This is a genomic window from Pseudomonas fluorescens (assembly GCF_019212185.1).
Lineage (GTDB): Bacteria > Pseudomonadota > Gammaproteobacteria > Pseudomonadales > Pseudomonadaceae > Aquipseudomonas.
On sequence record NZ_CP078138.1, the window covers coordinates 5982843 to 6040513 of the forward strand.

The following is a 57671-nucleotide window of genomic DNA, read 5'->3' on the forward strand; positions in this document are numbered from 1 at the left end:
AGTTTTTTCTCACGCACGATCACGCCGGCGTTCTTGCGGCCCTTGCCGACCAGGCTGGCGAGGTCGGCATGGTGCAGCGACGACTCGGCCTTGGCGCCGGTGGTTGGGCGTTGTTGGTAAACATTGGCTGCGGTCATAAAGCACCTTTCCTGAATTCTGTTGGTTCCTGTGGTGGCTGCACTGCCGCCATCGCGAGCAGGCTCGCTCCTACAAGGATTACGCGGTCACCTGTAGGAGTGAGCCTGCTCGCGATGAATTCACCACGGTGCAGTTGCACCCCACAGGATCCGAACCATCACACGTTCTGGCGCTCACCCTTCGGATCGAAGAACACCGAAGAAACGATTTCCGCCTCGATCACGCTGCCGTCGGCCAGCGGTGCAAACACTCGCTCACCGATGCGTTTCAAGCCGCCTTTGACCACGCCCATGGCAAACGAATAGCCCAGGGAGTTGTGCAGGTAACTGGAGGTCACGTGACCGACCATGCTCATCGGGATCGCCTGTTTGGTGTTGAACACCAGCTGCGCACCTTCCGGCAGCCACTTGGTCGGGTCGATCGGCTTGAGCCCGACCAACTGTTTGCGCTGGTCACGCACGCAGTCTTCACGGTTCATGCCGCGCCAGCCGATCCACGAGAACGGTTTGGTGCGACCGACGCACCAGCCCATGTTCAGATCGTCCGGGGTCATCGAGCTGTCGGTGTCCTGGCCGACGATGATGAAGCCCTTCTCGGCCCGAAGCACGTGCATGGTCTCGGTGCCGTACGGGGTCAGGTTGTACTTCTTGCCCGCCTCGACGATTTTCTCCAGCACGCCCATCGCATAGTCGGCCTGCACGTTGACTTCGTACGACAGCTCGCCGGTGAACGAAATCCGGAACACCCGCGCCGGCACACCGCCGACCAGGCCTTCTTTCCAGGTCATGAACGGGAAGCCGTCCTTGTCCAGGTCGATGTCGGTGACTTCGCTGAGCAGCTTGCGGCTGTTCGGCCCGGACAGGGTCATGGTCGCCCAGTGGTCGGTGACCGAGGTGAAGTACACCTTGAGGTCCGGCCATTCGGTCTGGTGGTAGATCTCCAGCCACTGCAGTACGCGTGCTGCGCCGCCGGTGGTGGTGGTCATGACGAAGTGGTTGTCGGCCAGGCACGCCGTCACACCGTCGTCGAAGACCATGCCGTCTTCCTTGCACATCAGGCCGTAGCGCGCCTTGCCCACGTCGAGCTTGGTCCAGGCGTTGGTGTAGACGCGGTTGAGGAACTCGCGAGCGTCCGGGCCTTGAATGTCGATTTTGCCGAGGGTCGAGGCGTCCAGCAGGCCGACGCTTTCGCGCACCGCCAGGCATTCACGCTTGACCGCCGCATGCAGGTCTTCGCCGTTGCGCGGGAAGTACCACGGACGTTTCCACTGACCGACGTCTTCGAATTCGGCGCCGTTTTTCAGGTGCCATTGATGCAGCGCGGTATAGCGCACCGGCTCGAAGATGTGCCCACAGTGACGACCGGCTACCGCACCGAAGGTCACCGGGGTGTAGTTCGGGCGGAACATGGTGGTGCCCATCTGCGGGATGGTCACGTTCAGCGAACGGGCCGCGATGGCCAGGCCGTTGACGTTACCCAGCTTGCCCTGGTCGGTGCCGAAGCCCAGCGCGGTATAGCGCTTGACGTGCTCGACCGATTCAAAGCCTTCACGGGTCGCCAGTTCGATGGCCGCTGCGGTGACGTCGTTCTGCAGGTCGACGAATTGCTTCGGCGCCCGTGCGGTGTTCTTTTCATGGGGCACCTGGAACAGCGCCAGAGTCGGCTCTTCGTGACGGCTCAGGGCTTTTGGCAACACCCCTTCAACCGACTGGAAGCCAGCTTCGGACGCCGCTCGAACGCCGCCTTCGAAGCCATCGGCCAGCGAATCGCCGAGGCCGTAGACACCGTTGATGCCACCGACGCACACGCGTTTCTGCGGCGCTTCACCCGGCACGAAACCGAGAATGTCTTCACGCCAGATCGGCTTGCCACCGAGGTGCGAAGCCAGGTGCACCACCGGGCTGTAGCCGCCGGAGCTGGCAACCAGGTCGCATTCCAGCCACTCGCCCGGGCTGGTCACGGTGTGGGCCTTGACGTCGATCGCGGCGACGCGGGCAGCGGTCACGTGCTTGCTGCCACGGGCCTCGATCACGGCGCTGCCGGTGAGGATGCGGATGCCTTTGGCACGTGCTTCTTCCACCAGCGCTCCACGAGGATTGCTGCGGGCGTCGGCGATTGCCACCACTTGCAGGCTGGCGTCGAGCCAATCCAGGGCAACGCGGTAGGCGTGGTCGTTGTTGGTCGACAGCACCAGCTTTTTCCCTGGGGCCACGCCGTAACGGCGCACGTAAGTCGAGACGGCACCGGCGAGCATGTTGCCCGGCACGTCGTTGTTCCCGTACACCAGCGGACGTTCGTGCGCACCGGTGGCCAGGACCACGCGCTTGGCGCGAACCCGGTGGATGCGCTGGCGCACCTGGCCAATCGGCGCACGGTCACCGAGGTGGTCGGTGAGGCGCTCGTGAATGGTCAGGAAGTTGTGGTCGTGGTAACCGTTGACCGTGGCGCGCGGCAACAGCAGCACGTCAGGGGTGTCTTTCAATTCGGCGATGACACTGGCGACCCAGTCGATGGCCGGCTTGCCGTCGAGGCTTTCGCGCGAATCCAGCAGGCTGCCGCCGAACTCTTCCTGTTCATCGGCGAGGATCACCCGCGCACCGCTGCGTGCGGCGGCCAGGGCTGCGGCCAGGCCGGCCGGACCGGCACCGACAATCAGTACGTCGCAGTGCTGGTTCATGTAGTCGTAGGTGTCCGGATCGTTCTCGGTCGGCGAGCGACCCAGGCCTGCGGCCTTGCGGATGTACTTCTCGTAAGTCATCCAGAACGATTGCGGGTACATGAAGGTTTTGTAGTAGAAACCCGGCGGCATCAGCTTGCCGCCGACCTTGCCGAGAATCCCCATCATGTCGTTGTTGACGCTCGGCCAGCCATTGGTGCTGGTGGCGACCAGGCCCTGGTACAGCGCCTGTTGCGTGGCACGCACGTTAGGAATCTGGGTGGCTTCGGTGGCGCCGATCTGCAGCACTGCGTTCGGCTCTTCGGAGCCGGCGGCGAAGATCCCGCGTGGACGGGAATACTTGAAGCTGCGACCGATGATGTCGACGCCGTTGGCCAGCAGGGCAGCGGCCAGCGAGTCGCCTTCAAAGCCTTTGTAGCTCTGGCCATTGAAGGTGAAGCTCAACACTTTGTTGCGGTCGATCCGTCCACCGTTGGACAGGCGATTGATCTGGCTCATACCTTCGCTCCCAGAGCCTGCGCGGCCGCTTTCGGACTTTCAGTCTTGTCGGTGAACTGCGGCTTGCTGCCGATCTTGTAGGTTTCGAGAATCTCGTAGGTCACGGTATCGCGGGTGACGTTGAAATACTGACGGCAGCCGGCAACGTGATCCCACAACTCGTGGTGCAGACCACGGGGGTTATCACGGAAGAACAGGTAGTCGCCCCACTCCTCGTCGGTGCAGTTGGTCGGATCCAGTGGGCGCGGAATGTGCGCCTGGCCAGATGCGTGGAATTCCTCTTCGGAGCGCAGTTCGCCGCAGTGAGGACAGAAGATATGCAACATAGGAAATTTCTCCTGTTAGTGGGCGACGGCAGCAGCACCGTGTTCGTCGATCAGCGCACCGTTGTGGAACCGGTCGATGGAGAAAGGTGCCGCCAGCGGGTGCATTTCACCCTTGGCCAGACTGGCGGCAAACACGTTGCCCGAGCCCGGCGTGGCCTTGAAGCCACCGGTGCCCCAACCGCAGTTGAAGAACATGTTCGGCACCGGGGTCTTCGAGATGATCGGGCAGGCGTCCGGCGTGGTGTCGACGATGCCGCCCCACTGGCGGTTCATGCGCACTCGCGAGAGCACCGGGAACATCTCGACGATGGCCTGGATGGTGTGCTCGATCACCGGGTACGAACCACGCTGGCCGTAGCCGTTATAGCCGTCGATGCCGGCGCCGATCACCAGGTCGCCCTTGTCGGACTGGCTGATGTAACCGTGCACGGCGTTGGACATGATCACGCTGTCGATAATCGGTTTGATCGGCTCGGACACCAGCGCTTGCAGCGGGTGAGATTCGATCGGCAGACGGAAACCGGCGAGCTTGGCCATGTGCCCGGAGTTACCGGCCGTGACCACGCCGACACGCTTGGCGCCGATGAAGCCCTTGTTGGTTTCGACGCCAATGCACACGCCGTTTTCCTTGCGGAAACCGATCACTTCGGTCTGCTGGATCAGGTCCACGCCGAGGGCGTCAGCGGCCCGGGCAAAGCCCCAGGCCACGGCATCGTGACGGGCCACGCCGCCGCGACGCTGGACGGTGGCGCCCATCACCGGGTAGCGGGTGTTTTTCGAGCAGTCGAGGTACGGAATCTCGTCAGCCACTTGCTGGGCGTTGAGCAGTTCGCCGTCGACGCCGTTGAGGCGGTTGGCGCTGACCCGACGCTCGGAGTCGCGGATGTCCTGCAGGGTGTGGCACAGGTTATAGACGCCACGCTGGGAGAACATCACGTTGTAGTTGAGGTCCTGGGACAGGCCTTCCCACAGTTTCATCGCGTGTTCGTACAGGTGCGCCGACTCGTCCCACAGGTAGTTGGAGCGAACGATGGTGGTGTTGCGCGCAGTGTTACCGCCGCCCAGCCAGCCTTTCTCGACCACGGCCACATTGGTGATGCCGTGCTCTTTGGCCAGGTAGTAGGCGGTCGCCAGACCGTGCCCGCCGCCGCCGACGATGACCACGTCGTAGACTTTTTTCGGGGTCGGCGTGCGCCACATGCGCTGCCAGTTTTCGTGGTGGCTGAGTGAGTGTTTGAAGAGGCCGAAGCCCGAGTAGCGTTGCATAGTCATTTACTCCAAGACCGACTCAGCGATAAACCGGGAAGTCTGCACACAGGGCTGCGACATGCTTGGCGACGTTAGCCTCGACATCGGCATCGCCGAGGTTGTCGAGGATGTCGCAAATCCAGCCGGCCAGTTCCGTGCACTGCGCCACTTTGAAGCCACGGGTGGTCACCGCCGGGGTGCCGATGCGCAGGCCCGAGGTGACGAATGGCGACTGTGGGTCGTTCGGTACGGCGTTCTTGTTCACAGTGATGTGAGCGCGACCCAGTGCGGCGTCCGCTTCCTTGCCGGTGAGGCCCTGCCGAATCAGGCTGACCAGGAACAGGTGGTTATCGGTGCCGCCGGACACTACATCGTAGCCACGTTTGATGAAGACGCTCGCCATCGCCTGGGCGTTGTCGATCACTTGCTGCTGGTAGGCCTTGAAGCCAGGTTCCAGCGCTTCCTTGAAGCACACCGCCTTGCCGGCGATCACGTGCATCAGCGGGCCGCCCTGGGCACCGGGGAACACTGCAGCGTTGAGCTTTTTCTCGATTTCTTCGTTGGCCTTGGCCAAGATCAGCCCGCCACGCGGACCGCGCAGGGTCTTGTGGGTGGTGGTGGTGACCACGTCGGCAAACGGAATCGGGTTCGGGTACAGGCCAGCAGCGACCAGGCCGGCAACGTGGGCCATGTCGACGAACAACAGTGCTCCTACTTTGTCGGCGATCTGCCGGAAACGCGGGAAGTCGAGGGTCTTGGAATACGCGGAGAAGCCGGCCACGATCATTTTCGGTTGGCACTCGACGGCCAGGCGCTCGACTTCGTCGTAATCGATCAGACCAGTGTCGGTGTTGATGCCGTACTGCACGGCGTTGTACAGCTTGCCCGAGGACGATACTTTGGCGCCGTGGGTCAGGTGGCCGCCGTGGGCCAGGCTCATGCCGAGGATGGTGTCGCCGGCTTGCAGCAGGGCCAGATAGACGGCGCTATTGGCCGACGAACCGGAGTGCGGCTGGACGTTGGCGTAGTCGGCACCGAACAGTTGCTTGGCGCGCTCGATCGCCAGGGCTTCGACCTTGTCGACGTGCTCGCAACCGCCGTAGTAGCGCTTGCCCGGGTAGCCTTCGGCATATTTGTTGGTCAGGCCGCTGCCTTGCGCTTGCATGACGCGCTTGCTGGTGTAGTTCTCTGACGCGATCAGCTCGATGTGATCTTCCTGGCGTTGCTCCTCGGCATTCATCGCCGCCAGCAGTGCATCGTCGTAACCCTGGATCTGGTCTTGCTTGCTGAACATCGCGTCTCTCCCAGCGGCGGCGGTGCGCCATTCGTCTCGATAAGGCACGCGCCTTTCGGTGCTGCCCTTTGAGAGCGATGGTATGACCGGCCAAGGGAGGTCAAATGCCTATGGGCGCCACGCAAAGGTGCGTTTACGACATGGGCTGAAAACGACGGACAAACACCCTCATCAATCTTGTGCAAAACCCTGTGGGAGCGAGCCTGCTCGCTCCCACAGGGTTATGTGAGGATCTGTCGTATCGCGTAGAGAATCAAAAAATGTACGGGATAAAGCCCATACGCCCATCTGCGCATCGGTGGTGGTTTTACGTCCTTTACCTGTCGCAAAAGGAACATCCCCAACCCGGGCGCAATCAGGCAACTGACAACCGCCGCCATCGCCACGTGATTGCCCAGGCGAATCGAGTAATACAGCACCTGCCATTGATTGGCCGCCAGGCAGATCACCCCTGGCACCAGGGCTAAGTACCAGGGCCGGCGCAACACCAGTAGCGTCGCCAGCGGCAGCAACACACCGAAGAAGCCGAACATCAACTGCGCCGAAAACACCGCCGCCAGCATCAGCGCACCGAGCGCCAGCCCACGCGTCTGCAGTGTCGGTGCCTGCCAACCGCGCGCCACCAGCAGGCCCAGGACCAGGGTCGGCATCACGTTCAGCGTGTCGGGATCGGCAATAAACAGCCGGTAGGGAATTTCACTGAGGGCGCTGAACAGCATCAACCAACCCAGGTAGCGCCACGGCTGGCCGCTCGTCGTGGCCTGCCCGCGCGCCAGGTTGGCCGCCATCGCCAGACAGAACCAGGGGAACGCCAGGCGGCCTGGAACGTACAGCCAGTCAATGGAATAACCGATGTAGCGCAGGTGATCGAGCACCATGCACAACAGCGCCAGCCATTTCAGCAGATCGAGTGCACCATCACGTTGCGTCGCGTGCATAATCACCCTTCGACAGTGGATCTTTCTGACAGACACGTCGCACGCGCCCCCGGATGATCTTCGGCCAGCGCAACTCTCATTGACCACGAGCGCTTTACCCCAAGCGCCTCGAACACGGAAGCCGGCCATGACCGATAAGAGCCAACAATTCGCCAGCGACAACTATTCCGGCATTTGCCCTGAAGCCTGGGCCGCCATGGAACAGGCCAACCACGGCCACCAGCGCGCTTACGGCGATGATGAATGGACCGCCCGCGCCTCGGATCATTTCCGCAAACTGTTCGAAACCGACTGCGAAGTGTTCTTTGCCTTCAACGGCACCGCCGCCAACTCCCTGGCGCTGTCGTCCCTGTGCCAGAGTTACCACAGCGTGATCTGCTCGGAAACCGCCCACGTCGAAACCGACGAATGCGGCGCGCCGGAGTTCTTCTCCAACGGTTCCAAGCTGCTGATCGCCGGCACCGAAAACGGCAAGCTGACGCCGGCGTCGATCCGCGAAATAGCCCTCAAGCGCCAGGACATCCACTACCCCAAACCACGGGTGGTGACCCTGACCCAGGCCACTGAAGTCGGCAGCGTCTACACCCCGGATGAAATCCGCGCCATCAGCGCCACCTGCAAAGAGCTGGGCCTGAACCTGCACATGGACGGCGCGCGCTTCTCCAACGCCTGCGCGTTCCTCGGCTGCTCGCCGGCCGACCTGACCTGGAAAGCCGGGGTCGACGTGCTGTGCTTCGGCGGCACGAAAAACGGCATGGCGGTGGGTGAAGCCATTCTGTTCTTCAACCAGAAACTGGCCGAAGACTTCGACTACCGCTGCAAACAGGCCGGGCAGTTAGCCTCGAAAATGCGTTTTCTCTCGGCGCCCTGGGTCGGCATTCTGGAAAACGACGCCTGGCTCAAATACGCCCGCCACGCCAACCATTGCGCGCAGCTGCTGGCGGAGCTGGTCAGCGACATTCCCGGCGTCGAACTGATGTTCCCGGTCCAGGCCAACGGCGTGTTCCTGCAACTCTCGGAACCGGCGATTGCCGCGCTGACCGCCAAGGGATGGCGCTTCTACACCTTCATCGGCAAAGGCGGCGCACGCTTCATGTGCTCGTGGGACACCGAGGAAGCGCGGGTGCGGGAATTGGCGGCGGATATTCGCGAGGTGATGGGGCAGTAAGCCCAGATCCCTACCATCACTAAAATCACTGCAAATCCCTGTAGGAGCGAGCCTGCTCGCGAAGGCGGTAGTTCAGCCAACATTGATGTTGAATTTGACTCCGCCATCGCGAGCAGGCTCGCTCCCACCGTTTTTATGCATCCGCCCTCGCAGCGCACGCACCTGAAGACATCGTCTACATTGTCTGTCGAGCCTCGGCTCACATAACAATAATCAGGAGCGTGCGAATGTCACTTCAAGGCAAAACCCTGTTCATCACCGGTGCCAGCCGTGGCATTGGCCGCGAGATTGCCCTGCGCGCGGCGCGGGACGGGGCCAATATCGTGATCGCAGCCAAGAGCGCAGAACCCCACGCGAAACTGCCCGGGACCATTTTCAGTGTCGCCGAGGAAGTCGAAGCGGCCGGGGGCAAGGCGCTGGCGCTGCAGGTGGATGTGCGTGACGAGGTGGCGGTGCATGCGGCGCTGGCAAAGGCCAACGAACACTTCGGCAGCATTGATGCGCTGATCAACAACGCCGGGGCGATCAAGCTCACCGGGGTCCAGCACATCGAACTCAAGCGCTTCGACCTGATGCACCAGATCAACACCCGCGCCGTGCTGCTGTGCAGCCAGGCCGCCCTGCCCTATCTGAAAAAATCCTCTGGGCACATCCTCAACCTGTCGCCACCGCTGAATCTGGCCACCCAGTGGTTCGCCCAATACAGCCCCTACACCGTGACCAAATACGGCATGAGCATGCTGACCCTGGGCATGAGTGAGGAATTCAAGAACTACGGGATAAGCGTCAACTCGCTATGGCCGCAAACCATGATCGCCACGGCAGCCATCGAGTTTCAGCTGGGCTCGCGGGAGTCGTTCAAGCATGCGCGCCTGCCGGCGATCATGGCCGATGCCGCACATGTCATCTTGAGCAGCAGCGGGCGCAGCCTGACTGGGCGTTTGTTGATTGATGAAGAGATTTTGCGCGAAAACGGTGTGAGCGAGTTTGAGCGCTATCGGTTTGAGCCGGGGAGCGATGCGAAGCTGATGCCGGATTTGTTTGTTGATTAACTGTAGGAGCAGCCCGGGCTGCTCCTACAGGGGGTATCGATTACTTCAATAATCAATCCGCACATCCCCCTTCGGCACGCTGCAGCAGGACAGGATGAAGCCTTCCGCTTCGTCTTCCTCGGTGATCCCGCCGTTGTGTTCCATCTCCACCTCGCCGCCCAGCTTGAGCACTTTGCAGGTGCCGCAGATGCCCATGCCACAGGCCTTGGGGATGAGCAGCCCGACCTTGGCCGCCGCCGCATGAACCGTCTCGCCGGGTGCCACACGAATGCTCTTGCCGGAAGTGGTGAACTCCACCTCATGCAGATCCGCCGCATCCACTTCGGGCGCGTCGGCCGCTTGCTCGGCCTGCTCCACCGCATCGGCCCGCGCCTCGGGCGGGGTCGCGCCGAAGGATTCTTCGTGATAACGCTTCATGTCGAAGCCGGCATTTTCCAGCAGGCGCTTGACCGCGTTCATGTACGGCGTCGGGCCGCAGCAGAACACTTCGCGCTCGAGGAAGTCCGGGACCATCAATTCGAGCATCTTGTGGTTCAGGTACCCGCGATACCCGGCCCACGGCTCACCCAGGCCGTGTTTCTCGCAGATCAGGTGCAGGCTGAAGTTATCGATCCGCGACGCCATGTGTTCCAGTTCGCGGTGATAAATGATGTCTTTCGGCGAGCGGGCGCTGTGGATAAACGTCATATCGACATTGGCGTTGGTGTCGTAGAACCAGCGCGCCATCGACATGCACGGGGTGATGCCGACGCCGCCACTGAGGTACAGCACTTTCGGGCTGGGGAAATCGATGGCGTTGAACAGCCCCACCGGCCCGTGCACCGCCAGCTCCTGACCTTCATGCAGGGTGTCGTGCAGCCAGTTGGAAACCTTGCCGCCCGGTACGCGCTTGATGGTCACCGAGAAGCTGTAAGGCACCGACGGCGAGCTGGAAATAGTGTACGAACGCATGATCGGCTGACCTTCGATCTCCAGCTCCAGGGTGACGAACTGCCCCGGCTTGAAGAAGAACATGATCGGCTGGTCGGCCATAAAGCAGAAGGTGCGCACGTCCCAGGTTTCCTGGATGACTTTGACGCAACGGACAATGTGTCGGCCATTGGCCCAGGTCTGGGTGGTTACCGGGTTCAGGAAGCTGTTGGACATGCTGATCTCCACGGCCGACTGTCGGCCTCATGTTGGCGATTCTGCGTATAGCGCGAACCGCCCGTTTACCTATCTGCGACATTCACATGCTTATCGCGACCAGCCCCCAACCACCGGGGCTTGCGCGTCGGGAACAGATTGCACCATGTCGCCCATGGATAAGGTTCTGGCCCGCGCCGGCCCCACACTCGCCCCATACCAAGACACCCCCCTTACACCTTGCGTAGCATTCCACAGCAGTACACCTGATTAGCCACTTTCGCCGGCCACACAGAATGGCCTTGAGGATCACATCGATGGACGTCACCGCAAAAATCAGCCTGGGCGATCCGCTGGAACCCGCACGCAAGGCCACCGCGCAGATGCTTCAGGAACGCGAGCGCACCTTCTCGCTGCCGCAGCCGTTCTACAGTGACGAGCGCCTGTTCGATATCGACATGCAGGAGATCTTCCAGAAAGAGTGGTTGATCGCCGGCATGACCTGCGAGATCCCAACCAAGGGCAACTACCTGACCCTGCAGATCGGCAAGAACCCGATCATCGTGATTCGCGGCGCCGAGGGTGTGGTGCATGCCTTCCACAACGTCTGCCGTCACCGTGGTTCGCGCCTGTGTACCAGTGAGAAGGGCAAGGTTGCCAAGCTGGTCTGCCACTACCACCAATGGACCTACGAACTCGACGGTCGCCTGCTGTTCGCCGGCACCGAGATGGGCGACGACTTCGACATGAAGCAGTACGGCCTCAAGCCGGTGAATGTGAAAACCGCCGGCGGCTACATCTTCGTCAGCCTGGCGGAAAACCCGCCGGCCATCGATGATTTCCTGTCAACGCTGAATCACTACATGGAACCCTACGACATGGAGAACACCAAGGTGGCGATTACCACCACCTTGATGGAGAAGGCCAACTGGAAGCTGGTGCTGGAAAACAACCGCGAGTGCTACCACTGCAACGCTTCGCACCCTGAGCTGTTGAAAACCCTGCTGGAATGGGACGACGTCACCGACCCACGCGCCGACCAGGCGTTCAAAGACCACGTGGCCGCCTCCGCTGCCGCCTGGGACGCCGAGAAGATCCCGTACGCCCATGCCAGCTTCGGCCTGCGCAACCGCATCGTGCGCATGCCGCTGCTCAAGGGCACCGTCTCGATGACCATGGACGGCAAGCAAGGCTGCGCCAAACTCATGGGCCGCATCAAGAACCCCGACCTCGGCTCGATGCGCATCCTGCACCTGCCGCACTCGTGGAATCACTGCATGGGCGACCACATCATCGTCTTCACCGTGTGGCCGATCAGCGCCCAGGAAACCATGGTCACCACCAAGTGGATCGTCCACAAGGACGCCGTCGAAGGCGTGGACTACGACGTCGAACGTATGCGAAAAGTCTGGGACGCCACCAACGACCAGGACCGTCGCCTGGCCGAAGAGAACCAGCGCGGCATCAACTCCACCGCCTACCAGCCAGGCCCGTACTCCAAGACTTATGAGTTTGGCGTGGTGAATTTTGTGGATTGGTACAGCGGCCGCATGTTGCACAACCTGGGGGCAGAGCCTGCGCCGTATCTGAAGGGTATTGCGGTCAGCAGCTAACGACTGGCCTGAACTGTACAAATTTCGATCTATCACCTGTCCGGCCATGCCGGACAGGGCTTGCAACGATCCGCAAACAAGTTATCCACACCTCAGCCCACAGCAAATGTGGGCAACTGTGGATCTGCCTCCAACTATTTCCACACAATGCCAATAAAAACCGTGACTTATTCGAATTCACAGTTTTTACGCGCAGCTGTCTGTTTTTTGATCAACCCTCTTAAAGCCACGTTTTTAAAGGCCTACAGAGGATCGCGAACACCTTATCCACAGAACCGCCAACAGAGTTTGGGGGCAACTTGTGCATCGCGGCGTATCGTTGTGGAAAACCCCGTCCAGCCCGCATATTTCGGGGGATTCAGCGGGAGAATAGAGAGTAAATGGCGCATTTGACCATTAAATGATCAAACTCTTGGAGGCCTTGTTTTATAAGGCTTGCAGGCGACAGCAAACAACTTGTCCACAGAAGCGCCAACAGAGATTGGGGGCAAGTATCGGCCTACTGAGTCTCCAGCCCCCCAAAAAAACCTTCAAAAAACAACCACTCACGTTGATTGTTTTTCGTACAAAGGCGTACTGGGCTTGCTGCGTAAGGGGTGTAGCGAGGGGTGAACATGTTATCCACAGATGCGCTCACAGGGATTGTGGGTAACACCCGTACCCGAGAACGAATGGTCACATATGTCTGATTGATTTGGGCGGTTGGCGGATGTCTTGACCCGCATTTGTAGGAGTGGCACTCGATAAAGAACTTCTCTCGAGCACTGAAATTTCGTCCATCTCGATCACAACATGCGCTCCATTGACCTTTGGCACAGAGGCCAGCGGCGGAACAGGCGGGACCTCAAATGCCTTTCCCTTGATCAAATGCTTGATGTTGTTTTTTATCGTAGTCGTCAAGGTGCCAGCTCGGGCGCCATTAACAATGGCTGGCACATAACGAACCATCGTAGCCCCAGCAGAAACCAAAGTCGCCCCGTTCGAGATATAGACGGCAGAGGCGAACCCTGCCAATTGTCCAACTGATCCCGCAATCGCAGTCGTGGAAGCAACCGTGCTTAAACGTGCGGCGTATAGCATCCAGCCTTTGGCAGTAGCTCCCACCAGATTGGTCGTGACTATTCCGGCATGCAGCGCAGTGGTTGCCGATAGTTGAATGAGTCGGGCAACGGCCTGACCGTATTGACCCGAAGGGTCTACCCAGTTGAGCGGGTCACCCGTGCAATACGCATAGGCATTAATCCCCCCCTTGCCAAACGGACTCAACCGATCCGGGCTATGAAACCTCATCAGCACCGGGTTGTAGACGCGATGACCATTGCCCAGGTGATACCAGCCGGTAGGACGCTCGCGGAGTTGTCCATTGAAGCCAAGGTGGCTGCCAGGTGGATGCTGACTGATGGGCACGCCATAGGCGCTGTAGGCACGCCGATTGGGCCCGGCGTGGTCGAGTTCAGCGAGGATGGATTGCTGCAGGTCGGTGGGCAGCAGCAGGGTGCGCGAGGCAGCCGGAGGGGTGACGGGGGAACGTGGGTGATTCGCAGAAAAGTCCATCATCTGGCCTCGCATCGATCAAGGCGCCCCACAGGGCACCTCGGATGCAGACCACGCTAGCAAACAGCGGCTGAAAGCAACACTAGCAGTTCTGCTAGTGTTGCCCTCCCCGCTAGCGCACCACGCCTTCTTCGATCAGCAGTTTGAGGATCGCTTGGGCGCCCTCTTCTGCACTCACGCCCTTGAGCACCTGCCCCCCGCCGCCGCTGGCCTTGGCGGTGGCGGCTTTCATGCGGTCGGCGCCGCTCTTGGCCTTGATCACCTTCAGGCGCTTGGGCCGCGGTTTGGCCGGTTGCAGGGTGGCGCTGGCGAGCAGTTCGTCGTCCAGCACTTCGACTTCATGGGCTTGTAGTACGCCACGACGCGCCGGGCCGTAGGCGCTCTGACGAGGTTTGGGTGCGGCGTTGTCCACCGTGGCGAGGAATGGCAGACGCACTTTCAGACGGCGTCGCTGGCCCCGTGGCAAAGCTTGCAGCACCAGGGCCGAGGTGCCGTCGATGGATTCGACCTCGGCCAGCCCCACCACCAGCGGCCAGCCGAGGCTTTCGGCCAGCAGGAACGGCAACATGCCCGAGCCTTCGCCGGTTTCCGCCTGGCTACCGGTGAGCACCACCTGGGCGCCGGCGCCACGCAAATAGTCGGTCAACGACGGCAAGGCATCGGCGCCCGTCGGTTGCTCCAGTACATGCAATTGCTCCAGCCCCATGCCCAGGTAGGCGCGCAGGGCCGGTTCGGCGATGTCGCCGGCATGCAGCACCTGTAAGTTATCCCCAGCCAGTTGCAGGCCGAGTTCGACCGCTCGCGCATCCTGATCGGCACGACGTGGCCGGCCGGAGGTCGGGTGGGCGCCGATGGAAACCAGGCTGATGACTTTAGTGCTCATGACCCATTCCTTTCCTTAAGCCGCATCGCGCTTGGCGTCGTTGCGGTAAGCCGCCACCGCCGCGATCAAGGCGTGGAATATTTCGCTACTCTCGCCGATCACCGACAGGTCAGCGCGCTTGATCATGTCGCACCCGGGATCCAGGTTGATCGCCACCACCTTGTCGCAGGCACCGATGCCCTGCAGGTGCTGGATCGCCCCGGAAATCCCCACGGCCACATAGACTCGCGCAGTAACCCAGGTGCCGGACGCGCCGACCTGCCGATCGCGGGCCATGAAACCGTCGTCCACCGCCACCCGCGAGGCGCCTTCGGTAGCACCCAGGGCAGCAGCCGTCTGATGGAACAAGTCCCAGTCCTTGACGCCGTTGCCGCCCGAGAAGATGAACTCGGCCTCGGCCATCGGAATCGCGCCCGGGTCCACCGCCACCGCACCCAAATCTTCGATCCGCGACAGGCTGCGGGCGACGCTTGTGGATAACTCCATCGGCAAGGCTTCGTGACGGGTTTCGCTGACCGGTTCGGCACATTCGACGGCGCCGAGGATCAAGCGCGCCAGTGGCCGCGCCAGGTCCTGCAAGCCAGCGCCGGCGCGGCCGATACAAGCCTCATCCTTGACCTGCCAAACCCTCGTGGCCGGGCGTTCACCGAGGGCGGCGGCAAATCGCCGACCCAGTTCGCCACCGCCGCTGCGGCTGTCAGGCAGCAGCCAGTGACGCGGGCTGAACTGGTTATCCACAGCCCGCAAGCCCTGGACCCGTTGTTCCGGTGCATAACCGCTGAACTGCTCGCCTTCGAGCACCAGCAAGCGATCAACGCCAGCCGTGGCGAAAGCGCTCTCTTTGTGTTCGCCGAAGACCACGGCCAGGACCGCGCCGTCCTTGCCGGCCAATTGATGCGCCAGGCCGAGCAAATCGCGGTCATGGCTGCTCAAGCGGCCGCCGACCATGTCCGGCACCACGCTGATGTAGAACGCCGGGGCTGGCACCTGATGCAGCGGCAATTGCACCTCGGCCGCCGCCGTGCGCTTGACCGTGCCGCCTTGCTGGGCGCCGCTGCGGTCGATGCGCTTGAGGCCGTTGGGGCCGATGAAACCGACGCCATGAGGGTTCTTGCGAATCACCCCGTTCGGCCCCATCCAGCTGTGTTGCACCGGCTGCATGGCCGCGTGCAGCGGGTGCAGGCGGTTGCGGGCAATCCATTCGGCTCGCGGATCGCGACGGATAATCTCGCTCATCAATGCACCTCCGCAGGTTCGCGTTTGGTCGGTGCCTTGGCGGGCGCGGCGTCTTCGAGCAACGCATCGGCCACCAACTCGGCAATGTCCTTGATCACTGGGCGCGGTTCGACCACCCCTTCGAGCATCGCCGTGCACTGCGGACAACCTACCGCCACCAATTCGGCACCGGTCTCGCGGATGTCTTCCATGCGCATGTCAGGGATCCGTTGTTTGCCCGGAATGTCGGTGATCGGCGCGCCGCCGCCACCGCCGCAGCAGCGTGAGCGGAAACCGGAGCGTTGCATTTCCTTGACCTCGATCCCAAGGGCGCGCAGTACCTGGCGCGGCGCCTCGTATTCGCCGTTGTAGCGACCGAGATAGCACGGATCGTGGTAGGTCACGCTGTCGCCTTTGTGCTGGCCGAGATTGAGTGCGCCAGCGTCGATGATTTCCGCCATGTAGGTGCTGTGGTGCTGCACCAGGTAGTTGCCGTCGAAGGCGCCGTACTCATTTTTCAGCACATGGAAACTGTGCGGATCACAGGTGACGATGCGGTTGAAACGGTATTTGGCCAGGGTCTGGATATTGCGCTTGGCGAGCATCTGGAAGGTCGCCTCATCGCCCAGGCGTCGGGCCACGTCACCGCTGTCGCGCTCTTCGAGACCGAGCACGGCGAAGTCAATTTTCGCTGCTTTCAGCACTTTGACGAAGGCGCGCAAGGTGCGCTGGTTGCGCATGTCGAAGGCGCCGTCGCCAACCCAGAACAGCACGTCGGTGGCTTTCTTTTCGCTCATGAGATTGAGGTTCAAGTCCGCCGCCCAGTTCATTCGACCGCCCGGCGCAAAGCCGCCCGGGTTGTCGGTGGCGATCAGATTTTCCAGGACTTCGGCGCCCTTGTTCGGCGTCGCGCCTTTTTCCAATGTCAGATGGCGGCGCATGTCGACGATGGCATCGACGTGCTCGATCATCATCGGGCATTCCTCGACGCAGGCGCGGCAGGTGGTGCACGACCACAGCGTCTCGGCGTCCACCAGGCCGTTGACGATTGGCTGGTGCGGATTTCCGGCGTGTTCGCCGATGGCTTTACCAGGATACGGGCTCCCGGCGAACTTGGCGTCGGTGCCACCGGCCAGGCCGACCACCATGTCCTGAATCAGTTTTTTTGGGTTCAGCGGCTGGCCAGCGGCGAATGCCGGGCACGCCGCTTCGCATTTACCGCATTGCACGCAGGCGTCGAAGCCGAGCAGTTGGTTCCAGGTAAAATCCTTGGGCTTTTCCACGCCCAAGGGGGCTTGAGGGTCGTTCAGGTCAAGCGGTTTAAGACCCGTTGAACGACCACCGCCAAAACGTTCGGCGCGACGGTGCCAGGCCAGGTGCAGGGCACCGGCGAAGGCGTGCTTCATCGGCCCGCCCCAAGTCATGCCGAAGAACAACTCGGACACGCCCCACAGCACACCCACACCGAGAATTGCCGCCAGCAGCCAGCCGCCGAAGTGCTCCGGAAGAATCCCGGCCACCGGCAAGGTCAGCACGAAGAACGACGCAGAGAACGCCAGCAGGCTTTTCGGCAGGCGCATCCACGGGCCTTTCGACAGGCGCGCAGGCGGATTGCGCCGACGCAGGTAGACGAAGATTGCGCCGACAAACATGACCACTGTCATCAGCAACAGGGCGTAGCCGAGCCAGCGGTTATGCAGGCCAAAGCCATGGACGATGATCGCCAGGACGATCGACGCCACCGCGCCACCGGCTGTGGCGACGTGGGTGTTGGCGATGTATTTGTCGCGGGCGACCACGTGGTGCAGGTCGACCATGTAGCGCTTGGGCATGGCCAGCAGGCCGCCGAGCAGGTCGACCTTCGAGGCTCGGCCACGGCGCCACATGTTCACCCGGCGCAGCGCGCCCAGGACACCAAGGCCCAGGGCTGCGAACAACAGGATTGGAAGAAGGGTGTTCAACATGGTGAAGCTCCCACCAGTACATCTTGGAGAAACACGGTCGGCGGTTCTGTGGGAGTGAGCCTGCTCGCGAAGGCGGACTGACATTCAACATCAATGTCGACTGATCCACCGCTTTCGCGAGCAGGCCTGTTCCCACAGGGTCATGTGCAAGCCGTTAGAAATCCTTGCACAGGCGCAGGGCGTCGTAGATGGCGGCGTGAACGTTACGCTGGGCCACGCAGTCGCCGATGCGGAACAGCAAGTAGCCGTCGCCGGCCTCGCTCAGGCAAGGCTGGGGCTTGATCGCGAACAGCGCTTCAACGTCGACCTGGCCCTTGTTGCGCGAGCCTTCCTTGAGCGCGTAGTAGATCTGCTCATCGGGACGCACACCGTTTTCCACGACCACCTGGTCGACCACCCGCTCCTCTTTGGCGCCGGTGTATTCGTTCTCCAGCACCGCCACCAGCTTGTCGCCTTCGCGATAGACCTTTTCCAACATCATGTCGCCGGTCATGATCACTTCTTTCGGATACATGCTGCGGTAGTAGGTCGGGAACGACGTACCGCCGATGGCTACGCCCGGCTTGATGTCGTCGGTGACGATCTCGACCTGGCTGCCCTTGTCGGCCAGGAAGTCGGCCACCGACATCCCAGTGAATTCGCAGATGGTGTCGTAGACCAGCACGTTCTTGCCCGGCGCCACCTTACCGTCGAGCACGTCCCAGCTGCTGACCACCAGGCCTTCGGCCGAGCCCCAGTGTTCGTTCTGCTCGAGGAAAGGGTGGCCGCCAACGGCGAGCACCACCACATCCGGACGCAGGTCCATGATGGTCGGCGCATCTGCCGCCACACCCAGGCGCAGATCGACTTTCAGGCGCGCCAGTTCCAGCTGATACCAGCGGGTGATACCGGCGATCTGGTCACGTTGTGGCGCTTTCGACGCCGTGGTGATTTGCCCGCCGATGAATTCTTTCTTCTCGAACAGGGTCACGTCGTGGCCACGTTCAGCGGCAACGCGTGCCGCTTCCATCCCGGCAGGACCGGCACCGACCACCACGACCTTGCGTTTCACGCCGGTGGTTTTCTCGATGATGTGCGGCACGCCCATGTACTCACGGGAGGTCGCGGCGTTCTGGATGCACAACACGTCCAGGCCCTGGTACTGACGGTCGATACAATAGTTGGCACCCACGCACTGCTTGATCTGGTCGATCTGGCCCATCTTGATCTTGGCGATCAGGTGCGGGTCGGCAATGTGCGCACGGGTCATGCCGACCATGTCGACGTAGCCGCCCTCGAGAATCCGCGTCGCCTGGTTCGGGTCCTTGATGTTCTGCGCGTGCAGCACCGGCACCTTGACCACTTCCTTGATCCCGGCAGCCAGGTGCAGGAACGGCTCCGGTGGATAACTCATGTTGGGGATAACGTTGGCCAGGGTGTTGTGGGTGTCGCAACCCGAGCCGACCACACCGATGAAATCAAGCATGCCGGTGTCGTCGTAGTACTTGGCGATCTGCTTCATGTCTTCATGGGACAGACCGTCCGGGTGGAACTCGTCACCGCACAGGCGGATGCCCACGCAGAAATCGTCGCCCACTTCTGCACGCACCGCCTTGAGCACTTCGAGGCCGAACTTCATGCGGCCTTCGAAGGTACCGCCCCATTCGTCGGTACGTTTGTTGACCCGCGGGCTCCAGAACTGGTCGATCATGTGCTGGTGCACCGCCGACAGTTCGACGCCGTCCAGGCCACCGGCCTTGGCCCGGCGCGCAGCCTGGGCGTAGTTGCCGATCACCCGCCAGATTTCTTCCGGCTCGATGGTCTTGCAGGTGGCACGGTGCACCGGTTCGCGGATACCCGACGGCGACATCAAAGTCGGCCAGTTGAAACCGTCCCAACGCGAGCGACGGCCCATGTGGGTAATCTGGATCATGATCTTGGCGCCATGCTTGTGCATGGCGTCGGCCAGGTTCTGGAAGTGCGGGATGATGCGGTCGGTGGACAGGTTGACCGAGCTCCACCACTCCTGCGGGCTGTCGATGGCCACCACCGAGGAGCCGCCGCAAATCGCCAGGCCGATCCCGCCCTTGGCTTTCTCTTCGTAGTACTTCACGTAACGGTCGGTGGTCATACCGCCGTCAGTGGCATAGACCTCGGCGTGCGCGGTGCTGAGCACGCGGTTGCGGATGGTCAGTTTGCCAATTTGAATTGGCTGAAACATTGCTTCGAAAGCCATGGCCGGGTCCTCGACTTACAACGGCTTGACGGTGAACAAGCCGTCTTCGTGACCCTCTTCGGAGCCACCGTAGACTTGTTCGGCCACAGTGCGGATCTGGCTGCCGCGCGCTTGCAGGATCTGGTCCATGGCCCCGGCAAACCAGCCGGTGAACATGTAGTCGACCTTGCGCCCGACCTTGCCGTACACGTAGACGAATGCCGAGTGTTCGAGCTTGACACTGGCGGTGCCTTTGTCGAGGTCGATGTCCTGGATCTTGAACAGGCCCCAGCCGCGTTGCGACAGGCGTTTCATGTAGTGCTCGAACACCGCGACGCCTTCCAGGCCGTGGCATTCGGCTTCTTTCTCGCACCAGTGCCAGGCGGATTTGTAGCCGGCCTTGTAGAGGATTTCAGCGTAGGCGTCGGCGCCCAGCACTTCCTCGATGCCCATGTGGTTGTTGACGAAGAAATGCCGTGGCACGTACAGCATCGGCAGGGCGTCGGAGGTCCAGACACCGGTCTCGCTGTCGACTTCGATTGGCAATTGCGGGGCGATCTTGGCCATGGAAACTCAACTCCAGAAAAATTGTGTTGTTGCCCGCTGCGCGGAGGGCAGCGGGCAAGGATTCAGCGGCGTAGTGGCTTATTCGCCCCAAACATCTTTCAAGACGTTCACCCAGTTCTCGCCCATGATCTTGCGCACTACCCGCTCCGGGTGACCGCGCTTAAGCAGGGTTTCAGTGAGGTTGGGGAACTCGCCCACGGTGCGGATGCCCAGCGGATTGATGATCTTGCCGAAGCTGGTCAGGCGGCGGGCGTAGCCCTTGTCGTGAGTCAGGTATTCGAAGAAGTCCTGGCCATGGCCCTGGGTGAAGTCGGTGCCGATGCCGATGGAGTCTTCGCCGACGATGTTCATCACGTACTCGATGGCTTCGGCGTAGTCGTCGATGGTCGAATCGATGCCCTTGGCGAGGAACGGCGCGAACATGGTCACGCCGACGAAACCGCCGTGGTCGGCGATGAACTTCAGCTCTTCATCGGACTTGTTGCGCGGGTGCTCCTTGAGCCCCGACGGCAGGCAGTGGGAGTAGCAGACCGGTTTTTTCGATTCGAGGATGACTTCTTCCGAGGTCTTGGAACCGACGTGGGACAGGTCGCACATGACGCCGACCCGGTTCATCTCGGCGACGATCTCGCGACCGAAACCCGACAGCCCGCCGTCACGCTCGTAGCAGCCGGTGCCTACCAGGTTCTGGGTGTTGTAGCACATCTGGACGATGCCAACGCCGAGCTGCTTGAACACCTCGACATAGCCGATCTGGTCTTCGAAGGCGTGGGCATTCTGGAAGCCGAAGAGGATGCCGGTCTTGCCCTGTTCCTTGGCCTTGCGGATGTCGGCGGTGGTGCGCACCGGCATCACCAGGTCGCTGTTCTCGCGAATCAGTTTCTGGCTGGCTGCGATGTTGTTGACGGTGGCCTGGAACCCTTCCCACACCGACACGGTGCAGTTGGCCGCGGTCAAGCCGCCTTTGCGCATGTCTTCAAACAGCTCTCGGTTCCACTTGGCAATGATCAGCCCGTCGATAACGATGCTGTCGGCGTGCAGTTCGGCTGGGCTCATCAGGCTGTCCCCTTATTGGCGATTCATGCGCCGAATCGTCTGCCGGCGCTTTGGGGCCAGCATATGCCTCGGTGCCGGGGCGCCCGGGTGCAAAAACGACAGGGGGTTTGCCGAAAGCGTCAATCCGCGACAAAGGGTCAGGCTGCGGCGGATTTGCCCGGCTGTTCTTTAGCCGACGCTTGCGCCAGAATCCGCCGCATCACTGGATGTTTCACTGGATGGGGCGGCAGCAATGAAATCGATCTTCTTCGCATTGGCACTGATAGCGACCGGCGTACAGGCGGCTGAAGAGGCTGACAACACGCCGTGCGATGCGGTGGAAAACGACATCCAGACCCTGGAATGCGCGACGTACAACAAAACCACTGCCGAGCAACTGCTCAAGGAAAACTTTCAGGGTTTGCTGGAGCGCGTCCAAAGTCAGGCGGGCAACAAGGCACAGGCGGCGGACGTCACCGCCAAGCTGCAGGCCGCCGAGCAGTTGTGGATCAAGTCTCGCGATGCCGACTGCGCAATTGCGCCCTTCCCGTCCGCTCCGGGCAGCAAGGCCTACACCATCGACCAGAACGATTGCCTGGCGAACAAGAACGACGAACGGTCGGAGTTTCTCGAGTCGATTGCGCAGGAGTGAGGCTTGAGGGTTAAGCTGCAGGTCATAAGCCAGTACAAGGATTCAGCATGAAACTCTGCGGCATTGAAATCAAAGGCAGCGAAGCGATCATCGCCGTGGCCTCCCTCGACGGCTCAACCCTCAGCCACGTCGCCCTCGCCACCAAGAAAATCGCGCTGGCGGATGACGACGACGCAGCCAACGTCAAACTGTTCGCCGCGCAGGTGGCGTCCTTTGTGCGGGAAAACTCCATCGACCGCATCGCGATCAAGAAGCGCAGCAAGAAAGGTGAATTCGCCGGCGGCCCGACCACCTTCAAGATTGAAGGTGTGTTGCAACTGCTCGACGGCTGCGAGGTGACGCTGCTGTCACCGCAGACCATCACCGCACAGGCCAAAAAACAGGGCGGTGAGCTGCCGGCGACGCTGAACAAGTATCAGCATGAGGCGTACAAGACGGCGTGTGCGGCGTTGTTAAAGAAGTAAACAAACTACCTGGCAATACCGATGAACTGTAGGAGCGAGCCTGCTCGCGAATGCGGTATGTCTTTCAACCTCGATGTCGAATGACAAATTGCGATCGCGAGCAGGCTCGCTCCTGCAGGGCTCTGTGGAGCTCAGGCCTGCGCAGTTCGCCGGTCTTCCCGTGGACAGCGGGCAAACCTCGCCCGATAGCTGCGGGTGAAGTACGACGGCGATTCAAACCCGCAGGCGATGCTCACTTCCAGCACGCTCATGTCGGTCTGACGTAGCAGTTGTCGGGCTTTTTCCAGGCGCAGGCGCAGGTAGAAATTGCTCGGGGTGTCGTTGAGGTGCAGGCGAAACAGGCGCTCGAGTTGGCGCCGGGTGACCTTGATCGAATCCGCCAATTGCAACGTGGTCAGCGGCGGCTCGCTGTGCTGCTCCATCTCACCAATCACCTGCACCAGCTTCTTATTGCTGATGCCGTAGCGCGTGGCGACTTGCATGCGCTGGTGGTCCTTGCGCGGGCGGATGCGTCCAAGCACGAATTGTTCGCTGACCTGGATCGCCAGCTCCGGGCCGTGGGCCTGGGCGATCAGGTCGAGCATCAGGTCGATGGAGGCGGTGCCGCCGGCCGAGGTGATGCGCCGGCGGTCGATTTCAAACAGTTCCTGGGTCACGCTCAACTGCGGATAGGATTCCTTGAAGGCTTCAATCGCCTCCCAGTGCAACGTCACGCGATGGCCGTCCAGCAAGCCGATCTCGGCGAGCACCACGCTACCGGTGTCGATACCGCCGAGGGTCACCCCGTCGTGATCGAGTCGGCGCAGCCAGTGCGCCAGCGCCGCGTCGAGGAACTTCAGCGGCTCGAAGCCGGCGACCACCAACAGGGTCGCGCCCTTCTTCAAAGGCTCCAGTGCCGCATCGGCGTTGAGCGACATGCCGTTACTGGCCAACACCGGCCCACCGTCAGCGCTCAGCACATGCCAGCGGTACAGCTCGCCGCGAAAGCGGTTGGCCACGCGCAGCGGCTCGATCGCCGAAATGAAGCCGATGGCGGAAAAGCCCGGCATCAGCAGAAAGTAGAAATCCTGAGACATTCAACGCACTCGACTGGCAGGGAGGACGGGTAGCGTGCTGACGGTGATACGCCACTTGCCGGCGACACACAAGAGCAGGGGTCGCTGCAGTGCAAGAGCTGGTCGCCGCAGTGCGTTTTCTGCGAGGGTGAGCTGCGTAACTTTGCATCACCGGCGCAACAGACGCCGGAATCGACAATAACGACCTGCCGAGGATCCCACCATGAAACGACTGATCAGCAGCTGTGTTCTTGCACTCAGCGGTACCGCATTTCTCAGTTCCGGTGCCATGGCCGCCGACCCCGCCGCGTGCCAGAACGTACGCATGGGCGTGGTGAACTGGACCGACGTGATCGCCACCAGTGCCATGACCCAGGTCCTGCTCGACGGCCTCGGCTACAAGACCAAACAAACCAGCGCGTCCCAGCAAATCATCTTCGCCGGCATCCGCGACCAGCGCCTGGACCTGTTCCTCGGCTACTGGAACCCGTTGATGACCCAAACCATCACCCCGTTCGTCGACGCCAAGCAAGTCACGGTCCTCGAAGCGCCAAGCCTCAAGGATGCCCGCGCCACTCTGGCGGTGCCCACCTACCTGGCCGACAAGGGCCTGAAATCCTTCGCCGACATCGCCAAATTCGAGAAAGAGTTGGGTGGCAAGATCTACGGCATCGAGCCCGGCTCCGGCGCCAACACCCAGATCAAGGCGATGATCGCCAAGAACCAGTTCGGTCTCGGCAAATTCCAGCTGGTGGAATCCAGTGAGGCCGGCATGTTGGCCGCTGTGGATCGGGCCGTGCGGCGCAAGGAAGCCGTGGTGTTCTTTGGCTGGGCGCCGCACCCGATGAACGTCAACGTGCAGATGACTTACCTGACCGGCAGCGACGACGCCCTCGGCCCGAATGAAGGCATGGCCACGGTCTGGACGGTCACCGCGCCGACCTACGCCGAGAGGTGCCCGAACATCGGCCGCCTGCTGACCAACCTGACGTTCACCGCCGAAGACGAGAGCCGCATGATGCAACCGCTGCTCGATCACAAGGACGCACTCGAATCGGCCCGCCAGTGGCTCAAGGATCATCCGCAGGACAAAGCGCGCTGGCTCGAAGGGGTGACCACCTTCGACGGCAAGCCAGCGGCCCAGAACCTGCAACTGACCAGCCAGTAACCGCACACCACACAACCGCTTCGCAGCCCGACTCGGGCTGCGAACAGAACCCTCACGCCTGAAGGAAACCGCACCATGAACCACGACGTCATCATCACCTGCGCACTCACCGGTGCTGGCGACACGACCGCCAAGAGCCCCCACGTGCCGGTCACTCCGAAACAGATTGCGGCGGCTGCGGTGGAAGCGGCCAAGGCCGGCGCCACGGTGGTCCACTGCCACGTGCGCAACCCGCAAACCGGCAAGTTCAGCCGCGACGTGGCGCTGTACCGGGAAGTGATGGAGCGCATCCGTGAAGCGGACGTCGACATCATCGTCAACCTCACCGCCGGCATGGGCGGCGACCTGGAAATCGGCGCCGGCGAGAACCCTATGGAATTCGGCCCCAACACCGACCTGGTCGGGCCACTGACCCGCCTGGCCCATGTCGAGGAACTGCTGCCAGAAATCTGCACCCTGGACTGCGGCACCCTGAATTTTGGCGACGGTGACACCATCTACGTATCGACCCCGGCCCAACTGCGCGCGGGGGCCAAGCGCATCCAGGAACTGGGGGTGAAAGCCGAGCTGGAAATCTTCGACACCGGCCACCTGTGGTTCGCCAAACAGATGATCAAGGAAGGCCTGCTCGACGACCCGCTGTTCCAGCTGTGCCTGGGTATTCCGTGGGGGGCGCCGGCCGACACCACCACCATGAAGGCGATGGTCGACAACTTGCCAGCCAACGCGGTGTGGGCCGGCTTCGGCATCGGCCGCATGCAGATGCCGATGGCCGCGCAAGCAGTGCTGCTGGGCGGCAACGTACGGGTCGGGCTGGAAGACAACATCTGGCTGGACAAGGGCGTGCTGGCGACCAACGGCCAACTGGTCGAGCGCGCCAGCGAAATCCTCAGCCGCCTCGGCGCCCGCGTCCTGACCCCGGCCGAAGGGCGCAAGAAGATGGGGCTGAAACAGCGCGGTTAAGCGATCACCACCCCCCCTGTAGGAGCGAGCCTGCTCGCGATGAGGCAGGTACATCCGGAGCATCATCCGCGACAGGAATACCGCCATCGCGAGCAGGCTCGCTCCTACAGTTTTTTATTGCGGACTCTTCAGGAATCGACCATGAGCTTTATCACCGAAATCAAAACCTTCGCTGCTCTGGGCAGTGGTGTCATCGGCAGCGGCTGGGTCTCCCGCGCCCTCGCCCATGGCCTGGATGTGGTGGCCTGGGACCCGGCGCCCGGAGCCGAGGCGGCGCTGCGCAAACGCGTGGCCAATGCCTGGGGCGCGCTGGAACAACAGGGCCTGGCACCCGGCGCATCGCAGGATCGCCTGCGTTTCGTCGCCACCATCGAAGAGTGCGTGCGCGACGCCGACTTCATCCAGGAAAGCGCGCCGGAACGCCTCGAACTGAAACTTGAACTGCACAGCAAGATCAGCGCGGCAGCCAAGCCCAATGCGCTGATCGGCTCCAGCACCTCGGGCCTGTTGCCCAGCGAGTTCTACGAGAGCGCCACGCACCCCGAACGCTGCGTGGTCGGCCACCCGTTCAACCCGGTGTACCTGCTGCCGTTGGTCGAAGTAGTCGGTGGCAAGAACACCGCGCCCGAAGCGGTGCAGGCGGCGATGCAGGTCTACGAATCCCTGGGCATGCGCCCATTGCATGTGCGCAAGGAAGTACCGGGGTTCATTGCCGACCGCCTGTTGGAAGCGCTGTGGCGCGAGGCGCTGCACCTGGTCAACGACGGCGTGGCGACCACCGGTGAAATCGACGACGCGATTCGTTTTGGCGCCGGGCTGCGCTGGTCGTTCATGGGCACCTTCCTGACCTACACCCTGGCCGGTGGCGATGCCGGCATGCGTCACTTCATGGCGCAGTTCGGCCCCGCTCTGCAACTGCCCTGGACCTATCTGCCGGCACCGGAGTTGACCGAGAAACTGATCGATGATGTGGTGGACGGCACCCGCGAGCAGTTGGGCCAACACAGCATTTCGGCGCTGGAGCGCTATCGTGATGATTGCCTGTTGGCGGTGCTGGAGGCGGTGAAAACCACCAAGGCCAGGCATGGCATGAGTTTCAGCGAGTAATCGGTCAGCACGACTATCCCTTCGCGAGCAGGCTCGCTCCCACAATGACCGCGCAAAACCTGTGGGAGCGAGCCTGCTCGCGAAAGGGGGTAGTCCAGTCACTCTATAAATTGGATCAGAAACCATGCCCACCCTCACCACCTATCAAACCACCATCATCCCCGACTGGGTCGACTACAACGGCCATCTGCGCGACGCCTTTTACCTACTGATTTTCAGCTACGCCACCGACGCCCTGATGGACCGCCTGGGTATGGACAGCAGCAGCCGCGAAGCCACCGGCCACTCGCTGTTCACCCTGGAACTGCACCTCAACTACCTGCACGAAGTAAAGCTCGATACCGAGGTCGAAGTGCACACACAGATCATCGGCCACGACAGCAAACGCCTGCACCTCTACCACAGCCTGCACCGCGTCGGTGACCCCCAGGAACTCGCCGGCAACGAACAAATGCTGCTGCATGTCGACCTCGCCGGGCCGCGCTCCGCACCTTTCACTGCAGCGACTCTTGAACGCCTGCAAGGGATCATCGCCGAGCAGACCGACCTGCCCGTTCCCGCTTATATCGGCCGGGTCATTGCCCTGCCACCTGCCCGATAATTCCACCCATCGCAAGGAGCCGTCATGAACACCGCTGCCGCCGTTGCCGATTTCCGTACTTACCCGTTGATCAGCGCGCTGCACGGCGTGCAGAACCTGATGGACCGCGTGCTGATCGAGTGGGCCGATCGCCGGATCAGCCCGTTCCACCATGTCTGGCTGCGGGACAATTGCCCGTGCGCGGAATGCGTCTACAGTGTCACTCGCGAGCAACTGTTCGAGATCGTCGACGCTGCACCAGACCTGGCACCCAGCGCTGCCTATATCGATACCGACGGCTGCCTGCGCGTCGATTGGCAGGACGGCCATCTCAGCCGTTTCGACGCCGGTTGGCTGCGCGCCCACGCCTACGACGAGCAATCCCGCCGCGAACGTCTGGCGGGCAAACCTCGCGCGCATTTGTGGCACAGCGATCTGCGCCTGCCGGTATTCGACTATGCGGCGCTGATGGACGACGATCAGGCCCTGTTGCACTGGCTGCTGGCGGTGCGCGACACCGGCCTCACCCAGGTGCGTGGAGTGCCTACAGAACCGGGCTCGTTGAAGCTGATCGCCCAGCGCATATCGTTTATCCGCGAGAGCAATTTCGGCGTGCTGTTCAACGTGCAATCCAAAGCCGATGCCGACAGCAATGCCTACACTGCCTTCAACCTGCCGCTGCACACGGACCTGCCGACCCGCGAGCTGCAACCCGGCCTGCAGTTCCTGCACTGTCTGGTGAATGACGCCGAGGGTGGCGAAAGTATTTTCGTCGACGGTTTTGCGATTGCCGATGCGTTGCGCCAGGAGGATCCCGAGGCCTTCCACAGCCTGTGTGAGATCCCCGTGGAGTTTCGCAACAAGGACCGCCATAGCGACTACCGCTGCCTGGCGCCGATCATTGCCCTGGATGCATTGGGACGGGTCGCGGAGATACGCATGGCGAACTTCCTGCGCGGGGCGTTCGACACCTCGGTGGAGCAGATGCCCAAGCTGTATCGGGCCTATCGGCGATTGATCGGCATGACCCGCGAGCCGCGCTTTCGCCTGATCCAGCGACTCAGTCCCGGCGAGTTGTGGTGCTTCGACAACCGCCGCACCCTGCACGCCCGCAACGCCTTCGACCCCGCCACCGGCGCCCGGCATTTCCAGGGATGCTATGTGGATAGAGATGAGTTGTTGTCGCGGATTCTGGTGTTGCAGCGCTAGACCGCGTCATCGTTCATTGCGAGCAGGCTCGCGATGGCGTCCATCAATACAGAACAAAACTAAAGGAAGGACAGACAAAAAAAGCCCCGATACAAGCCGTGACAGGATCGGGGCACAAGGTACTGTTGAGGAGCCGTTGCGCGAGGGTGACCAAACCTTCGTGAAGCGAGCTGAGGCCAGTGTGCCCACTCCGTCGTACGGCAAGTTAGCCGAAAACGACATGCTCATAGCCAATGTGGACACCCCGACAAAACAACCTTGCCCCCGCCACCCGCGCCTACCAGAATCGAGTCACCCCATTGTTCCCGGAAGAAGGATTTGCGTCATGATGCACGCCGATTTGATTGATCAGGAAGACCTGTTGGGCCAGCTCAAGGCGTTGGGTTTTCAGGTGCCCGTCGGCGCCACGGCCGAGCAGGCCTGCGAATGCGCAGTGAGGGGGCTGGACAATGCCCGGGCGTATGAACTGCGCAAGATGGTCAAGGATATCTACACCAGCAGCGCCACCATCCTCCCGGCCGTGCGCCAGGCGATCGACAAGCAGCTGTTGCCAGCCCTGGCCGAATTCCAGCAAAGCCATACCTGCCGCTAAAAGCTTCGCGAGCAGGCTCGCTCCCACAGGTTATGCATTGTTTGCTCAACTGTAGCAACGATGCAGATCCAATGTGGGAGCGAGCCTGCTCGCGAGAAGGTATACGCGGTTTAGAGCCTTACACTGGCAAACGTCGACTCATTACGCGCCTGGCTCAACGCCGACATCGGCCCCGACAGCGGTGCCAATACCAAGGCTTGTGGAATCGGCATCATCGCCACCTGTTGGGTGGTGTTGGAGCCGACGCGCTCGTCACGCGGTGGAATGCCGAAGTATTCGCGGTAGCACTTGGAGAAGTGCGGCGTGGAGACGAAGCCGCAGACCGACGCCACTTCGATGATCGACATCGGCGTCTGCTTGAGCAATTGCCGGGCGCGGATCAGCCGCAGCTTGAGGTAGTAACGCGACGGCGAGCAGTGCAGGTATTTCTGGAATAGCCGCTCCAACTGACGACGGGACACGGCGACATACACCGCCAGTTCATCGAGGTCGATCGGCTCTTCGAGGTTGGCTTCCATCAGCGCGACGATTTCCTGCAGCTTCGGCTGGTTGGTGCCGAGCATATGTTTGAGCGGCACGCGCTGGTGATCCTGTTCGTTGCGAATGCGCTCGTAGACAAACATTTCCGAAATCGCTGCCGACAGTTCGCGGCCGTGATCGCGACTGATCAGGTGCAACATCATGTCCAGGGGCGCGGTGCCGCCGGAGCTGGTGAAGCGGTTACGGTCGAGGGTGAACAAGCGTGTGCTCATCGCCACCCGAGGAAAAGCTTCCTGCATCGCCGCCAGGCATTCCCAGTGCACGCTGCAATCAAAACCGTCGAGCAGACCCGCGCAGGCCAGAGCCCAACTGCCGGTGCAAACTGCGCCGAGGCGACGCGACTGGCGCGCCTGGCTTTGCAGCCATGACACGTGTTCACGGGTCACGGTGCGCTGGATGCCGATACCGCCGCAGACAATGATGGTGTCCATCGCCGGCGCTTTGTGCATGGAGGCATCGGGGGTGATCTGCAGACCATCACTGGCCCAGACCTGGCCGCCGTCAACGGTGAGGGTGGTCCAGCGATACAGCTCGCGACCGGACAACTGGTTGGCCATGCGCAGTGGCTCGACTGCTGAGGCCAGGGAAATCAGCGTGAAATTGTCCAGCAGCAGAAAGCCGATGGATTGAGGCGCACGGTTCTGGGGTTGGGCCCCTGAGTTGAACGACGTCATCGCGGTATCTCCTCACACAAAGCGGGTGATGGCCTCAGGCGGAGGCTCTTGTTATGGCCATCGTTCTCGAGTGGGAGACGGGCTTTGTAATGACAGAGCAATTGCCATGCCTAAAATTGAATGGCCAATCAATAACTCCTGAAAACGACATAGGAGTGTGTCTGTACATGACGCGCGGCGCGCAGGACTAATCGGCTTGGCACGGCCGTACAACGGCACAGTTCAAGGAGCTGTGAGCAAATCGGTAGCACTTGTGGGAACTGGGTTGCGAGCGATCAGACAAGAGTGTCACCGCAGGCACCGGTGACGGACGGTAGGGGCACTCAAAGAGCCCCCTGCTTTCGATGGGCTATTTATCTGAGAGCGACGCGCTAAAAGGTGGCGGGATTGCAGAGGGGTGATCAGTTTACGGGCAGTTTTGACTGGTCGGGACTCTTCGCGAGCAGGCTCGCTCCCACAATGTCCTGGTGTACATAGAACCACTGTGGGAGCGAGCCTGCTCGCGAAGGGATCGACGCGGTATCAAGGACTCAACACTCCACAGCACTCACCGCCAACCCACCACGCGATGTCTCTTTGTATTTGTCATGCATATCCGCCCCGGTATCACGCATGGTGCGGATCACCCGGTCCAGGGAAATGAAGTGCTGGCCGTCCCCACGCAAGGCCATTTGCGCGGCGTTGATCGCCTTCACCGCCGCAATCGCGTTGCGCTCGATGCACGGCACTTGCACCAACCCGCCGACCGGATCGCAGGTCAGACCGAGGTTGTGTTCCAGGCCAATCTCCGCGGCATTGCACAACTGCTCCGGCGTGGCCCCGAGAATCTCCGCCAGCCCCGCTGCCGCCATGGCGCAGGCCGAACCGACTTCGCCCTGGCAACCGACTTCGGCGCCGGAGATCGACGCGTTCTTTTTACACAGGATGCCCACCGCCGCCGCGCCGAGCAGGTAGTCGACCACGTTGGCGTCGGTCACCGCCTCGCTGAACTTCATGAAGTAATGCAGCACCGCCGGGATGATCCCCGCAGCGCCGTTGGTGGGTGCCGTGACCATGCGCCCGCCCGCAGCGTTTTCTTCATTGACCGCCAGGGCAAACAGGTTGACCCACTCCATGGCGCTCAAGGTCGAGCCAATCACGTTGGGCTTGTTCAGCTCTTGCAGACTGCGGTGCAGCTTGGCTGCACGGCGCCGCACATTGAGCCCGCCCGGCAGGATGCCTTCGTGCTTGAGACCCTGTTCAACACAATCCTGCATGGCCCGCCAGAGCTTCATCAGGCCACTGCGGATTTCTTCCTCACTGCGCCAGACCTTCTCGTTGGCCAGCATCAGCTCGGCCACCCGCAGGTTGTGCTTCTGGCAAAGCTCCAGCAACTCGGCGGCGCTGGAAAAATCGTAGGGCAACACGGTGCTGTCCAGGTCCACCACACCGCTGGACGCCTGGGCCTCATCGACGACAAAACCGCCGCCGACTGAATAGTAGGTGTCGCGATGGATTTCGCTGTTTTCATCAAACACCACCAGGGTCATGGCATTCGGGTGGAACGGCAGGTTCTCGTCAATCAGGCGCATGTCCCGCGACCAGATAAAAGGCACCGGTAGACGACCGTCGAGCAGCAGGGTGTCGGTTTCGCGCAGGGTGTCGATGCGAATACCTATTTGCGACGGATCGATTGCGTCCGGCCACTCCCCCATCAAGCCCATGATCACCGCGTTGTCGCTGCCGTGCCCGATGCCGGTGGCCGACAGCGAGCCATACAGCTGCACCTCGACTCGCCGCACTTGTTCCAGCAACTGCTTCTCACGCAGCGCCTCGACAAACAGCGCACCGGCGCGCATCGGCCCTACAGTGTGCGAGCTAGACGGACCGATGCCGATTTTGAACAGGTCGAAAACGCTGATAGCCATGACGTACGAGACTCCTCGATGAGCAGGTTCCAGGCCGCAAAGCACCCGGTGACGGAGCTGCTACGCTCAAGCAGCGACCCGTGCATATGGCCGCATCATCGGGCTTTTGCCCGGTCGCTCAACGTCTGACACCGACGCACTCATGCCCACTAACGCCGCAGGCCGCAAGCGACACATTGCGACGGTTTTTTTTGCGGTTCAGCGGGCAACAACGGTCGGAAAAAAGCTGTAAACGACCTCGCTGACACTGGATGCGACCATCCCTGTACTGGATACGACGCACCCTGTAGGCGTCAGATTTTCACTGGTCCATGATCAGTTACGACTCGATTGCGAAGCGCCGTGGCAGAGCTGTCTTCACCGCCACCAACCGCAACACTACTAAGTGCGGCTGTCCTGTCGGAACACCGCCAAAAAAACATCCAGGAGTCCACCCCATGAAAGGTAACCCGTTGTTGTTGGCCGCCCTACTGAGTCTTCCCGTGCTGGCGCAGGCCGCGGAACCGGCTCAATGCAGCACCGTCAACTTCTCCGATGTCGGCTGGACCGACATCACTGCGACCACCGCGACCACCAGCGTCGTACTCAACGCCCTCGGCTACAAAACCAAGACCACCATGATTTCCGTGCCCGTGACCTACAAGTCGCTGGCCGACGGCAAGAACATGGACGTGTTCCTGGGGAACTGGATGCCGACCATGGAAAACGACATCAAGGCCTACCGCGATGCCGGCACCGTGGAAACCGTGCGTACCAACCTCAAGGGCGCCAAGTACACCCTCGCTGTCCCCCAGGCGCTTTACGACAAGGGGCTGCATGACTTCGCCGACATTGCCAAATTCAAGAAAGAGCTCGACGGCAAGATCTACGGCATCGAACCCGGCAACGACGGCAACCGTCTGATCCAGTCGATGATCGACAAGAACGCCTTCGGCCTCAAGGACGCTGGCTTCAAGGTCGTCGAGTCCAGCGAAGCCGGGATGCTGTCGCAAGTCGACCGCGCGCAGAAACGCGACACCGCCGTGGTATTCCTCGGCTGGGCACCGCACCCGATGAACAAGCGCTTCAAGATTCAATACCTGACCGGTGGCGATGACTTCTTCGGCCCGGATTTCGGCGCTGCCACCGTGGCCACCAACACCCGCAAGGGTTACGCCACGGAATGCAGCAACGTTGGGCAGTTGTTGAAGAACCTGGAGTTCACCGTCGACATGGAAAGCGAACTGATGGGCAACATCCTCGACGACAAAATGAAGCCTGACGCGGCCGCCAAGGCCTGGCTGAAAAAGAACCCACAGGTGCTCGATACCTGGCTCGCTGGCGTGACCACCATTGACGGTAAACCAGGCCTGGAGGCCGTGAAAGCCAAGTTGCAGTAGTCGCTTATGCCGGACGGCGCATGCCGTCCGGGCTGTTAATTACCTTGCATGCGGACGTTCATTACCATGCTGATTGATCAGAAAATACCCCTAGGCCAGTACATCGCGGCATTCGTTGAATGGTTGACGCAACACGGCGCCAGCACCTTCGACGCGATTGCCGTGTCGCTGGAAACGATGATCCACGGCGTGACGTTTGCGCTGACCTGGTTCAACCCGCTGGCACTGATCGGTCTGATCGCTTTGCTGGCTCACTTCATCCAACGCAAATGGGGCCTGACAGCCTTTGTCGTCGCCTCCTTCCTGTTGATCCTCAACCTGGGGTACTGGCAGGAAACCATGGAAACCCTCGCCCAGGTGATGTTCGCCACCCTGGTCTGCGTGCTGATCGGCGTGCCGTTGGGCATCGTTGCCGCGCACAAACCGATGTTCTACACCATGATGCGTCCGGTACTCGATCTGATGCAGACCGTACCGACGTTCGTGTACCTCATTCCTACCCTGACCCTGTTCGGTCTGGGTGTTGTCCCCGGGCTGATCTCCACGGTGGTGTTCGCGATTGCCGCGCCCATCCGCCTGACCTACCTGGGCATTCGCGACGTACCGCAGGAACTGATGGATGCCGGCAAGGCCTTTGGCTGCTCGCGCCGTCAGCTGCTCTCGCGCATTGAACTTCCCCACGCCATGCCAAGCATCGCGGCCGGTATCACCCAGTGCATCATGCTGTCGCTGTCGATGGTGGTGATTGCCGCGCTGGTGGGTGCCGACGGCCTGGGCAAACCCGTGGTCAACGCACTGAATACCGCTGATATCGCCCTGGGCTTCGAAGCCGGTCTGGCGATCGTACTGCTGGCGATCATGCTCGACCGTATCTGCAAACAACCCGACGCCAAAGTAGGGGGTGACGCATGAGCATAATTCGCTTTGATGACGTCGACGTGATCTTCACCAAGGATCCGCGCGAAGCCTTGAAACTGCTCGACCAGGGCATGACCCGTAACGAGATCCTGAAAAAGACCGGGCAGATTGTCGGCGTCGAAAAGGCCAGCCTGGATATCGACAAGGGTGAAATCTGCGTACTGATGGGTCTCTCCGGCTCCGGCAAGTCCAGCCTATTGCGCTGCATCAACGGCCTCAACACCGTGAGCCGCGGCAAGCTGTTCGTCGAGCATGAAGGTCGGCAGATCGACATCGCCTCGTGCACCCCGGCAGAACTGAAAATGATGCGCACCAAGCGCATCGCCATGGTCTTCCAGAAGTTCGCCCTGATGCCCTGGCTGACGGTGCGCGAGAACATCAGCTTCGGCCTGGAAATGCAGGGTCGTCCGGAGAAAGAACGGCGCAAGCTGGTGGACGAGAAGCTGGAGCTGGTTGGCCTGACCCAGTGGCGCAACAAGAAGCCTGATGAGCTGTCCGGCGGCATGCAGCAACGGGTCGGCCTGGCCCGCGCCTTGGCGATGGACGCCGATATCCTGCTGATGGACGAACCCTTCTCGGCCCTCGACCCACTGATCCGCCAGGGTCTGCAGGACGAATTGCTGGAGCTGCAACGCAAACTGGCCAAGACCATCGTCTTCGTTAGCCACGACCTCGATGAGGCGCTGAAACTGGGCAGCCGCATCGCGATCATGAAAGACGGCCGGATCATCCAATACAGCAAGCCCGAAGAGATTGTCCTCAACCCGGCCGACGACTATGTGCGTACCTTCGTCGCCCACACCAACCCGCTCAACGTCCTCTGCGGTCGCAGCCTGATGCGCACCCTGGACAACTGCAAGCGCATCAACGGCTCGGTGTGCCTGGACCCGGGCGGCGACTCGTGGCTGGACTTGGCCGAAGGCAACACCATCAAGGGCGCCCGCCAGAACGGCTCGGCCCTGGACCTGCAGAACTGGGCACCCGGCCAGTCGGTGGAAGGCCTCGGCCGTCGCCCGACACTGGTCGACTCCAACATCGGCATGCGCGACGCCCTGCAGATCCGCTACCAGACCGGCAACAAGCTGGTGCTCCACGACAACAACCATGTAGTCGGCATCCTCGGCGACAGCGAGCTGTACCACGCCCTGCTGGGCAAAAACCTGGGCTAAGCCAAGCCCGCAGACACAAAAACGCCGCGAGAGATCGCGGCGTTTTTGTTTGTGGGATAGCAGGTGATACAGCGGTGTAACTGATGGCCCCATCGCGGGCAAGCCCGCTCCCACAGGTTATGTGGCGTTAGCTATACACCCGCCCCAACATCTGCCGATGGCTTTCGAACTGGTCGAGCACGTCGCGGGTGATCTGGTCCTGGGTGAAACCCATCAGGTCGTAATCCTGGCTGCCGTTGTGCAGATACACCTCGGCACGGTAGTAACGCTGGCGCGCCTCGTCGGACTGGGCCGATTCGGTTGGGGTCGCCAGATAACCATCTAGGCTCACTTCATAGACGAACGGGTTGCCTTCTTCCATCTCTACCCGCACGCCCATGCAGCGTTTGGACTTGCCCAGCACGGTCTGCACTTCAAGGCCCTGGGTACGCATCTGATCGGTGGCATCAGTCAACGCCGGGCTCACATGCTTGTCCATGAACCGCTGCACCACGGCCTGGCTTGGCTGCAGGTCCAACTGAGTCAGACGCTCGCTGAAACCACGACGACCACGCGCCGCCAACTCCGCCTGTTCCTGTTCGATCTGCACGTCCTGGCGCATTGCCTTGTGCAGGCCGAACATGAAGAACACCAGCACCACCGAGAAAGGCAGGCCGGCCAGCACCACCATGGTCTGCATGGCTTCGAAGTTACCGGCGAACAGCAGGCCGATGGTCACCAAGGTGATCACCGCCGACCAGAAAATCCGCAGCCAGTGTGGCGCGTCTTCGTCGACATCGCCGCCTTTGCACGAAAGGTTCGCCATCATCACCGCCCCCGAATCCGCCGGGGTCAGGAACAGCACGAAGCCAACAAAGATCGACACACCGATGACGATTTTCGACGCCGGATAATGCTCAAGCAGTTGGTAAATCGCCATGGACGGCTGCTCCAGCGCCGTCTTGCCCAGCTCCACCGCTCCCTGGTTCATCACCAGATCAAGCGCCGAGTTACCGAAGATCGACAGCCACGCCAAGGTAAAGCCCAGCGGGATCAGCAGCACGCCGGCCACCAGCTCGCGCACGGTACGGCCACGGGAAATACGCGCGATGAACATGCCGACAAATGGCGCCCAGGAAATCCACCAGGCCCAATAGAACAGGGTCCACAGGCCCAGCCAGCGCTCGGACTTGGCGTTGTCGGCTTCGTACACGTACAAGTCGAAGGTTTTCAGCACCACGCCGTTGAGGTAGTCGCCGATGTTCTGCACGAAGCCATTGAGCAGGTGCAGGGTCGGGCCGAACAACAGCACGAAAATCAGCAGGCCGCTGAACAGCACGATGTTCAGGTTGGACAGGCGGCGAATGCCGTTTTCCACACCCGACACGGCGGCGATGGTCGCCACGGTGCTCATGACGATAATCACGATCAGCAGGTTGGTGTTGCTGTGCTCCATGCCGAACAGGTTCTCAAGCCCCGACGACACCTGCAGCGAACCAATCCCCAGGTTGGTCACCAGCCCCAGCAGCGTGACGAACATGCCAAAGCCGTCCACCGCATGCCCGGCTGCGCCCTTGACCCAGCGCTCGCCGACCAGCGGATACAACGCCGACCGCAAGGCCAGCGGCTGGTTGTGACGGTAGGCAAAGTAGGCCACGGCCAGCCCGACCAAAGCGTAGATCGCCCAGCCATGCAGGCCCCAGTGCAGGAAGGTCAGTTGCACTGCCTGACGCGCCACCTCATGGGAACCCGGCACACCTTCCGGTGGATTGAAAAAGTGGTCGAGCGGCTCGGACGCACCGAAATACAGCAACGAGATACCGATACCGGAGGAGAACAGCATCCCCGCCCAGGCGCCGTAGCTGAAGTCCGGGGTGTCGTCCTTGCTGCCCAGCTTGAGCTTGCCGTAGGAGGAAAACGCCAGGCCGACGACAAACACCAGGTAGGCGGCGATCACCACCATGTAATACCAGCCGAAGCTGCGCGACAGCCAGGCCTGGGCAATGCCCAGCAATCGGCCCGCTTCTTGCGGCGCGGCAATGAGGATGGCAGTCAGCAGCAGAATCAATGCGGTGGAGGTGTAGAACACCCAACCGTTGACCGTCACCTTTTCTGGTGGGGTCTTTATTAGAGAGGCAGAACTCATTGCACAGATGCTCCAGGCAGTGCGAGAGAAGGACACAAGGCAAAGCCGTACCCGACCAATCGGTTAGTGGGCAGCCGACCAGCGGGTGATATAAAGACAGCCGGAAAAAAGCCCGAAGCCCGCAGCGCCTGTGCGCGTGGGTTTCGAGCGTTTTTGGATGTCGTTTTTCCGCCAGCTACACGTAGGAAAAACCTGTAGGCAGCGACGATTTGTCGCAGATCTTATTCTTTGTTGATTGAACGTTCAATCAAAACAAAATAGACTGGTCCTCAATCCGACAGACGTTTTATGTCCGTCGGGAGGCCTAAGGAGAGGTGCAAGATGCCCAAGGTCGGTATGCAACCCATTCGCCGCCAGCAATTGATCGAAGCCACATTACTGGCCGTCGATCAGGTCGGAATGGGGGACGCCAGCATTGCGCTGATCGCCCGTTTGGCCGGTGTCTCGAATGGCATCATCAGTCATTACTTTCAGGACAAGAACGGCCTGATTGCCGCCACGATGCGGTATCTGATGAGCGTCCTCAGCGAGAACGTCACCCTGCGCCGTCAGGCGCTGACAGATGACAGCCCGCGGGCCCATCTGCAGGTGATCATCGAAGGCAACTTCGACGCCAGCCAGGTCAATGGCCCGGCAATGAAAACCTGGTTGGCCTTCTGGGCCACCAGCATGCATCAACCGTCGCTACACAGGTTGCAGCGGATCAACGATCACCGCCTGTATTCCAACCTGTGCTGCCAGTTCCGCCGCGTCTTGCCGCTGGACCAGGCACGCAGCGCGGCCCGTGGACTGGCTGCACTGATCGACGGCTTGTGGTTGCGCGGCGCCTTGTCGGGAGATGCTTTCGACACCGAGCAGGCGCAGCGGATCGCTTACGAATACATGGATATCCAATTGGCCAAGCAGGTGAGTTAGAGCACACCAGAACGCTCTACCCCTGAACGCCAGCGCACGTGTCGTGCTGTACGACCCGAACGCTGGTTACCGCCAACCCACTCAATGCGCTTGCGAGGACTTTATGGCCCGTTTCGAACTGCAAAAACTCTACATCGATGGCGGCTACACCGACGCTGGCAGCGATGCCACTTTCGAAGCCATCAACCCGGCTACCGGGGAAGTCCTCGCCAATGTGCAACGTGCGACTTTCGACGACGTCGAGCGCGCTGTGGTCAGCGCTGAAAAGGGCCAGAAAATCTGGGCCGCGATGACCGCCATGGAGCGTTCGCGCATCCTGCGTCGTGCCGTCGACATCCTGCGCGAGCGCAACGATGAGCTGGCCGCCCTGGAAACCCTGGACACCGGCAAAGCGTTCTCCGAAACCAAGTACGTCGACATCGTCACCGGCGCCGACGTGCTGGAGTACTACGCAGGCCTGGTGCCAGCGATCGAAGGCGAGCAGATCCCGCTGCGCACCACCTCCTTCGTTTACACCCGTCGCGAGCCGCTGGGTGTGGTGGCCGGTATCGGCGCGTGGAACTACCCGATCCAGATCGCCCTGTGGAAATCCGCCCCGGCCCTGGCCGCGGGTAACGCGATGATCTTCAAGCCAAGCGAAGTCACTTCCCTGACCACCTTGAAACTGGCCGAGATCTACACCGAAGCCGGCCTGCCGGATGGCGTGTTCAACGTCCTGACCGGCAGCGGCCGTGAAGTCGGCACCTGGCTGACCGAGCACCCGCGCATCGAGAAAATCTCCTTCACCGGCGGCACCGACACCGGCAAGAAGGTCATGGCCAGCGCCTCGGCGTCCTCGCTCAAGGACGTCACCATGGAATTGGGCGGCAAGTCGCCGCTGATCATTTTCGACGACGCCGACCTCGACCGCGCCGCCGACACCGCGATGATGGCCAACTTCTACAGCTCCGGTCAGGTCTGCACCAACGGCACCCGCGTGTTCGTGCCGAGCCACCTGAAAGCAGCATTCGAAGCCAAGATCGCCGAGCGCGTTGCACGCATTCGCGTCGGCAACCCGCAAGACGAAAACACCAACTTCGGCCCGCTGGTCAGCTTCGCCCACATGGAAAGCGTGCTGGGCTACATCGCCAAGGGCAAGGCCGAGGGCGCGCGCGTCCTGTGCGGCGGCGAGCGCATGACCGAGGGCGATTTCGCCAAGGGCGCGTTCGTGGCACCGACCGTGTTCACCGACTGCACCGACGAGATGACCATCGTCCGTGAAGAAATCTTCGGCCCGGTGATGAGCATCCTCACCTACGAAACCGAAGAAGAAGTGATCCGCCGCGCCAACGACACCGACTTCGGCCTCGCCGCCGGTGTCGTGACCCGCGACCTGAACCGCGCACACCGCGTGATTCATCAGCTCGAAGCCGGTATCTGCTGGATCAACGCCTGGGGCGAATCCGACGCGAAGATGCCGGTGGGCGGCTACAAGCAGTCGGGTGTTGGCCGTGAGAACGGCATCAGCTCGCTGAACAACTTCACCCGCATCAAATCGGTACAGGTTGAATTGGGCGATTACGCCTCGGTGTTTTAAGACCCGAGTGATGCATTGCCCGTAAGGCCGCTTTCGCTGGCAAGCCAGCCCCTACAAGGACAGCGCAGTACCTGTAGGAGCTGGCTTGCCAGCGAACCGAGTGCACCGCACTCGCCAAGGCCCGACCTGACCACCATCAAAGAGGGTGCATACAATGTCCCAAGAATACGACTACATCATCATCGGCGCCGGTTCGGCCGGTAACACCCTGGCGACCCGTCTGACCGAAGACGCTGGCGTCACCGTCCTGCTGCTCGAAGCCGGCGGCCCGGACTACCGTTTCGACTTCCGCACACAAATGCCGGCGGCGCTGGCGTTCCCGCTGCAAGGCCGCCGCTACAACTGGGCCTACGAAACCGACCCGGAGCCGCACATGGACGGCCGCCGGATGGAATGCGGTCGCGGCAAGGGCCTGGGTGGTTCATCGCTGATCAACGGCATGTGCTACATCCGTGGCAACGCCATGGACTACGACGGCTGGGCGAAAAACCCCGGCCTGGAAGACTGGACCTACCTGGACTGCCTGCCGTATTTCCGCAAGGCGGAAACCCGCGACATCGGCCCGAACGACTACCACGGCGGCGAAGGCCCGGTCAGCGTGACCACGCCCAAGGCCGGCAACAACCCGCTGTTCCACGCCATGGTTGAAGCCGGCGTGCAGGCCGGTTACCCGCGCACCGAAGACCTCAACGGCTACCAGCAGGAAGGTTTCGGTCCGATGGACCGCACCGTGACGCCCAAAGGCCGTCGCGCCAGCACCGCGCGCGGTTACCTGGACACTGCCAAGAAGCGTTCGACCCTGAACATCGTCACCCACGCGCTGACCGACAAAGTGCTGTTCGAAGGTAAGCGCGCCGTGGGTGTGCGCTACCTGGTGGGCAGCGCCGAAGAAGTCGTGGAAGCCCGTGCGCGCAAGGAAGTGCTGGTGTGCAGCGGTGCGATTGCTTCGCCACAGATTCTCCAACGCTCCGGCGTCGGTCCGGCCAAGCTCCTGGAAAGCCTGGATATCCCGGTGGTCCACGACCTGCCGGGCGTCGGTGAAAACCTGCAGGATCACCTCGAGCTGTACCTGCAATACGCCTGCACCCAACCGGTGTCGCTCTACCCATCGCTGCTCTGGTACAACCAGCCGGCCATCGGTGCCGAATGGCTGTTCAACGGCACTGGGATCGGCGCCAGCAACCAGTTCGAAGCCGGCGGTTTCATTCGTACCCGTCCGGATTTCGAGTGGCCGAACATCCAGTACCACTTCCTGCCGGTAGCGATTAACTACAACGGCAGCAACGGTGTGAAAGAGCACGGCTTCCAGGCACACATGGGCTCCATGCGTTCGCCAAGCCGTGGGCGGATCCAGGTCAAGTCCAAGGACCCGCGCCAGCACCCGAGCATCCTGTTCAACTACATGGCCACCGAGCAGGACTGGCAGGAATTCCGCGACGGCATCCGCCTGACCCGGGAAATCATGCAGCAGCCTGCGCTGGATGCGTTCCGCGGTCGCGAAATCAGCCCGGGCATCGAGGTGCAAACCGACGAGCAACTGGACACCTTCATTCGCGAACACGCTGAAACCGCGTTCCACCCGTCCTGCTCGTGCAAGATGGGCACCGACGAAATGGCGGTGGTCGATGGCGAGGGTCGCGTCCACGGGATGCAGGGCCTGCGTGTGGTCGATGCCTCGATCATGCCGCTGATCACCACCGGCAACCTCAACGCGCCGACGATCATGATCGCCGAAAAAATCGCCGACAAGATCCGTGGTCGCCAGCCATTGCCACGCAGCCAGGCCAAGTACTACGTCGCCGGCGAAGCCCCGGTACGTGGCAAGCCGCTGCGTGAGGTGAGCCATCCAGCTTAACGATAAGACCTCGGCTCAAAAAAACCGCCGCCCTCATTAGGTGGCGGTTTTTTTTCGTCTGCCAAAAGCAATCCATTTCAAACTAAATCAATGACACAAAGTTACTAAAACTAGTTAACCTCAAGCTCTAAAAATTGGAAACACTTACATACCCACGAGACCATCAAGTTTAAATATCATCCGCCACCCAAAAATGTGGCAGCTGCAAATCTGATGACCTTGAATGACCTGCAACACCTCGACAGCCGCGAACGTGTGCGTTTTTTCCGAGAAGAAATATCCAAAGAAAAAATGATCACCCTCGACTCGCCAAAACTTGCATTAATCGTACACGAGGCTCTGTCTGATCTATTTCACCTCACAGACGTTAAATACGAATACGAAGAACACAAAGCGCTCTACCTGAAGCCCTCCGCCGAGAAATATCGAGAATGGGGTAACGGACTTGGCGACATCACGCCTCACTCCGATGATTTGTATGAAAGCCTGAAGGTTGACTATTTGGCCCTGACCGTTTGCCGTGACACCACAAAAATGCCCACCGCCTACTACTTTCCAAGTGACTTGATTGCAGACTTGAGCGACGAGGAAGTCGGCGAATTATTGGGGATGCAAGCTACGTTCATTTCCGGAAAAAATGTCACCAGCCTGAAAAATCGAATTCGTCAGGTCGTTGAATACTCCGACATTTACGGCTTTCAGTTTGCATTGGATTTTCGCATCGACTCACAGAGCGGGGAGCGGATGCGTGCCGTCAATGGCGGGCAGCACGTGCTCGACAAAATTCGTGCTCGCCTGCCCCACGCAAAACAATACCACCCGCTGGATGAGCCCGCTGGCACCCAGGAAGTTCGCTGATGCTGACCTCAAACGCGTCAATTCGACCTACGACCGCTAACGTATTTATGGAAGGAACACGCGATGCAGTCACGTTTGGCGTTGCATTCGTCTTTCTGTATCTATCGATCGGTGTTGTGAGCGCCACACAGTCACTATCGCTTGGCCAGGCGCTTGCAACAACCTTGCTGATTTTTTCCACTCCACTGCAGTTCCTGCTTATTCAGAACCCTAATGAAGGATGGGTATTGATCCCCATCATTTTGGCACTCAACGCCCGGTTCGTACTGCTCTCCGCAACCCTTGCGCCTTTTATAAGAAACACTTCAACCCTGAAAACCATGGCATCGTTGATCCTGATTACACCCTCGATATTCACCGGCTGCGTCACTCGATTCAAACGACGAATCGACCTCCCTTTTACCTATCTGGTCGGCCTCGGCCTACCCATATTCGGCATCTCGATCCTTTGCACTTACTTAGGCTTTGTCGCCGGTGCAACACTGACCTCACCGGTTATTTTTGCAGCCATGACGCTCCTGTTACCTCTTCAGTTCACCGCATTGGCCGGAAAGCACTGGCCGCACTATGCGGAGGTTTCGAGTTATTGGGCTGGCTTTATTGGCGCGCCAGTTTTGGTCTATTTATTCAAGGATTACAGTTTGCTGCTCACACCCTTCATTATCGGTGGACTGATTGTACTGATTGAAAACAATATGAAAAAACGAGGCAGTTATACCTCATGACTCTCTGGTTGCTTATCGCGTTTTCTGCCCTGACTGCCTTTGCATTTCGCGCGTTACCCTTCGCCGTCAAAAACAGCGCTGCACTGACCCAGACCCAGGGTTCCTTTTATCGGTTTATCAGCTACAGCGCACAGGCCATGCTGGGGGTGATCATCTACGACACTGCATTCAACAAAATGGATGCGCTGACACTCATACAACAGTTTCAGATGCTGGACGCCCTAAAGCTATGCTTACTGCTCGGCACCTTCATAGCGGTGGCCAAAACCAGGAAAATCCTGCCGGCGTTCTTCGCAAGCCTATTCGTTTATGTGGCAGCTTTCACCTATATGAACGGCTGAAGACAACACTGCTGCAGTTGACATAATCGAACGCGAGCAAGCCGCAATGGGATGCTCGCGAACCTTGATCCCTTACTCACGCCGGCCTACTCTAGGCATCGCGCAAACGTTTCACCTCCCCGCCCCACCGACAGGCCGCCCCCTGGCTGGCCACGAGGCTTACTCATGTTTGATGTCGTCTCTTCGAGCAAATGGCCCACCGGCTATCTGATCAATCCCAACGTAGAACCCCTCGATCCGAAATGGCTGACCGAGTTCAGCAAGATTCCTGCGGCCGCCGTCAGCGACTGCCTGGGTCGCAACGTTGGCGGCCTCGGCCTCAAGCCGTTCCATGGCAATGCACCAATGCTCGGCAGTGCGCTGACAGTGCGTGTGCGCCCCGGCGACAATCTGATGATCCTCAAGGCCATGCAGATGGCCCGTCCGGGTGACGTACTGGTGATCGACGGCAGTGCCGACCTGACCCGCGCCGTGTTCGGCGGCATCATGCGCGCCATGGCGCTCAAAGCCGGGATCGTCGGCGTGGTGATCAACGGCGCGCTGCGTGACCTCGACGAATGGCAGACCGGCGAACTGCCCGCCTATGCCATCGGAGGTGTTCATCGTGGCCCGAGCACCGACGGCGGTGGCGAGATCAACGTACCGATCTCCTGCGCCGGCATGCTGGTGGCGCCGGGCGACCTGATGATCGGCGACGGCGACGGCGTGGTTGCGGCTGCCCGCTCCGAACTGCCGGAGTTGCTGGTGCGCTGCCACGACCTGTTGGCCCGTGAGAAGGCGACCCTGGCCGCCATCGAAGCCGGCACTCTCGACCCGGATCGCTTCGACGCCATCCTGCGCGCCAAAGGCTGCCCGCTCTAAAGCGCTCAACCTCCTGTAGGAGCGAGCCTGCTCGCGATGGACTCGAGGACGCCGCGACCATTCAGGATGACCGCGTCATCGCTCTTTCGCGAGCAGGCTCGCTCCCACAATAAAAGCAGTGCGCACAACGCCCCAAAGATCCCCCCACACGGAGGTAGGCATGTTCGATTTCCATCCGCAACTCAAGCAGCGCTTCGCTGACCTGCGCACCGGCGCCGAGTTTTTTTCCCTGCGCTACGTGCGCGAGTCGGGCCAATACCTGTCGGTACGCAAGAACGTTGCCGAGCCGCCACACCTGAGCCGTGACGAAGGCGCGATGCTCACCGCCCGAGTCAATGGTGTCGAAGCCTACGCCGCGACCAACGACCTGTCCCTCGCCGGCCTGCAAGCCGCCCTCGAGCGCGCCGAACAGCTGGCCCGCGCGCTGGCCGCCCACGCCCTGCTCGACCTGCGCCAGCAAGCGGTGTCCAGCGAGCGCGGCGACTACCTGTCACCGAATCTGCAACAGCCGTTCCCGTCACTCGCCGAGTGCTACCAGTTGCTTGGCGCCGAATCCGCCGCCGTGCCCAAGGACGAGCGCCTGGTGAACTGGCAGGTGAGCATCGGCATCACCCATGTCGAGCAGATCTACCTCAACAGCGCCGGCGCCGAATTGCGCCAGGCGCAGCGTTTTGTCTATCCCGGGCTGGACGTCACCGCCTACGACGGCAACGACAGCCAGACCCGCAGCCTCGGGCGCGAGAACTTCGGCCAGCAAGGCAGCGCCGACGTCATCAGCCGCTGCGGCCTCATCGGCGCCGCGCCGCAGGTGGCCGACCAGGCCCTGCAGTTGCTGCTGGCCCCGAACACCCCGCAAGACCGCTGCGACCTACTGTTGATGCCGGACCAGATGATGCTGCAGATCCACGAATCCATCGGTCATCCGCTGGAGCTGGACCGCATCCTCGGCGATGAGCGCAACTACGCCGGCACTAGCTTCGTCAAAACCAGCGATTTCGGCAGCCTGCAATACGGCTCGAAACTGCTCAACGTGACCTTCGACCCGGAGATTCCCGAAGAGCTCGCCAGCTACGCCCACGACGATGACGGCACGCCCGCGAGCAAACAGTTCCTGATCCGCGAAGGCTTGCTGCAACGGCCTTTGGGCGGCGCACTGTCGCAGTTTCGCGCCAATCTGAATGGCGTCGCCAACAGCCGCGCCTGCGGCTGGAACCGGCCGCCGATCGATCGCATGGCCAACCTCAATATCGAACCGGGCGAGCAGTCACTTGCGCAGTTGATCGGAGGTATCGAACGCGGTGTGCTGATGTCGACCAACCGCTCCTGGTCGATCGACGATGCGCGCAACAAATTCCAGTTCGGCTGCGAATGGGGCCAGTTGATCGAGAACGGCGAACTCAAGGGCGTGGTCAAGAACCCCAACTACCGGGGTATCTCCGCGCAGTTCTGGAACAACCTCAGCGCGGTCGGCGACAGCAGCACCTTCAAGGTGCTGGGCACGCCGAACTGCGGCAAGGGCGAACCGAACCAGGTGATCCGCGTCGGCCACGCGTCGCCGGCCTGTGTATTCAGCAACATTGACGTGTTTGGGGGAGACGCCTGATGAGTACCGCATTGAGTCAGGTCGAGCAATTCAAGGCACTGGTGAACGGCTTGCGTGAAGCCCTGCGCGAGCCGGAGCAATTCACCTTGAGCTATGCCGCCGAGTCGTCGGCGTTCGTGCGCTTCAACCACGCTCAGGTCCGCCAGGCCGGGCAGGTGCAGCAGGCGCGCCTCGGCTTCAAATTGATTGATGGGGGTCGGCATGCCGACTTGAGCATCACCCTGGCCGGCGATCCGCAGGTCGACCGCGAGCGCCTGGCCGACGCCCTGCAGCAACTGCGCGAGACCTTGCCGCTGCTGCCACCGGATCCGTACCTGCTGCTCAACCACGATGCCTGGCAGAGCCATAACGTGCAGGACCATCCGTTGCCGGACACCGCCCAGGCAGTGGCCGAAATCGCCAGCGCCGCCGCTGGCCTGGACCTGGTCGGCTTCTATGCCGCCGGCCCGATCAGCCGCGGATTCGCCAGTTCATCGGGTGCGTTTGGCTGGCATCAGGCCAACAGCTTCAACTTCGACTTCAGCCTGTTCCACGCCAACGGCCAGGCGGTGAAGGCCAGCTACGCCGGCCACGACTGGAACAGCGTAGCCTTCGCCAAACGCTTCGAGCAGGCTCGGGAGCAGTTGGAGTTTCTCGGTCGCCCCTTGCGCACCCTGCCACCGGGTCAGTACCGCGCCTACCTGGCACCGGCGGCCCTCGACGAACTGGTCGGCATGCTCTGCTGGGGCGGCTTTTCCGCACAGTCGATTGCCAGCAAGAGTAGCCCGCTGCAAAAACTCTATGGCGGCGACCAGGCTTTCAGCCCGCTGCTGTCGCTCGATGAACAGGTCAGCGGCTCGCTGAGCCCGGCGTTTTCCGGTGAAGGTTATCCGCGCAGCGACCTCAAGTTGATCGCCGCCGGCCAGGCCGATCAGCGCCTGGTCAGTTCGCGCAGCGCCGCCGAATATGGCCTGACTGCCAACGGTGCTGGCGACGGTGAAGCGCCCAGCGCGCTGAACATGGCCGCTGGAACGCTGGCCGAGTCGCAGATTCTCAAGCAGCTGGGCACCGGCCTGTACATCAGCAACCTGTGGTACTTGAACTACTCGGACCAACCGGCCGCCCGCCTGACCGGCATGACCCGCTTCGCTACTTTCTGGGTGGAGAACGGCGAGATCCAGGCACCGGTCAGCACCATGCGTTTCGATGACAGCGCCTATAGTCTGTTGGGCTCGCAACTCGAAGCCCTGACCCGTGAGCGCGAACTGATCCTGTCGGCCAGCACCTACGACCAGCGAGCCACGGCGTCGACGTTGTTGCCAGGGGCGTTGATCAAGCGGTTGACGTTGACCCTTTAACCCCCGGATCTGTTAACACCGATTAACCTGTAGGAGCCAGCCTGCTGGCGATGAAGTTGATGCGGTGTCGCTGATGACCGCATCGCGAGCAGCCGCAAGCGGGAAGCCGCTCCTACAGGGGGCGGTGAGTTGTCAAAATTCAAGAGGTCCCATGTCCAGCCGCCCTGTTCTCGATCCCGTCACCGCCCGCTGGATTCCGTGGGTGGTAGCGATTGCGTTTTTCATGCAGTCCCTCGACGGGACCATCCTCAATACCGCGCTGCCGGCCATGGCCCGCGACCTGGCGGAAAACCCGCTGCGCATGCAGGGCGTGATCATTGCCTACATGCTCACTGTTGCCCTGCTGATCCCGGCCTCGGGCTGGATCGCCGACCGCTTCGGCACCAAGAAGATCTTCTTCAGCGCGATCCTGCTGTTCAGCTTCGGCTCCTTGCTCTGCGCCTTGTCCAGCAGCCTGAGTATGCTGATCGGCGCCCGGGTGATTCAGGGCCTGGGGGGCGCACTGATGCTGCCGGTCGGGCGGCTGGTGGTGCTGCGCGCCTACCCGCGCTCGGAACTGGTGCGGATCATGGGTTTCATCACCATTCCCGGCCTGCTCGGCCCCTTGATCGGCCCGACCATGGGCGGCTGGATGGTGGAGTACATGACCTGGCACTGGATCTTTCTGATCAACCTGCCGGTGGGCCTGATCGGCTGCTACGCCGTCTGGAAGTTCATTCCCGACCTGCGCGGCAGTGAGCGCACGCGCTTCGATAGCCTGGGGTTCGTGCTGTTTGGCGCGGCGATGGTGCTGATCACCATTGCCATGGAAGGCCTCGGTGAATTGCACCTGCCGCACCTGCGGGTAATGTTGCTCCTGTTCGGTGGCATGGCGTGTCTGGCGGCGTATTGGCTGCGGGCCGGACATATCGATAACGCGATGTTCTCGCCCTCGCTGTTCAACACCCGGACCTTCGCCGTGGGCATCCTCGGCAACCTGTTCGCCCGACTCGGCAGCGGTGCCCTGCCGTTTCTGGTGCCGCTGCTGTTGCAGGTGGCGATGGGGTATTCGCCGTCCCAGGCAGGGATGAGCATGTTGCCGCTGGCCGCTGCGGCGATGGTTGCCAAGTGGGTGGCGCGGCCGCTGATCGAACGCCTGGGCTATCGCATCGTGCTCACCGGCAACACCTTGGCGCTGGGGATCATGCTGGCGAGCATGGGCCTGGTCAGCGAGCAGACGCCGTATTGGCTGCTGCTGGTGCACCTGGCAATCCTCGGGGCGATCAACTCGCTGCAGTTCACCGCGATGAATACCGTGACCCTGATCGACCTCGACGACGCCAACGCCAGCAGCGGCAACAGCTTGCTGTCGGTGGTCGCACAGTTGTCCCTGAGCCTGGGCGTGGCCTGCGCCGGCGCGCTGCTCGGCGGCTTTACCGCCGAGGTCGGCAACGATGGCGCGGAGACCGTGCTGGGCGCTTTCCAGTTGACCTTTGTCACGGTCGGGATCATGGCGATGCTGGCAGCGGCGATCTTTTTGCAGCTGTCGCCAAAAGACGGACGGCGGGTCAGACGTCCGGAAGAACACATAGAGCCTTAGTTTCCGGACGATAAGTGCCTGCGCTCGACCATGCTGCGTTGAAAACAGCCTCGAAATGCTCATTGGCTAAAGCCAAGTCGGGTGCGACCTCAGCCGTTTCTCGCCAGTTTTCGCCTTGCCTGGTCATCGCTCGGCTACTTCTCATCCGGAAACTACGGGCTAAAGGCCATAGGACTGGTACACTGCGCGACATTTTGTTTTGCAGGCCAGTCCCGTGACCACCATCGCCACCGCTTTTAATACTTTGCCGCTTTCTGCCGCCATGCTGGCTAACCTCGACTCCCTCGGTTATGCCCAGATGACGCCGATCCAGGCGCAAAGCTTGCCGGTGATCCTCAAGGGGATGGACCTGATTGCCCAGGCCAAGACCGGCAGCGGCAAGACCGCAGCCTTTGGCATCGGCCTGCTGAACCCGATCAACCCGCGCTTCTTCGGTTGCCAGGCACTGGTGATCTGCCCGACGCGCGAGCTGGCCGACCAGGTGGCCAAGGAAATCCGTCGCCTGGCCCGTGCCGAAGACAACATCAAGGTCCTGACCCTGTGTGGCGGCGTATCGTTCGGTCCACAGATCGGTTCGCTGGAGCACGGCGCGCACATCATCGTCGGCACCCCGGGGCGGATCCAGCAGCACCTGCGCAAGGGCTCGTTGGTCCTGCACGGCCTGAACACGCTGATCCTCGATGAAGCCGACCGCATGCTCGACATGGGTTTCTACGACTCCATCGAAGAAATCATCGCCCAGTGCCCGGAGCGCCGTCAGACCCTGCTGTTCTCTGCCACATACCCGGTGGGCATCAAGCAGTTGGCGTCGAAATTCATGCGCAACCCGCAGCAAGTGAAGGCCGAGGCGTTCCACGACGACAGCCAGATCGAACAGCGCTTCTTCGAGATTTCCCCGGACGAGCGCATGGATGCGGTGGTCAAGGTCCTCGGCCACTTCCGTCCACAGTCAACCGTGGCCTTCTGCTTCACCAAGCAGCAGGTGCAGGAGACCGTCGATCACCTGACCGCCAAGGGTATTTCCGCCGTCGGCCTGCACGGTGACCTGGAACAGCGTGACCGAGATCAGGTCCTGGCAATGTTCGCCAACCGCAGCACTTCGGTGCTGGTGGCCACCGACGTCGCCGCGCGCGGCCTGGACATCGATGCGTTGGACATGGTGATCAACGTCGAACTGGCTCGGGATTCGGAAATCCACATCCACCGCGTCGGCCGTACCGGTCGTGCCGGTGAGAAAGGCATCGCGATCAGCCTGGTGGCACCGTCCGAAGCGCATCGCGCCCAGGCCATCGAACAGTTGCAAAAGACCCCGCTGAACTGGGATCAGGTCGACAACCTCACCCAACAGGGCGGTGGCCCGCTGCTGCCGGCGATGAGCACCCTGTGCATCGGCGCCGGGCGCAAGGACAAGGTACGTCCGGGCGACATCCTCGGTGCCCTGACCGGCGACGCCGGCGTGCCAGGCGCGCAGGTTGGCAAGATCGCGATCTTCGACTTCCAGGCCTTCGTCGCCGTCGACCGCAGCATCGCCAAGCAGGCCTTGCAGCGTTTGAACAGCGGCAAGATCAAGGGCCGTTCGTTGCGCGTGCGTATCCTGTAAGCAATCTTCCAACCGAAGAAGATACCCTGTGGGAGCGAGCCTGCTCGCGAAGGCGGTTTGTCAGACAACATCTATGTTGAATGTACCGACCCCTTCGCGAGCAGGCTCGCTCCCACAGTTTTTCTGGTGTGACACTGAGAGGACACCGTTTTGCGCTCTACCGAAGTCGTGATCATTGGCGCTGGCGCCGCAGGGTTGATGTGTGCACTGACCGCCGCCGGGCGCGGGCGCAAGGTGCTGTTGCTCGACCATGCCAACAAGGCCGGCAAGAAAATCCTGATGTCGGGCGGTGGCCGCTGCAATTTCACCAACATGTACACAGAGCCGAGCAATTTCCTCTCGCAGAACGCGCACTTCTGCAAATCCGCACTAGCGCGTTACACCCAGTGGGATTTCATCGGCATGGTGGCCAAGCACGGCGTGCCGTACCACGAGAAAAAGCTTGGCCAGCTGTTCTGCGATAACAAATCCAGCGACATCCTCGAGATGCTCCTCAACGAGTGCGATCAGGCCGGCGTCAGCCTGCACCTGGACACCTCGATTCAGACCATCGAGAAACTCGAAAACGGTTACCTGCTGGACACCACGCTGGGCCAGGTGAGCTGCCAGTCGCTGGTGATCGCCACCGGCGGCCTGTCGATTCCGACCCTGGGCGCCACCGGTTTCGGTTATCAGGTGGCGCGCCAATTTGGTCACGAACTGCTGCCAACCCGCGCCGGTCTGGTGCCGTTCACCATCACCGACCAGCTCAAGGAACTGTGCAGCGAGTTGTCCGGGACTTCAGTGGATTGCCTGGTGAGCTGCAACGACCAGAGCTTTCGCGAGAACATCCTGTTCACTCACCGCGGCCTCAGCGGCCCGGCGATTTTGCAGATTTCCTCGTTCTGGCAGTCCGGCGACAGTGTCGAAATCAATTTGATGCCCGACCATGACGTGCACGCCTGGCTGCAACAGCAGCAAGCCGAGCGGCCAAACAGCGAACTGAAAACCCTGCTCGGCGAGATCTTCACCAAGAAGATGGCCAACCTGCTGGCCGACAACTGGTTCGCTTCCAAGCCGATGAAGCAGTACACCCACGCCGAAATCGCCGAGATCGCCGCCAAGCTGGCGAGCTGGACCCTGGTGCCCGCCGGCACTGAAGGCTACCGCACCGCCGAGGTGACCCTGGGCGGGGTCGATACTCGCGAAGTGTCATCCAAGACCATGGAATCGCTGAAAAGCCCGGGCCTGTATTTCATCGGCGAAGTACTCGACGTCACCGGCCACCTGGGCGGCTTCAACTTCCAGTGGGCCTGGGCCTCGGGGTATGCGGCGGCGCAGTACGTCTGAGCCAGCCCCCCTGTCAATGCAGGTTTAAATTGTAGGAGCGAGCCTGATCGCGATGGCGGCGGCACATTCAACATCTTCTTTGAATCGGCAGGCCCTATCGCCAGCAGGCTGGCTCCTACAGTTGATCGCGAGTCAATCCGAGAACGCATGGCAAGCCCCACGGCTTTCTCGGCCAGCCTGAACATTTGCAGTGAGCATGAAGTACCGAAGGAACAGATTTTGCTGTCAGATGTGATCGCCGCCATTGCGTCGGCGTCATTACTGGCTCAATTTAGCGGCATTGCCCCGGAAGGCCTTCGCACTTCATGTCATCGACTCCGTTTCGTCAGTCTCTGCGGCGCCTTTGGGCACTGGATAAGTTCAGCTACAGCGTGCGGGTGTTCATCGCCCTGACCGGCAGCATGGCGTTGTGTTGGTACCAGGATGAAATGGCCCTGCTGATTCCGCTGTTCCTGGGGATCATCGCCTGCGCCCTGGCCGAGACCGACGACAGTTGGCAGGGCCGTCTCAACGCGCTGGCCGTGACCCTGGTGTGCTTCAGCGTCGCGGCATTTTCCGTCGAACTGCTGTTCCCCTACCCGTACATTTTCGTGATCGCCTTTGCGCTGGCCAGCTTTGGCCTGACCATGCTCGGCGCCCTCGGCGAACGCTACGGGGCGATTGCTTCGGCGACACTGATCCTCTCGGTCTACACCATGATCGGCGTTGACCAGCGCGGCGGCGCGGTGACTGACTTCTGGCATGAACCGGTGCTGCTGGTGGCGGGCGCGGCCTGGTACGGCCTGCTGTCGGTGCTGTGGCAGGCGATGTTCTCCAACCAGCCAGTGCAACAGAGCCTGGCGCGACTGTTCCGCGAACTGGGCTATTACCTCAAGCTCAAGTCGGCGTTGTTCGAGCCGCTGCGGCAGATGGACGTCGAGGCCCGGCGCCTGGAACTGGCCCAGCAGAACGGCCGGGTGGTCGCCGCCCTCAACGCCGCCAAGGAAATCATCCTGCACCGGGTCGGCAACGGCCGGCCGGGGTCGAAAGTCAGCCGCTACCTGAAGCTGTACTTCCTCGCCCAGGACATCCACGAGCGCGCCAGTTCCTCGCATTACCCGTACAACGCCCTGGCCGACGCGTTCTTCCACAGCGACGTGCTATTCCGCTGCCAGCGCCTGCTGCGCCAACAGGGCAAGGCGTGCCGGGCGCTGGCCGAATCGATCCAGATGCGCCAACCATTCGTCTACGACGACAGCTTCGCCCAGGCTCTGAGTGACCTGCACGCCTCGCTGGAGCACCTGCGCATCCAGAGCAATCCGGCCTGGCGCGGCTTGCTGCGCTCATTGCGTGCACTGGCGGCCAACCTGGGCACCCTTGACCGCCTGCTCAGCGACGCGAGCAACCCCGACAACCTCGCCGATGCCACCGACAGCAGCCTGCTCGACCGTTCGCCGCGCAATCTCAAAGACGTCTGGACCCGCCTGCGCGCGCAGATGACGCCGACCTCGCTGCTGTTCCGCCACGCCTTGCGCCTGCCGCTGGCGCTGACCATTGGCTATGGCGTGCTGCACTTGATCCACCCTTCCCAGGGCTACTGGATCATCCTCACCACGCTCTTTGTTTGCCAACCCAACTACGGCGCGACGCGGCGCAAGCTCGGCCAACGGATCATCGGCACCGCCATCGGCCTGACCGTGGCCTGGGCCCTGTTCGACCTGTTCCCCAACCCGCTGGTGCAGTCGTGTTTCGCGATTGCCGCCGGGGTGGTGTTCTTTATCAGCCGGACCACTCGTTACACCCTGGCGACGGCGGCGATCACAGTGATGGTGCTGTTCTGCTTCAACCAAGTGGGCGACGGCTATGGACTGTTCCTGCCACGCTTGTTCGATACCCTGCTCGGCAGCCTGATCGCCGGCCTCGCGGTGTTCCTGTTCCTGCCGGACTGGCAGGGTCGTCGGTTGAACAAGGTGCTGGCCAACACCCTGACCTGCAACAGCATCTACCTGCGCCAGATCATGCAGCAGTACGCCGCCGGCAAAAGCGATGACCTGGCCTACCGCCTGGCCCGGCGCAACGCGCACAACGCGGATGCCGCGCTGTCGACCACCCTAGCCAACATGCTGATGGAGCCCGGACACTTTCGTAAGGAAGCGGATGTCGGATTCCGTTTCCTCGTACTGTCCCACACACTGCTCAGCTACCTTTCGGGCCTGGGTGCACATCGCGAAACACGTTTACCGGATGAAGTCCGCGAACAGTTGATCGAAGGCGCCGGGGTCAAGTTGGCGGCCAGCATCGATGAAATCGCCCAAGGCCTGGCCAGCAAACAACCGATCGCGATCCAGAGTGACGAGGAAGAATCCCTGGCGGCCGAACTCGAACAGATGCCCGACGAAATCGACGAAGGCCTGCGTCTGGTACAGACGCAACTCGGGTTGATTTGCCGGCAGCTGGGGCCATTGCGGACTCTGGCGGCGCACCTGATAAAGGCCTGAAGCTGCTACATCCCATGCTGCTTCAGCAGCCGCTCATAACTGCCGTCCGCCTTCATCCCGGCAATTTCCCGGTCGAACCCGGCGACGATTTTCGCGTGGTCCGGGTTCTTCAGGCTGACCAGAATATGCAGGCTGTTTTCGCTCAAGGGCTGTGGCACAAATTCCACGGCATTGCGCACCTTGGGCGACTCGTGCGCCAAGTAATAACGCGCCACGTACTCATCTTCCAGCGTCAGCTTCACCCGGTCCGCCGCCACCATGCGCACCGCCATGGCGAAATTGTGCACCGGGACTTTCTGCAATGCGGCATCACCATCAAATTCCGGCGAATAGGCGTAGCCGCGCACCACCGCTATCGCAAAGGTGTGCAACTGCTGCAGGTTGTTGTATTCGATGGGCGCATCCTTGCGCTTGATGAAGCGGATGCGATTGAGCAGGTACTCGGCGGAAAACTGGCCGATCCGTGTACGTTCGTCGTTGTACCAGGCGTTCACCAGCACGTCGTAGCGCCCCTCGCCCAGGCCGAGCATCGCCCGGGCCCAGGGCACCTGCTGGAAATCGCTGGCATAGCCGGCGCGCGCCAGTGCGGTACTGACTATATCGGTGGCCAACCCGCCGTTGACCAGGGTGGCGTCGGTGAACGGCGGCCAGGCATCGGCGACCAGCCGCAGCTTTTGCGCCTCAACGTCCTGGCTTATCCAGAGCAAACCCATCAACGCAATGACTCGATGCAATCGCGGCATGCCAAAAAATCCTTAGGTGGGCGCCAACCCAACACGTTTTCAGCCGAACTCGATGATCATCTGCCGCAGGGCGGCCAGGTTTGGGCTCAATGCAACTCGCGGCAAAGGCAGCCAAAGCAGATTACACAAAGATGACGAAGTCGCACGAATTCAATGATGGCATTTTGGACTATGTCGCAGATTTTCATGCAGGCAAGACATCTCGACAGTAGACGCTTAGTATCGGACCAGACTTTTTAAAGGACAGAACGATGACGATTGAATGGATCTGCAAACACCATGAAGACCTGGGCAAAGAACAGCTCTACGCCATTTTGCAGCTACGCACTGAAGTGTTCGTGGTTGAGCAGAAGTGCGCCTACCAGGAAGTCGATGGCCGCGACCTCGAGGGTGACACCTGCCACTTAATGGCCTGGCAGGATGATCAGTTGGTCGCGTACCTGCGCTTGCTCGACCCGGCCTCGCAAGGCGGCGATGTGGTGATCGGCCGCGTGGTGATTGCACCGCAGGTGCGGGGCAAGGGCCTGGGCCACGATCTGATGGGGCAGGCGCTGAAACAGGCCGAGAAACACTGGCCCGAAACCCCAATCTACCTCTCGGCCCAGGCCCATTTGCAGGGTTACTACGGGCGCTACGGCTTTGTCGTGGTGGGCGAGGAATACCTGGAAGACGACATTCCGCACATCGGCATGCGCAAGGGCTAGTCCGTCGCCAATGCTGGCGGTTCAGGGATAACCCAGGACCGCCTTGATTTGCCGCAGATGCTGCTCGATCCAGCGCGGATCGATGGCGCCCCAGCTGTGGATGCGATAACGCCCGGCATGATTGCGGGCGCCGTCTTCCTGTTCGAATTCACAGACCACGTCCAGGTCCGCCAGCGCCGCAATGGTGTCCTGGGCGGTGCGCCGCGGCATGCCCGTCAGATCGGTCAGCGCCGGCACGCTGCTGGCCAGCCCGCTATCGATCAGGTACGCCACGTACAGACGACGGTAAAAACTACTCTTGGTCTTGCTGACGTCCATCCAGACTCTCCGTGTGATTACTGCAAATCGCGCCAGGTCAGGTAGACCCGCAGATCGAACTCCAGTTGGTGATAACCGGGCAGCATGTGCTCGCACAACTTGTAGAAGGCTTTGTTATGGTCGGATTCTTTGAAGTGCGCCAGCTCATGGACCACGATCATCTGCAGGAACTGCGGCGCAGCCTCCTTGAACAGTGAGGCGATGCGGATTTCCTTCTTCGCCTTGAGCTTGCCGCCCTGCACCCGGGAAATTGCCGTGTGCAAGCCCAGCGCCCGATGAGTGAGGTCGAGGCGGTTATCGAACAGCACTTTGTCGATGGCAGGCGCGTTGCGCAGGTATTCCTGCTTGAGTTCCAGCGCGTAAGCGTAAAGCGCCTTATCGCTCTGCACCGAGTGCTTGTCCGGATAGCGTTGGCTCAAGTAATCGCCCAGGCGATCCTGATCGATCATCTGGCGTACTTGATCTTGCAAGGCTGCGGGATAGGCCTGGAGGTATTTGAGCGCGGTCATTGAGCAACGATAAAGGGGCGACAGGCCGCCAGTGTAGCGAATTCACGACCTCAGCGCGCCCCAGTCGAAGGGTTGCACAAAGTCGCCAACGTCTTCGGCCATCAACGGTCGCGCCACCAGAGAGCCCTGGCCGAACGGACAACCACTTTCCACCAGCCATTGATACTGCGCGGCACTCTCCAGCCCTTCGGCGATGACCGGTATGCCGAATTGCCCGCACAACTCGATGACACTTCGCGCTAGCGCGGCATCTCGAGGCGAATGCAGCACTTGGGCGAGCAACTGCCGATCCAGCTTCAGAGTGTCGAGTTGCAAATCGCGGAGATTGGCCAGCGAGCACGGCCCCGACC

Annotated in this window: 50 protein-coding genes (2 of these 50 cut by a window edge); 28 read left to right on the forward strand and 22 right to left on the reverse strand. The window is 61.3% G+C overall.

Annotation, left to right across the window (positions count from 1 at the left end):
• The 6 genes from KW062_RS27030 to KW062_RS27055 form a co-directional block, all read right to left on the reverse strand.
• Window positions 1-137, reverse strand: partial view of a sarcosine oxidase subunit gamma gene (locus tag KW062_RS27030; RefSeq protein WP_105755979.1) — the beginning only. It extends 496 nt beyond the left edge of the window; 137 of the gene's 633 nt are visible here — the first part of the coding sequence; it begins with the start codon at window positions 135-137; its stop codon lies beyond the left edge, outside the window.
• Between the two features lie 158 nt (window positions 138-295).
• Entirely contained in the window at window positions 296-3313 is a 3018-nt protein-coding gene (locus KW062_RS27035; RefSeq protein ID WP_027617104.1) for a sarcosine oxidase subunit alpha, read from the reverse strand.
• Window positions 3310-3639, reverse strand: coding sequence for a sarcosine oxidase subunit delta (locus tag KW062_RS27040; RefSeq protein ID WP_027617103.1), 330 nt, complete (start codon window positions 3637-3639; stop codon window positions 3310-3312). The genes KW062_RS27035 and KW062_RS27040 overlap by 4 nt, the downstream gene beginning before the upstream one ends.
• A 15-nt stretch (window positions 3640-3654) precedes the next feature.
• On the reverse strand, window positions 3655-4905 hold the full coding sequence (locus KW062_RS27045) for a sarcosine oxidase subunit beta (protein WP_027617102.1): 1251 nt from the start codon (window positions 4903-4905) through the stop codon (window positions 3655-3657).
• A gap of 22 nt (window positions 4906-4927) precedes the next feature.
• Entirely contained in the window at window positions 4928-6181 is a 1254-nt protein-coding gene (locus KW062_RS27050) for a serine hydroxymethyltransferase (protein WP_027617101.1), read from the reverse strand.
• Window positions 6182-6402: 221 nt separating this feature from the next.
• Complete coding sequence (locus KW062_RS27055; RefSeq protein ID WP_105755980.1) at window positions 6403-7119, reverse strand: TraX family protein; 717 nt, start codon at window positions 7117-7119, stop codon at window positions 6403-6405.
• A gap of 127 nt (window positions 7120-7246) precedes the next feature.
• Between KW062_RS27055 and KW062_RS27060 the strand changes: the two genes are divergently transcribed.
• Both KW062_RS27060 and KW062_RS27065 read left to right on the forward strand, forming a co-directional pair.
• On the forward strand, window positions 7247-8287 hold the full coding sequence (locus KW062_RS27060; RefSeq protein ID WP_105755981.1) for a threonine aldolase family protein: 1041 nt from the start codon (window positions 7247-7249) through the stop codon (window positions 8285-8287).
• Window positions 8288-8514: 227 nt separating this feature from the next.
• Window positions 8515-9339, forward strand: a complete 825-nt coding sequence (locus tag KW062_RS27065) for an SDR family oxidoreductase (protein WP_027617097.1) — start codon at window positions 8515-8517, stop codon at window positions 9337-9339.
• Window positions 9340-9384: 45 nt separating this feature from the next.
• On the opposite strand, the gene gbcB is transcribed toward KW062_RS27065, so the two are convergent.
• Window positions 9385-10485 carry a glycine-betaine demethylase subunit GbcB gene (gene gbcB, locus KW062_RS27070; RefSeq protein WP_027617096.1) on the reverse strand — a complete coding sequence of 367 codons (1101 nt, stop codon included), beginning with the start codon at window positions 10483-10485 and terminating at the stop codon, window positions 9385-9387.
• A gap of 296 nt (window positions 10486-10781) precedes the next feature.
• Here gbcB and gbcA point away from each other — a divergent pair, with 296 nt between their 5' ends.
• Entirely contained in the window at window positions 10782-12077 is a 1296-nt protein-coding gene (gbcA, locus tag KW062_RS27075) for a glycine-betaine demethylase subunit GbcA (protein ID WP_027617095.1), read from the forward strand.
• A 675-nt stretch (window positions 12078-12752) separates the two neighbouring features.
• Here gbcA and KW062_RS27080 read toward each other — a convergent pair.
• The 7 genes from KW062_RS27080 to KW062_RS27110 form a co-directional block, all read right to left on the reverse strand.
• Window positions 12753-13634, reverse strand: a complete 882-nt coding sequence (locus KW062_RS27080) for an RHS repeat-associated core domain-containing protein (protein WP_256350849.1) — start codon at window positions 13632-13634, stop codon at window positions 12753-12755.
• 109 nt (window positions 13635-13743) lie between these two features.
• On the reverse strand, window positions 13744-14514 hold the full coding sequence (gene etfB, locus KW062_RS27085; RefSeq protein ID WP_105755983.1) for an electron transfer flavoprotein subunit beta: 771 nt from the start codon (window positions 14512-14514) through the stop codon (window positions 13744-13746).
• Between the two features lie 15 nt (window positions 14515-14529).
• Window positions 14530-15750, reverse strand: coding sequence for an electron transfer flavoprotein subunit alpha (gene etfA / locus KW062_RS27090; RefSeq protein ID WP_105755984.1), 1221 nt, complete (start codon window positions 15748-15750; stop codon window positions 14530-14532).
• Window positions 15750-17693: a dimethylglycine demethylation protein DgcB gene (gene dgcB / locus KW062_RS27095; RefSeq protein ID WP_027617092.1), complete on the reverse strand. Its 1944-nt coding sequence runs from the start codon at window positions 17691-17693 to the stop codon at window positions 15750-15752. The genes etfA and dgcB overlap by 1 nt, the downstream gene beginning before the upstream one ends.
• A gap of 154 nt (window positions 17694-17847) precedes the next feature.
• A complete protein-coding gene (gene dgcA / locus KW062_RS27100) occupies window positions 17848-19908 on the reverse strand; it encodes a dimethylglycine demethylation protein DgcA (RefSeq protein WP_027617091.1) in 2061 nt (686 codons plus the stop codon).
• A 15-nt stretch (window positions 19909-19923) separates the two neighbouring features.
• On the reverse strand, window positions 19924-20454 hold the full coding sequence (locus tag KW062_RS27105) for a DUF5943 domain-containing protein (protein WP_027617090.1): 531 nt from the start codon (window positions 20452-20454) through the stop codon (window positions 19924-19926).
• Window positions 20455-20532: 78 nt separating this feature from the next.
• On the reverse strand, window positions 20533-21510 hold the full coding sequence (locus tag KW062_RS27110; protein ID WP_027617089.1) for a dipeptidase: 978 nt from the start codon (window positions 21508-21510) through the stop codon (window positions 20533-20535).
• A gap of 232 nt (window positions 21511-21742) precedes the next feature.
• On the opposite strand from KW062_RS27110, the gene KW062_RS27115 reads away from it, so the two are divergent.
• Complete coding sequence (locus KW062_RS27115; protein ID WP_027617088.1) at window positions 21743-22141, forward strand: lysozyme inhibitor LprI family protein; 399 nt, start codon at window positions 21743-21745, stop codon at window positions 22139-22141.
• Between the two features lie 47 nt (window positions 22142-22188).
• Window positions 22189-22605, forward strand: a complete 417-nt coding sequence (locus KW062_RS27120; RefSeq protein ID WP_027617087.1) for a DUF3010 family protein — start codon at window positions 22189-22191, stop codon at window positions 22603-22605.
• 131 nt (window positions 22606-22736) lie between these two features.
• Here the strand turns inward: KW062_RS27120 and KW062_RS27125 are convergent, their stop codons facing one another.
• A complete protein-coding gene (locus KW062_RS27125) occupies window positions 22737-23681 on the reverse strand; it encodes a GlxA family transcriptional regulator (protein ID WP_105755986.1) in 945 nt (314 codons plus the stop codon).
• A 202-nt stretch (window positions 23682-23883) separates the two neighbouring features.
• On the opposite strand from KW062_RS27125, the gene KW062_RS27130 reads away from it, so the two are divergent.
• The 6 genes from KW062_RS27130 (at window position 23884) to KW062_RS27155 (ending at window position 29279) form a co-directional block, all read left to right on the forward strand.
• Window positions 23884-24828: a choline ABC transporter substrate-binding protein gene (locus KW062_RS27130; protein ID WP_027617085.1), complete on the forward strand. Its 945-nt coding sequence runs from the start codon at window positions 23884-23886 to the stop codon at window positions 24826-24828.
• A gap of 75 nt (window positions 24829-24903) precedes the next feature.
• Complete coding sequence (locus tag KW062_RS27135; protein ID WP_027617084.1) at window positions 24904-25791, forward strand: 3-keto-5-aminohexanoate cleavage protein; 888 nt, start codon at window positions 24904-24906, stop codon at window positions 25789-25791.
• Between the two features lie 141 nt (window positions 25792-25932).
• Window positions 25933-26898: an L-carnitine dehydrogenase gene (locus KW062_RS27140; protein ID WP_105755987.1), complete on the forward strand. Its 966-nt coding sequence runs from the start codon at window positions 25933-25935 to the stop codon at window positions 26896-26898.
• 124 nt (window positions 26899-27022) lie between these two features.
• Window positions 27023-27499 carry a thioesterase family protein gene (locus KW062_RS27145; protein WP_105755988.1) on the forward strand — a complete coding sequence of 159 codons (477 nt, stop codon included), beginning with the start codon at window positions 27023-27025 and terminating at the stop codon, window positions 27497-27499.
• 24 nt (window positions 27500-27523) lie between these two features.
• Window positions 27524-28687: a gamma-butyrobetaine dioxygenase gene (locus KW062_RS27150; protein WP_105755989.1), complete on the forward strand. Its 1164-nt coding sequence runs from the start codon at window positions 27524-27526 to the stop codon at window positions 28685-28687.
• Between the two features lie 325 nt (window positions 28688-29012).
• On the forward strand, window positions 29013-29279 hold the full coding sequence (locus KW062_RS27155) for a hypothetical protein (RefSeq protein ID WP_105755990.1): 267 nt from the start codon (window positions 29013-29015) through the stop codon (window positions 29277-29279).
• Window positions 29280-29389: 110 nt separating this feature from the next.
• Here the strand turns inward: KW062_RS27155 and KW062_RS27160 are convergent, their stop codons facing one another.
• Together KW062_RS27160 and KW062_RS27165 are read right to left on the reverse strand one after the other, a co-directional pair.
• Window positions 29390-30493 carry a GlxA family transcriptional regulator gene (locus KW062_RS27160; protein ID WP_027617079.1) on the reverse strand — a complete coding sequence of 368 codons (1104 nt, stop codon included), beginning with the start codon at window positions 30491-30493 and terminating at the stop codon, window positions 29390-29392.
• Window positions 30494-31023: 530 nt separating this feature from the next.
• Window positions 31024-32400 (reverse strand): L-serine ammonia-lyase, encoded by a 1377-nt coding sequence (locus KW062_RS27165; protein ID WP_027617078.1) that lies wholly within the window; start codon window positions 32398-32400, stop codon window positions 31024-31026.
• A gap of 437 nt (window positions 32401-32837) precedes the next feature.
• On the opposite strand from KW062_RS27165, the gene KW062_RS27170 reads away from it, so the two are divergent.
• The 3 genes from KW062_RS27170 to choV all read left to right on the forward strand — a co-directional run bounded on the left by KW062_RS27170 (window position 32838) and on the right by choV (window position 35866).
• Window positions 32838-33779: a choline ABC transporter substrate-binding protein gene (locus tag KW062_RS27170; RefSeq protein WP_027617077.1), complete on the forward strand. Its 942-nt coding sequence runs from the start codon at window positions 32838-32840 to the stop codon at window positions 33777-33779.
• A gap of 66 nt (window positions 33780-33845) precedes the next feature.
• Window positions 33846-34691, forward strand: coding sequence for a choline ABC transporter permease subunit (gene choW / locus KW062_RS27175; protein WP_027617076.1), 846 nt, complete (start codon window positions 33846-33848; stop codon window positions 34689-34691).
• Entirely contained in the window at window positions 34688-35866 is a 1179-nt protein-coding gene (gene choV / locus KW062_RS27180; RefSeq protein ID WP_027617075.1) for a choline ABC transporter ATP-binding protein, read from the forward strand. Before choW ends, choV begins: the two co-directional genes overlap by 4 nt.
• Before the next feature lie 127 nt (window positions 35867-35993).
• On the opposite strand, the gene KW062_RS27185 is transcribed toward choV, so the two are convergent.
• The gene (locus KW062_RS27185; RefSeq protein ID WP_256351153.1) at window positions 35994-37934 is read right to left on the reverse strand and encodes a BCCT family transporter; all 1941 of its coding nucleotides are present in this window, start codon (window positions 37932-37934) and stop codon (window positions 35994-35996) included.
• 378 nt (window positions 37935-38312) lie between these two features.
• On the opposite strand from KW062_RS27185, the gene betI reads away from it, so the two are divergent.
• The 13 genes from betI (at window position 38313) to yccS (ending at window position 55047) form a co-directional block, all read left to right on the forward strand.
• Window positions 38313-38906, forward strand: coding sequence for a transcriptional regulator BetI (betI, locus tag KW062_RS27190; RefSeq protein WP_027617073.1), 594 nt, complete (start codon window positions 38313-38315; stop codon window positions 38904-38906).
• 103 nt (window positions 38907-39009) lie between these two features.
• Complete coding sequence (betB, locus tag KW062_RS27195) at window positions 39010-40482, forward strand: betaine-aldehyde dehydrogenase (RefSeq protein ID WP_105753723.1); 1473 nt, start codon at window positions 39010-39012, stop codon at window positions 40480-40482.
• A 154-nt stretch (window positions 40483-40636) separates the two neighbouring features.
• Window positions 40637-42337: a choline dehydrogenase gene (gene betA / locus KW062_RS27200; protein ID WP_105753722.1), complete on the forward strand. Its 1701-nt coding sequence runs from the start codon at window positions 40637-40639 to the stop codon at window positions 42335-42337.
• 213 nt (window positions 42338-42550) lie between these two features.
• The gene (locus tag KW062_RS27205; RefSeq protein WP_256350850.1) at window positions 42551-43195 is read left to right on the forward strand and encodes a hypothetical protein; all 645 of its coding nucleotides are present in this window, start codon (window positions 42551-42553) and stop codon (window positions 43193-43195) included.
• A complete protein-coding gene (locus KW062_RS27210; RefSeq protein WP_027617070.1) occupies window positions 43195-43920 on the forward strand; it encodes an AzlC family ABC transporter permease in 726 nt (241 codons plus the stop codon). The genes KW062_RS27205 and KW062_RS27210 overlap by 1 nt, the downstream gene beginning before the upstream one ends.
• On the forward strand, window positions 43917-44261 hold the full coding sequence (locus KW062_RS27215) for an AzlD domain-containing protein (protein WP_105753721.1): 345 nt from the start codon (window positions 43917-43919) through the stop codon (window positions 44259-44261). The genes KW062_RS27210 and KW062_RS27215 overlap by 4 nt, the downstream gene beginning before the upstream one ends.
• 165 nt (window positions 44262-44426) lie before the next feature.
• A complete protein-coding gene (locus tag KW062_RS27220; RefSeq protein WP_027617068.1) occupies window positions 44427-45122 on the forward strand; it encodes an RraA family protein in 696 nt (231 codons plus the stop codon).
• A 160-nt stretch (window positions 45123-45282) separates the two neighbouring features.
• Window positions 45283-46725 (forward strand): TldD/PmbA family protein, encoded by a 1443-nt coding sequence (locus KW062_RS27225; protein WP_105753720.1) that lies wholly within the window; start codon window positions 45283-45285, stop codon window positions 46723-46725.
• Entirely contained in the window at window positions 46725-48062 is a 1338-nt protein-coding gene (locus KW062_RS27230; protein WP_105753719.1) for a TldD/PmbA family protein, read from the forward strand. Before KW062_RS27225 ends, KW062_RS27230 begins: the two co-directional genes overlap by 1 nt.
• Window positions 48063-48213: 151 nt before the next feature.
• Window positions 48214-49641, forward strand: coding sequence for a multidrug transporter subunit MdtD (gene mdtD / locus KW062_RS27235; RefSeq protein WP_105753718.1), 1428 nt, complete (start codon window positions 48214-48216; stop codon window positions 49639-49641).
• Between the two features lie 262 nt (window positions 49642-49903).
• The gene (dbpA, locus tag KW062_RS27240; protein WP_256351154.1) at window positions 49904-51241 is read left to right on the forward strand and encodes an ATP-dependent RNA helicase DbpA; all 1338 of its coding nucleotides are present in this window, start codon (window positions 49904-49906) and stop codon (window positions 51239-51241) included.
• Between the two features lie 150 nt (window positions 51242-51391).
• Entirely contained in the window at window positions 51392-52570 is a 1179-nt protein-coding gene (locus KW062_RS27245; RefSeq protein ID WP_027617063.1) for an NAD(P)/FAD-dependent oxidoreductase, read from the forward strand.
• Between the two features lie 305 nt (window positions 52571-52875).
• Complete coding sequence (yccS, locus tag KW062_RS27250) at window positions 52876-55047, forward strand: YccS family putative transporter (protein ID WP_027617062.1); 2172 nt, start codon at window positions 52876-52878, stop codon at window positions 55045-55047.
• A 5-nt stretch (window positions 55048-55052) separates the two neighbouring features.
• Here the strand turns inward: yccS and KW062_RS27255 are convergent, their stop codons facing one another.
• On the reverse strand, window positions 55053-55790 hold the full coding sequence (locus KW062_RS27255; protein ID WP_027617061.1) for a substrate-binding periplasmic protein: 738 nt from the start codon (window positions 55788-55790) through the stop codon (window positions 55053-55055).
• A 251-nt stretch (window positions 55791-56041) separates the two neighbouring features.
• On the opposite strand from KW062_RS27255, the gene KW062_RS27260 reads away from it, so the two are divergent.
• Complete coding sequence (locus tag KW062_RS27260; RefSeq protein WP_027617060.1) at window positions 56042-56494, forward strand: GNAT family N-acetyltransferase; 453 nt, start codon at window positions 56042-56044, stop codon at window positions 56492-56494.
• A gap of 21 nt (window positions 56495-56515) precedes the next feature.
• Here KW062_RS27260 and KW062_RS27265 read toward each other — a convergent pair whose 3' ends face one another.
• The 3 genes in view from KW062_RS27265 to KW062_RS27275 are tightly spaced (at most 42 nt apart) and all read right to left on the reverse strand, a layout consistent with a single transcriptional unit that may run on beyond the window.
• A complete protein-coding gene (locus tag KW062_RS27265; protein WP_027617059.1) occupies window positions 56516-56812 on the reverse strand; it encodes a winged helix-turn-helix domain-containing protein in 297 nt (98 codons plus the stop codon).
• 17 nt (window positions 56813-56829) lie between these two features.
• On the reverse strand, window positions 56830-57321 hold the full coding sequence (locus KW062_RS27270) for a YgjP-like metallopeptidase domain-containing protein (protein ID WP_027617058.1): 492 nt from the start codon (window positions 57319-57321) through the stop codon (window positions 56830-56832).
• A 42-nt stretch (window positions 57322-57363) separates the two neighbouring features.
• Window positions 57364-57671, reverse strand: the 3' portion of a protein-coding gene (locus KW062_RS27275; RefSeq protein ID WP_105753717.1) for a putative bifunctional diguanylate cyclase/phosphodiesterase. 1816 nt of this gene lie beyond the right edge of the window; the window shows 308 of its 2124 coding nt (coding positions 1817-2124); the start codon falls outside the window, past its right edge; the stop codon is at window positions 57364-57366.

Excerpts from the sequence above, each read along its gene's own strand:
- KW062_RS27165 (WP_027617078.1), bottom strand. The coding sequence starts at position 32,400 with ATGGCTATCAGCGTTTTCGACCTGTTCAAAATCGGCATCGGTCCGTCT.
- KW062_RS27210 (WP_027617070.1), top strand. The coding sequence starts at position 43,195 with ATGCTGACCTCAAACGCGTCAATTCGACCTACGACCGCTAACGTATTT.
- KW062_RS27050 (WP_027617101.1), bottom strand. The coding sequence starts at position 6,181 with ATGTTCAGCAAGCAAGACCAGATCCAGGGTTACGACGATGCACTGCTG.
- KW062_RS27105 (WP_027617090.1), bottom strand. The coding sequence starts at position 20,454 with ATGGCCAAGATCGCCCCGCAATTGCCAATCGAAGTCGACAGCGAGACC.
- KW062_RS27125 (WP_105755986.1), bottom strand. The coding sequence starts at position 23,681 with ATGTCTCAGGATTTCTACTTTCTGCTGATGCCGGGCTTTTCCGCCATC.
- KW062_RS27255 (WP_027617061.1), bottom strand. The coding sequence starts at position 55,790 with ATGCCGCGATTGCATCGAGTCATTGCGTTGATGGGTTTGCTCTGGATA.
- KW062_RS27225 (WP_105753720.1), top strand. The coding sequence starts at position 45,283 with ATGTTCGATTTCCATCCGCAACTCAAGCAGCGCTTCGCTGACCTGCGC.
- gbcB (WP_027617096.1), bottom strand. The coding sequence starts at position 10,485 with ATGTCCAACAGCTTCCTGAACCCGGTAACCACCCAGACCTGGGCCAAT.
- KW062_RS27170 (WP_027617077.1), top strand. The coding sequence starts at position 32,838 with ATGAAAGGTAACCCGTTGTTGTTGGCCGCCCTACTGAGTCTTCCCGTG.
- KW062_RS27060 (WP_105755981.1), top strand. The coding sequence starts at position 7,247 with ATGACCGATAAGAGCCAACAATTCGCCAGCGACAACTATTCCGGCATT.
- KW062_RS27045 (WP_027617102.1), bottom strand. The coding sequence starts at position 4,905 with ATGCAACGCTACTCGGGCTTCGGCCTCTTCAAACACTCACTCAGCCAC.
- yccS (WP_027617062.1), top strand. The coding sequence starts at position 52,876 with ATGTCATCGACTCCGTTTCGTCAGTCTCTGCGGCGCCTTTGGGCACTG.
- dbpA (WP_256351154.1), top strand. The coding sequence starts at position 49,904 with ATGCTGGCTAACCTCGACTCCCTCGGTTATGCCCAGATGACGCCGATC.
- KW062_RS27040 (WP_027617103.1), bottom strand. The coding sequence starts at position 3,639 with ATGTTGCATATCTTCTGTCCTCACTGCGGCGAACTGCGCTCCGAAGAG.
- KW062_RS27230 (WP_105753719.1), top strand. The coding sequence starts at position 46,725 with ATGAGTACCGCATTGAGTCAGGTCGAGCAATTCAAGGCACTGGTGAAC.
- choV (WP_027617075.1), top strand. The coding sequence starts at position 34,688 with ATGAGCATAATTCGCTTTGATGACGTCGACGTGATCTTCACCAAGGAT.
- dgcB (WP_027617092.1), bottom strand. The coding sequence starts at position 17,693 with ATGTTGAACACCCTTCTTCCAATCCTGTTGTTCGCAGCCCTGGGCCTT.
- KW062_RS27055 (WP_105755980.1), bottom strand. The coding sequence starts at position 7,119 with ATGCACGCGACGCAACGTGATGGTGCACTCGATCTGCTGAAATGGCTG.
- KW062_RS27130 (WP_027617085.1), top strand. The coding sequence starts at position 23,884 with ATGAAACGACTGATCAGCAGCTGTGTTCTTGCACTCAGCGGTACCGCA.
- betB (WP_105753723.1), top strand. The coding sequence starts at position 39,010 with ATGGCCCGTTTCGAACTGCAAAAACTCTACATCGATGGCGGCTACACC.
- KW062_RS27205 (WP_256350850.1), top strand. The coding sequence starts at position 42,551 with ATGACCTTGAATGACCTGCAACACCTCGACAGCCGCGAACGTGTGCGT.
- KW062_RS27160 (WP_027617079.1), bottom strand. The coding sequence starts at position 30,493 with ATGACGTCGTTCAACTCAGGGGCCCAACCCCAGAACCGTGCGCCTCAA.
- dgcA (WP_027617091.1), bottom strand. The coding sequence starts at position 19,908 with ATGGCTTTCGAAGCAATGTTTCAGCCAATTCAAATTGGCAAACTGACC.
- KW062_RS27120 (WP_027617087.1), top strand. The coding sequence starts at position 22,189 with ATGAAACTCTGCGGCATTGAAATCAAAGGCAGCGAAGCGATCATCGCC.
- etfA (WP_105755984.1), bottom strand. The coding sequence starts at position 15,750 with ATGAGCGAGATTATCCGTCGCGATCCGCGAGCCGAATGGATTGCCCGC.
- betA (WP_105753722.1), top strand. The coding sequence starts at position 40,637 with ATGTCCCAAGAATACGACTACATCATCATCGGCGCCGGTTCGGCCGGT.
- KW062_RS27220 (WP_027617068.1), top strand. The coding sequence starts at position 44,427 with ATGTTTGATGTCGTCTCTTCGAGCAAATGGCCCACCGGCTATCTGATC.
- KW062_RS27110 (WP_027617089.1), bottom strand. The coding sequence starts at position 21,510 with ATGAGCCCAGCCGAACTGCACGCCGACAGCATCGTTATCGACGGGCTG.
- KW062_RS27215 (WP_105753721.1), top strand. The coding sequence starts at position 43,917 with ATGACTCTCTGGTTGCTTATCGCGTTTTCTGCCCTGACTGCCTTTGCA.
- KW062_RS27265 (WP_027617059.1), bottom strand. The coding sequence starts at position 56,812 with ATGGACGTCAGCAAGACCAAGAGTAGTTTTTACCGTCGTCTGTACGTG.
- betI (WP_027617073.1), top strand. The coding sequence starts at position 38,313 with ATGCCCAAGGTCGGTATGCAACCCATTCGCCGCCAGCAATTGATCGAA.
- KW062_RS27135 (WP_027617084.1), top strand. The coding sequence starts at position 24,904 with ATGAACCACGACGTCATCATCACCTGCGCACTCACCGGTGCTGGCGAC.
- KW062_RS27150 (WP_105755989.1), top strand. The coding sequence starts at position 27,524 with ATGAACACCGCTGCCGCCGTTGCCGATTTCCGTACTTACCCGTTGATC.
- gbcA (WP_027617095.1), top strand. The coding sequence starts at position 10,782 with ATGGACGTCACCGCAAAAATCAGCCTGGGCGATCCGCTGGAACCCGCA.
- KW062_RS27270 (WP_027617058.1), bottom strand. The coding sequence starts at position 57,321 with ATGACCGCGCTCAAATACCTCCAGGCCTATCCCGCAGCCTTGCAAGAT.
- etfB (WP_105755983.1), bottom strand. The coding sequence starts at position 14,514 with ATGAGCACTAAAGTCATCAGCCTGGTTTCCATCGGCGCCCACCCGACC.
- choW (WP_027617076.1), top strand. The coding sequence starts at position 33,846 with ATGCTGATTGATCAGAAAATACCCCTAGGCCAGTACATCGCGGCATTC.
- KW062_RS27260 (WP_027617060.1), top strand. The coding sequence starts at position 56,042 with ATGACGATTGAATGGATCTGCAAACACCATGAAGACCTGGGCAAAGAA.
- KW062_RS27080 (WP_256350849.1), bottom strand. The coding sequence starts at position 13,634 with ATGATGGACTTTTCTGCGAATCACCCACGTTCCCCCGTCACCCCTCCG.
- KW062_RS27155 (WP_105755990.1), top strand. The coding sequence starts at position 29,013 with ATGATGCACGCCGATTTGATTGATCAGGAAGACCTGTTGGGCCAGCTC.
- KW062_RS27115 (WP_027617088.1), top strand. The coding sequence starts at position 21,743 with ATGAAATCGATCTTCTTCGCATTGGCACTGATAGCGACCGGCGTACAG.
- KW062_RS27140 (WP_105755987.1), top strand. The coding sequence starts at position 25,933 with ATGAGCTTTATCACCGAAATCAAAACCTTCGCTGCTCTGGGCAGTGGT.
- KW062_RS27145 (WP_105755988.1), top strand. The coding sequence starts at position 27,023 with ATGCCCACCCTCACCACCTATCAAACCACCATCATCCCCGACTGGGTC.
- mdtD (WP_105753718.1), top strand. The coding sequence starts at position 48,214 with ATGTCCAGCCGCCCTGTTCTCGATCCCGTCACCGCCCGCTGGATTCCG.
- KW062_RS27065 (WP_027617097.1), top strand. The coding sequence starts at position 8,515 with ATGTCACTTCAAGGCAAAACCCTGTTCATCACCGGTGCCAGCCGTGGC.
- KW062_RS27035 (WP_027617104.1), bottom strand. The coding sequence starts at position 3,313 with ATGAGCCAGATCAATCGCCTGTCCAACGGTGGACGGATCGACCGCAAC.